The sequence below is a fragment of the Streptomyces zhihengii genome, from assembly GCF_016919245.1.
Classification (GTDB): Bacteria; Actinomycetota; Actinomycetes; order Streptomycetales; family Streptomycetaceae; genus Streptomyces; species Streptomyces zhihengii.
This window is the reverse complement of sequence record NZ_JAFEJA010000004.1, coordinates 1-57,671: the sequence shown is the minus strand read 5'-3', so window position 1 is coordinate 57,671 and position 57,671 is coordinate 1. Positions and strand designations below refer to the sequence as shown.

Here is a 57,671-nt window from a genome sequence, read left to right as displayed (position 1 = left end):
ACGACATCGAACTGCCCCAGCGATGTGCGCGGGGGAGCGGGACTCCGCCCGCGTAAAGACCCGCGTTAGAGAGGGGGAAGTACCTGAAAGCATCGACAACTCCATCACTTCGAAGAGTTACCGGGCAGGGTCGGCCCAATCCGCCAGGCATGACGGACGGGCCTCGTCTGAGGGACTGCCCGGGAGCGCGTCGGAGAGGAGACGAGGGCATCGGATCGGTGACCCGTTGCGCTGTGGCGGTCCGCAGGCCACCACGTCTCAACAGTCCTGCGATTGCTACGATCCGCGATCATCCGACGCATGCGAGGGCTGGGGAGGCCGTGGTGCGCGTCGACGTCCGCGGGCCGGTGGGCCAGCGGGGTACCAGGGGAGGGACATTCTTACGTGAAGCATGCGCGCATGACTCGTCAGCGGATGACCGCGGCGGTCGCGATCGGGGTCGCCGTCTGCGCGGCGACCTCCGCGATGCCGGCGGCGGCGTTGCCGTTCACCGAGGCTACGGCTTCCGACGCAGCCGCTCAGGATGCGGACACCACAACCGCGGCGCGGCTGCAGATCGAGGCGGGCTCGGAAATCATCGGTTCCGGCGCCACGGGGTTCCTCGCCTCGGACACGGACGGGGACGTGCGCTGGACCCGCTACGCCGACGGCTCCAGCACAGTCCTCGCGACCGAGCGCGGGCAGCCGAAGACGACTGAGCGGTACGGCGCCCTGTCCGACACGGTGTTCACGCCCGCGTTCAACCAGGGAGACGGCCCCGGCTATGTCACGGCCACCGCGTACGACATGGCCGCAGGCACGGCGTCGGCGATCGACCTGCGCACCCTGAGCCGCACCCACGGCTACATCGGCGCCGTGGGGGACACGATCATCGCGTCCGCCACCACCGCCACCGGTGCACAGACCGCCCACCTGGTGCGCCACGACGGAACCTCGCTCACCGACCGGCCTGTGGCCGGGCTGCCCGGCGGCGCACTGGACATCCAGGTCAAGGGAGCGGACGCGGGCGCGGTGCTGCTGAGCTATCGCACCGGCGAGCTCGAGGAGACGCGCTGGCACCTGGCGCTCGTCGACCTCGCGTCGGCCACCGTCACGCGGACCTTCGACGCCGGCCCGCACGCCCCGAGCCCGGACGCGGCGCTGTCCGGCACCCACGTGGCGTGGTTCGAGGCAACACAACCCTTCGGCTCCACGATGGTCCTCAACGTCGCCGAGCGGGGCAGCAGCACCCCGCCTCGCCGGGAGACGATCACGGGCCTGTGGCAGCCTGTGCTGAACCTGACCGGTAACTGGCTCACCTATGCGAGCGCCAGCGAGCTGCACTACGGCGACCCGCAGGAACGCCTGGCGCTCACGGCCGTGCCGGTGGGCGGCGGTGTGCCGCGCAAGCTGCTGGAACAGGTGTCCACGATCGTGCCCTCCCCGGACGGCAGCCTGCTGGCCATGGGCGGCACGCTGGCCGGCGGTCAGGGCCTGTACCGCATCGCGCCGGGCACGGACGCCGCCCCGGCCGTGACCCAGGTCGCGAGCACCGGGGTGCCGACCGCGGTCACCGTCCTCGGCCACACCGTCCCCTCGACGATCGACCTCGACGAGAACCGCGGCGCAGTGCCCCTGTCCTGGCGCCTGTCCCGGCTCAACGTCACCTTCACGGCCACGATCCGCCACACCCGCACCGGACTCGCGGACGTCGGCCACTTCTCTCCCGGCAACGGCCAAAACCCCCACCCCGAGCGCATCGACTACACCTGGGACGGAACGCTCAGCGACAACGGCAAAGCTGTCAACGCCCCCAACGGCGCCTACACCTGGACCGTGGAGGCCAAGCCCACCAACGGGATCGGCCCCACCGCGACCGTCACCGGCACCTTCACCGTCCACCGAAAGCCGGCACCCCACGACTTCACCGACAACGGCTCCCCGGACGTGCTCGCCCGCGACAAGGCCGGACGGCTGTGGCTCGAGGACACCGCCTCCAGCCCCGACCACCTGCGGCGCCTCAACGCCACCCGCACCCGCCTCGTCGGCGGCGGCTGGCAGATCTACAACAGCATCGAGGCCACCGGCAATATCGCCGGCGGTGCGGCAGGCGACCTGGTGGCCCGCGACACGGCCGGTGTGCTGTGGCTGTACCAGGGCCGAGGCGACGGCACGTTCACCACTCGCGTGAAGATCGGCGGCGGCTGGCAGGGCTACCGCCACATCGCCGCAGGCAGCGACCTCACCGGCGACGGCCGCCCCGACCTCGTGGCCACCGACACCGCCGGAGCCCTGTGGCTCCACCGGGCAACCGGCAACACCGCCGCGCCCTTCGCCGACCGCAAGAAGATCGGCCTCAGCGGCTGGCAGACCTTCAACAGCATCCAGGCGACGGGCAATATCGCCGGCGGTGCGGCAGGCGACCTGGTGGCCCGCGACACGGCCGGTGTGCTGTGGCTGTACCAGGGCCGAGGCGACGGCACGTTCACCACTCGCGTGAAGATCGGCGCCGGCTGGCAGGGCTACACCCACCTGACCGGCATCGGCGACGGCAACCGCGACGGCCGCCCCGACCTCTTCGCCACCTCGACAGACGGAACCGCCTACTACTACCAGGGCACCGGCAGCGCGGCCGCCCCGTTCCGCAAGCGCGAAAGCAGCTCCGTCTTCTTCGGCAGCACCGGCTCCTACAACCACATCGCCTGACCGCTCGGCGGGCGCTGCGTGCCTGGCTCGTCATCATCGCGCGAGCCAGGCACGAACCGACGGCTGCCCGGGAGATGACCGGTGAGCGTCCTCATCGTGCTTGCCCACCGCGATGGATGCACAGGCGCGGTCCTCGACGCACTCGCCTCCCGCATTTCTCCTCTCGGGTCTCAGCACAGGACGCAGACCCGTTTCTCGTAGTCCGCCACATCACCTGGGCGTGGTGCGCTGCGGAGGCGGAGCCGGCCGGCATGCCAGGCAGGCGCTACCGGCGCAACCACTTCCACCACAGCGTTTGCCCGCCATCTCTCCTCGAGCCCCATCACGGAATGAGTGCAAGCCTGTTGAGGTTGGCCGTACCGTTCCTCTACGGGCGCGGACAACCCTCCGGAACAGACAGCTGCACGAGCGGATCGGCTTGTCACCGCGCTCTCATGGTGGTGGGCCTCTGCGCCTCTGCTCCTGTGCACACCGGCGATCGTGCATGCGATGGGCCTGCCGGAGCTACGACAAGGGGCTGGTTGGGCATGCGGTCTGCTGGCCCTGCTCACCGCCGTCCTCGCGCCGGCAGTGGGACTGCTGGTGACCCGCCGCGCGGACCGGCGAGCGACGCGCGGACGATTCCGGATCATGCCCGCGGTGTCCAGTGTGCCTGTTGTTTTCGTCGTGGTCTTCGGCCTGCTGGTCCCCGCGTGAGCGGCGCGGGCCATCTGCGCCCTGTCTCGTTGCTGCGGGCCGCTCCACTGCGAAGGCATCGGTCTGCGAGGGTATCGGGGGGACCATCCTGATAGAGGTCCTCACAAAGGCTGGAGCAAGGCAGCCCTGAGCACCGCGACCGCAGGCGAGTCCCTGCCGTCGTGGAAGCTGGTCCACGCCTGGGTCGAGGCATGCGGACAGGCACCCAACATGCGTGTCTGGCATGCCCGTTATCTCAAGGCGCAGGCGGAGTACGAGGTGGCGCGTCGGGCGGTGCGGCAGCAGCAGGCGCCTGCCCGGGCGCTGGCGGGCCGTGGCGCTGTGCCGCCGGTCGCTTCGGCACCGGTCGATGACGCCGGGCGGCTGGAAAGCGGCCAGGAGTCGGCACAGGTCGTCATGCGGCCCGCCACCACGGCGCTGGAGCGCGATGCGTGGCGTTCCCTGGCTCCCGACACCCGTGCCTGGTCGGTCTCCGCCCACCCGTCGCCGCTGCTGCTGCGCTATACGACGGTGCACGAGGACATCGTCGATCCCGATGTCAGCGAGGGCGACCTGTCCGGCAACTACGGCGAGATCGCGGAGGTGTTCGACCTGGCCGACTGCCGGTGCCTGCTCATCCTCGGCGCGCCCGGCAGCGGGAAGACACAGCTCGCCCGCCACCTGGGCACGAAGCTGCTGCAGTCACGGCGCAGCGGTGGGGCCACACCCGTCCTGGTGTCCTTGGGCGGGTGGCGGGCAAGCGACGGGCTCGAAGCGCTCCGCGCCCGCGGCGATGCCCTCGAGCACCTTTACGGCGATGCCCCGCTCGAAGAGATCATTGAGGACGATCAGTCCTTCGAGGAGGTTCCGGCCGAGGCGGTCGACTTCCTGGACGCAGAGCATGTCGCCGTCGCGGATGTACTCGAGGGCGTCCATGAGGGCGGGCCGCTCTTCGGCCTGGAGCTTGCCGCTGACCTTCTCCTCGAAGACCTTGATGCAGATGGGGTCGAGGGCGTCGTGCTGCCGTTCGGTGTTCTGCTTGTCGGTGGATACGCGGACGAGCCCAACTAGGGCCATTCAGTTCCTCCTTCGCTCATCAAACGTCCGATTGATGAACGGCCCCAGCGGCGCCGCTACCGCTGATTGAGGTGTGCGGTGGCCTCACGGGCGAAGTCCCATATCTGGCGTCTCAGGACACCGTGCCGGAGCGGGACTCGCCCCACACTGGGGCCTGCCGTGATTGCGTGATCGTCACCCTCTGGTGTCTCGACGAGCTCGATCGCCTCTTCGAAGTCGAGGGCGGCTTCGGAAAGCTGGCGTGCTGCTTTGGCAACCGACTCGGGGCCTTCGAGCTCTACGTGTCGGGCGGCGGCAATCACCTCGTCGGCCGGCTGGACTGCGCGGACGCGTTCACGGTCGGCGGCAATGCGAGCCAGCGGGTACGTGGTCGGCTGGCCAATGATCTCCTCGTTGGCGTTTTCTGCCAGTCGTCGGGCTGATTCGAGTACCTCGCCTCCGGCATCCGCGAGGGCGTGTGCTGCCGTCAGGAGCCCTACGTAGGCCTCTCTCTGTGCGGTCCGACGTGCGACGTCCAAGGGCCCGAGGTAGGCGTGCCTTGCAGCGCTTTCAGCTCGCTTGCCGGTGATGTGAGCGGCAACGACCGCGCCGGCGCCACCTACCGCGGCACCCAGGAGTGCTGCACCGCCACCGACGATTGCTACGAGGACTTCCGTATCCATGGGGCGATCTTGCCTTCCGCCCGGTTCCTCTGAGGCTCATTCGTCGGAGCTGACGCACCCGTCTCTGGCTGGCGCTATGGTCCTGGCGCATGAGCATCCCTTGGACAGATGTGGCAACCCTGGTTACCGCCGTCGCCAGCGCGGCAGCTGCTGCTGGCAGTTGGAAGGCGGCACATCGCTCCGCGAGTACAGCTGATCGTGTCGCTCGCATTGAGCGGGAGCGCTGGCATGCCGAGCTCACCCCTCAGGTCGAGCTCGACTTTGTCGAGACAGGCTTCGGCCAGGCGATTGTCACGGTGCACCTTGCGGGCCCTGACGCGCTGGGCCACCTCGACGAGGTCGTTATATCCGTGGGCAACGACGACATGGAGCACCAGCTGCTCCACGAGGGCAACGGCGTGACGCAGGCGGATGTCGACGCTCACGTCTGGGGGCCGTTCCGGTTCTCGCCGGGCGCTAACAGGACGGACGATCACGGCCGGGGTCCGGAGCCGTTTGAGCTCCGGGTGGGTACGGGGCGCCCTCTGGCAATGCAGCGCACGCGGCCGGGTCAATGGATGGAGGGCAAGACGCAGGCCATGTGGCAGGGCGAGTACGCGGGCCAGCCCATCAGGCTCGTGCTCACCTGCCGCCGTGGTGAGGAGACATGGGTCCTTGCGCGCAGGCTGGAGAACCCGGCGTTTGTACAGCCGGAGTGACCGCCGGCCGTTAGCCTCCGGGCATGGATCCTCGCGCCCCATTCCATCCTGGTGACGGTCGGCTGCGCTATGCCGGCCCTGCGGTCGTCGTACTTCCTGACGGCCGCGAGGCGGCAGTCACTGCCTCCCTCGTGCTGCGCTACGACCCAAGTCGTAGCGACAACCGGGAGTCCGACCGCGACAGCACGTGGGCTGGCAGTGTCACGCTCGTTGACGCGGTGAGTGGAGTTGACCTCTTCGACGCAGACCCCGGGGTTCTTCGCCTGCCCGACGGTCGTGAGAGCGAGTTCATGGCGACGAGCGGCCACATTGAAGTCGGTGTTGTAGGGCTTGGCCCGGCACCGTTCGTTGGCGAGTAAAGGCCCAGGCATGGCGATGCATCCCCGCTGACCACCCCCTTGCTCGCCCTCGGTTTAGGCGAACTGTCACGGGTCGGTGACTTCTGTCCACGTCTCCCCCACAAGTGCTCTAGCGTGTTCCGCCTGTACTGGGATCTCTGGGGGGAATCTGTGCGAACTCGCATCATCTCTGCCGTCCTGCTCTGTGCTGCCCTGGGTGGGGCTGTCGCGTGTCAGCCGACCGAGGCGGAGAAGCCGGCAGGCGGTAGCACCGCGTCGTCGGCCAAGGCTGAGTCCAGCCCCGACTCCGCGGAAGCCTCGGAGGAGGCAGCGGTGCCGAACTTCGTGGGCATGGGCTTGCAGTCGGCGCAGGACAAGGCGCAGGAGGTTGGCTTCTATGGGCTCGCCTCGCACGACGCTCTGGGCCGTGGCCGGGCGCAGGCCTTGGATCGGAACTGGAAGGTGTGCAGCCAGAACGTGGCTGCTGGGAGTAAGGCGTCGACGGACACGAAGCTCGACTTTGGCACGGTGAAGCTGGAGGAAGAGTGTCCTGCGACGGACGAGGCGCCGCCGTCGGCTGACGGTGGCAGCATGCCTGACTTCACGGGGAAGTCGGTGAAGGCGGCGCGTATGGCGCTCGACTCGGGCACGTCGGTCAGGGTCAGTGACGCTTCAGGGGATGACCGGATGGTGCTGGTGGAGTCGAACTGGCAGGTGTGCACGCAGGAGCCGGCTGCCGGGGCGGCTTTGAACGGTCAGCCCGTCATGTTGACGGCCGTGAAGTTCGAGGAGAGCTGCCCGTGATCCGGCGTGGAGGGCTCGTGCTTCGGTCGCGGTCACTGCCTTGCTTGTGGCGGCTCTGACCGGGTGCGGGGGCAGTGGCGGCGACAAGCCGGAGGAGTCGGCTGCGAAGGGCAAGGCGTCACCGTCCGCGTGCTACTCACCAACTGGATCCTCATCGGCCTCGGGGCGCTTGCCGCCCTGGCTGGCGTGCGTCGGCGTACTTGTCTATGCGCAGGGCTGCGTACTTATGAACGCGCAGAGCATGGAACCCTGTAAGGCCCGAGCGTCGTGGTCCGAGATGATGGCGCGGTGTCTCTTCGCTATTTCAATCAGACCGGCTGGACCGCGATCTTCAACGGCACCGACGCCGAGATCGGCCGCATGGTGCGTGTGGAGGGCTGGGATTAGGCAACCGGGACAGCGTTGGTCGTCGACCCCAAGCGCGGCGCCCTGCGTCCGGTGACGGACTACGAGGACTTCTCCCATTTGGAGCGGGCCGATCAGGTCGTGGCAGCGGTGCCTGGTGGAGGGTGGCGGGCGCACTGGAAGGACGAGGGACCAGGGGGAACGCCGCTGACAGAACAGGTGCTGGCCTTGCTCATCACCTCGTAGGGGCGGGCGACGGCCATCACGATCGATGCCCAGGGGCATGTCGAGGATGCCGATGGCGCCGATGCCTTCATCCCGCCGGGCGAGGATCCGGTGGCCTGATCGCAGCCGATCAGGCCACCGGATCCTCGCCCGATCGCCTGGAGACGGTTCTTCAGCCGGCAGCCGGGGCCGTTGATGGAGATCACTTCGCAGTGGTGGAGAAGTCGGTTGAGGATGGCGGTGGCGAGGGCCTCGTCGCTGAAAGCCGAGATTCAGGGAGCTGAGCAGCTCTGCCGCGAGCGTTCATGAGTCGTGACGGGCCAGCGCGACGGTGGTTGGGGTGCCGGGGGTGTTGGTTTCGGTTGGTAGGCTCCGCCCACTTGTGCGCGGTTGGTGGGGCCCCTCGAACGGGGCACCGGGAGCAGGGGTCGAAGCACTGCGCACTCGGGCGGCACATACTGCGCCTCGTGGTCGTTCAGGCGCTGTGAGGGCATGGGCGAGGACGTTGAAGAGGCCCGCCGCGTTCGACTCGTGGGGCGCGGTAGCTACAGATCGCATCCAGGGCGCCGTTGCCCAGGGAGACCGCGAGGAGCCGGGTCGTGGCGCGCAATTCGGTGGGCAGGTGAGTCACCCTCCCGCCTTGCTCCGGGCCGGGAGCGCGGTGCCGCCCCGCTTGACCGGAAGCGCCCCAGCGAGGCTCAGTCTCTGTGGAGCGCCTGGATCCGGTCCACCTGGCGGGCCCAGAAGCAATCCTTCTCGATCTTCGACGCGCTCAGCGGCAACAGTTGCAGATCCTTGGCCAGTTGGTAGAAGCCCGGGCCAGGGTCGTTGGCGTGCAGATACGTGACCAGCGCAGAGAGCATGAGAGGTGGCTTGGCGGGAGCACGTTCCTGGTCACGCTCGACGATCAGCCCCAACAGATGGCCCATGGCAGCTCGTTCGTCGGGCCGCCCGAAGTCGAAGGCGCGGCACCCGGTCCGCTCGACCAAGGCGGCGTTGAGCTCGGTGTACGTGGTGAGCCCGCGGAGCCTCGCGCGGTCCACCAGGAACTCCCGGCCCGCCTCCACCAGCAGATCCCACTCGTCATCCGCGCGCCCGAATCCCGGCATTCCGCCCCTTTAAGTCGATGTCCTTCCGTACGCGGGACCGTACAGGGGCAGGCGGGGCGCCCACCATCCCTCCAAGGGCCGGACAGTCCAAGCCGACAGTTGCCCCCCACACCGTCAGTGTTGCTGGATCCACCAGATGATCCATCCGGTCGCGCTGGCACCCAGGGCGCCAGCGGCGCCGCGGAGCATGCCGTAGCCCGCAATGCGGGCGAGGACGCGCACGCGCCCATGGCGCCGGTTGTCGCGGATCCGCCGCAGCCGCGCCTGACTCCTGGTTGTGAGAGATTGACGTTCGCCGTCGTCCTTCACGAACAGAACTGGCACCGGCTCTTCGTCGAGCCGGCGTTCCATGGCTGTACTCATGCTGCCTCCCGGAGAAGGAATGGGTGGTTTCACGGAGGCGGCCCCGCTGGCCGGGGCACGCCACATCACCGCGCGTCGCGGCTGACATCGGGCCAACCCGGGCCGTTGCGCGCGGCACAGCGCTGTTCTCCTGCAACTCTTGCGGGTCAGATGTCCGCAGGCACCGTGCTGTCATGCGGTTCACCGCGTACCACGAGTTCTCCGCCACCCGACGCCGTCGCAAGTGACGCTCTCCAGATACGTTCCTCCCACTCCGCAGGCCACACGGTAGAGGTGTTCCACCGGATGCCTTCGAGAGCGACGCCCGTCAGGTTGACCGAGCGGAGATCCGCTCCGCGGAAGTCGCTACTGGCCTCCTCGACAGATGTGACCGCCCGAGACAGAGCAACCGCCTCCCGATGCGCCAGGTCAAGGTCGTCTGCCAGATCCTGAGCCACCTCCAGAAAACCCAGCCACGACATCGACGCCTCGTCGAAGTAGGGCGTGACGTCGCTGTCAAACAGGTGCAGGACACGACGGACCTGCGCGACGAGCGGCTCAGTACACGACGTCAGGTACGCGTCCACCTCGTCCACATAGTCGAAGCCGCCCAGCGCCGAGGGACGCTGCGGCACCTGGGGCAGCGCAACCAGGCGCCGCATGCCGTAACCCCTCTGCTCGAGCCGCGCCAGATGCTCCTTCGGAACAGGCTGGTCGAACTCGAGGAACGCGATGACCTGCTGCACGGCGTCAGCCGCATCCCTCACCACATGGACCACGTTCAGCGGCATGTACCTGCGGGCCCGCTTCAGCGCCTCCTCCCGGTACTTCAGCCGGACCGCTGCCGCCCGGCACATCAGCCCTCCCGACGGCACCGCATTCCTGGACGCATCGTGCCCCGCCCGCCTCTGCGCGTTCCAGCTCGCGAGGCGCTCGCTCACCACCGCACCGGTCTGGCGATGCGCTGCCGCAAGCAGCCGCCCCAGAACCTGGTCAGGATCACGCAACACCGGAGGCCCGTCACTGCCCATGAGACCGTCCTGGACGGCGATCCCCAACTGCTGGTGCGCACGAGCCAACAGACACTCCAGACGGTCAACCGACCGATCGCTGCTCATCGCTCCCCCTCTTCATACCTTTCGTCCGGACCATCGAGCCCCAGCGCAGCCTTGAGCCCTGCCCGTGCCCGCGACAGGTTCTGACGAGCGGCTTCCGGCGAAATCCCCATAGCCACAGCGCACTCCTGCGCCGTGAAGCCGTCCAACGTCCACGCCATCACGGCCCGCTGCTTGGCCGGCAACTGCAGCAGAAGTTCGATCACACGCCGCTCCTCCGCCCCCATCTCGGCCGCGTTGGCGGGAGACTGCCAGTGCGAAGTCGGAACATCCGGAACATCCGCGCACGACTCCTCACGCACCTGCTGACGCAACCAGGAACGCCAGGCCACCGTGCGCAACCACGCCTTCGGATGCCGAATCGCCGCCCCCGGCCGGCACATCTGAGTGAACGCATCCTGAGCCGCATCCTGCGCCTCTGACCACGAGGCACCGTGAAGCAGAAGAAACCGAACCAGCCCCGGATACTCCCGCTCGTGCGTTCCTCTGCCAGACGCCGGCCCTGCACGCTCTCAGGAGCCGCCTGCTCCACCTGGTCGCTGACCCGCAATTCAGCCCCTGCAGCGTCCTCCATGACGGCTCACCCCGGCTTCCGTACCCCATACGAACCCGGAAGCACGCGACACTCCGCTACAGGCACGCGCGAAACGCCCACGGCCACGCTGCCGTGCCACCCCGCCTACCAACCGCTCTGGAGCGAATCGCAAGGAACAGCCCGCAACCCCCTCCAACACGATCGCCCCGCTCGCGATCACCACCGGATCCACCCCGTGTCCTCCTGACTGCTCATGGTCGGCGATGCAGCAAACGAACATCGCCCTCCCTAGTGCAGCCACACTCCGTGAACGTGACATCAGCCCCGGAAATATCTCGAAAACTTCTGCCTGCCCCCGAAACTGACGGCGTGTCGGCGGTAGCCAGCTGTAGGGCTCGTGCGGCCTCGGCCGCAGACGAAAGCCGCAGATTCGAGGCCGGGTCTTGCCTGGTCCCGCCTGCCCCATAGAGGCGAAGGCGCCCTTCAGAGTGCAGGCAGGCCCCGGCCCATGCCCGACTCGCCTCCGCCGAGAACCCGGTCTCCTGACGGCCCGAAGCTCACATCGGCAACCCTGCGGCCGCAGCCACCACCTCGGAACGCTGCCGCGCGCTTTCACGGCCCCGCATTCACCTGGCCGTACCGCCGCCTGCACCCGCTGATAGGTGCGAGCCCGGGCCATGCCCGGACCGCAAGCCGTCCCCGGCGTCGGCCACGAATGTGCGGTACGGCTCCGGCAGCACTATGCGGTGCTCGGCCTCGAAGGACCGCACCGCCTCCCAGCCGGCCGGGGCGCCGCCCCGGGACGCGAAGCGGGCAGGACGGCCGGCTCGGCCGGTCGCAGGTTTCCGTGTTCATGCCGATCACCAAGCAAGATTCGGATGAGGCGGCCTGAGCTTGTCGTCGCCCCCGTCTTTCCCCGCCGGTGCAGGGGTGCAGTAGTCCAGGACGTCCTGGTGCAACTCCGACGTCACCACCGGGCTATCGCCGTCAGCGGCATCGCCGATGGTGTCGGGCCTGCAGGAGCGGGACCGCAGCGTGCTGGGCACCGCACCCGTGTTGATGTGGCCAACCTGTGCCCGAAATCCGTCCTCCCGGCCTTCAGTGGTGGGGGAGCAAAAGCGGGCCAGTTATAGCGATCGTGTCATAACCGCAGGTCAGCGCAGTCTTGTCGGGCCGTTCAGGGGTTGACGGGGTGTCTTGCGAAAGCTTTACTCACGGAGCTTATGTAGATCTTGTGAACCAGGGGTGGGGATCGTGGGGTTCCGGCGGGGTCGAGCTGTGTCCGGCAGCGGACGGCGAAGAACACTGGCGCGGGCAGTAGTAGCGCCGCTGTTGGCAGGGATGGTGCTGCCCGGGACGGCGGTCTCCGCGGCCGCTTCACCGCAGGCACCGCCTGCCGCCCCGGCCATGGCTTCGGCCTCAGAGAGGGCTGCAGCGTCCGGGGATCCGGTCGAGGTGACGGGCGAGCGCACCGCCTACTCGACCACGATGGCCAACCCCCGATGGCACGTTCACCCTGACGCAGTCCGCTGCGCCACAGCGGGCGAAGGCTGAAGACGGCTCCTGGCAGGCGATCGATCCGACGCTGGAAAGACGCGGGGACGGGACCGTGGGCCCGAAGTCTGCCGTTGTCGACCTGGCCTTCTCCGGCGGCGGGGCGGCTGATCTGGTGCGCCTGGGCGTGGCCGGGGCGAGCATGACGCTGGACTGGCCGGCAGCGCTGCCTGCCCCGGTGATCGACGGGGCGACCGCCACCTACCGGGACGTGCTGGCGGGTGTCGACCTGAAGATGACGGCGACGGCCGAGGGGTACCGCGAGGTTCTGGTCGTGAAGTCCGCCGAGGCCGCGGCCAACCCTGCTCTGGAGCAGGTGCGGCTGTCCGTCTCGGCGAACAACCTGGAGATCGTTCCTGGCCCGGGCGGCGGCTTGCAGGCGCTGGACGAGCACGGCAACCCGGTCTTCAAGGGGCCGGCCGGCCAGATGTGGGACTCCGCCGGCGACGAACCCACCGGGGGCCAGCAACCTCAACTGCTACGCACCGGGACCACGGGCAAGGTCCCCGAGCCGGCCGTGCCCATGGAGCCCGCAACGGGCTCCGCCGAGAGCGGCGAGGAACCGGAGGACGACCTGGCGCACCCGGGGGAGGGCGATGCCAGCGCCATCCTGCCCGTCCAGGTCGACAGCGGCGCGGTGACGGTGCAGCCGGACCTGGGCCTGCTGCGTGGTGAGGACACCGTCTACCCGGTCTACATCGACCCGCCGGTGGGCCTCGGTACCTCCGAGCGCACCGTGATCTCTTCCGACGGGGACCGCTTCTGGGACTTCGACGGTGAGTACGGGGTCGGCAAGTGCGGGACCGCGGACGGCTACTACTGCGGCAACGGCTATGTGAACCGCATGCTGTTCGAATTCGCGCCCGCCAAGCTGTACGGCAAGTACGTCCTCGACGCCACGTTCCGCGCCCGTGAGATGTGGTCGTTCAACTGCACCCCGTACTGGCTCGATCTGGAGCGCACCGACAACATTTCCGAGTCGACCCGGTGGCCCGGCCCCAAGCAGCTCGACCAGATGGGCGACCGTCTGGTCTCCGCCGGCCGCGGTGACCTCTGCAGCCCGGACCAGCCCGACGCGTGGATCGAGTTCAACGACAACCCCGACGAGACGGACGAGAACCTCGCCTCGACTGTGCGGGCTTTCGCGGACGGCAAGATGTCGAGGATGACGTTCATGCTCCGGGCCAAGGACGAGAGCGAGCCGCGCGCCTGGAAGCGCTTCGACGACAACGCCGAACTCCAGGTCACCTACGTCCCCCGCCCCGGCACACCCACCGATGTCGGGCTGATCCCGGGTGACGGGACGACCATCTTGTGCAACAGGAGCGAGTCCAGCCCGCTGATCGTCACCCGTACCGACCCGAGGGTCATCGCCCGCGTGCAGACCCAGGTCCAGCCGGACCCCAAGGAGGAGAAGGGAAGCCTGCAGGCGGAGTTCGAGATCGAACGCAAGGACACCACCTGGGTGAAGACGATGTCCGACTACCGGCCCCGCCCGGGCTGGGACCCGGACGGCACCCTCGAGGGCATGCGCACCACGCCACTGTCGGACGGCAAGCTGTACCGCTACAAGGCACGCACCCAGTCGCACTGGGCCTACGCCGGCAAGGCCGGCGACATGTTCTCGTCCTACTCGCACTGGTGCTACTTCAAGATCGACTCGACGGCGCCGAAGGCCCCGCAGATCTCCACCGACGGCCCCTACCAGATATGTGTGGCAGACAACTGTCCCGCCGCAGGCGGGCCCGGTGTCGCAGGCGCGTTCACCTTCCTGCCCAGCACAGCTGACACGGACATCACCGGCTACCGCTACCGGCTGGCGACGTGGAACGCCCAGCAGACCAAGACCGTCACCGTCGGCGAGCCCGCGGCAGGCCAGGTGCGAGGCGAGTTCAACGCCACCGACATCGTCCCCTCCTTGGGCGGCACACAGACGCTTATCGTCGAAGCACGAGACGTACGCCAGCGCTGGGGCACACCAGCCGAATTCGTCTTCCGCGTAGGCGACGGCACGACGGAGACGGGACGGTGGCATTTCGACGACGACCCCGTTCCCGGCGCCACCACCCGCATCACGAAGGACACCGCCACCGAAGGCTCCGTACGCTACGACGCCACCCTCCACACCGACGGCGCAGGCTGGTCGACCCATGGCCGGCGCGGCGATACGGACCAGGCCCTGTGGCTCGACAGCACCAATCCGGCACTGCAGACCGGATACGCCGCCACCTCGGCACCCGCGGTCAACACCGGTGGATCGTTCACCGTTTCCGCCTGGGTCCACATGACCAGCGCACCGACGAACGCCGTCGTCCTCTCGCAGCCCGGCAGCAAGGCGTCCGCGTTCGCCCTGTACTACTCGACCTCCTACAAGGCGTGGGTGTTCAACCGGGCGGACAAGGACCAGGACGTACCGGTCCACGCCCGCTCCGTATCCGCGCAGCAGGACCCGCCGCTGCGGTCGTGGACGCACCTGGCGGGGGTGTTCGACACCAAGGGCGACGGAGACAAGACGAACGACACGATCCAGCTCTTCGTGAACGGACGCCCTCAACCCAAGACCGTCCTGTCCGCGGCGGCACCCTCCTATGAGCCGTGGACGGCCAGTGGCGGGCTGCAGTTCGGCCGCTTCGCCAAGGCCGGTGTCGGCGGCGAATACACGCACGGCCTGATCGACGAGGCCGCTGTGTGGCAGCGCATGCTGACCGAGCAGGAGATCGCCGCCGAAGCCCAGACACCGCTCGATGGAGCTCCGTCGAACGATCTCGTGGGAGCCTGGAGTGCCGCTGGTTCGACCGGCACCGTCATGCGGGAGACGTCCCCCTACTTCAAGCAGGGACTGCAGCTCTCCCCGACGGCGCGCTTCATCGAGGCCGAGGACGCCCTCGAACTCGACGGCACGGCCGCATACGCAGGAACCGCCGGCCCCCTCGTCGACGAGACGGGATCGTTCACCGTCTCCGCCCGCGTACGACTCAACGCCGATCTGCTCGCCGGCAAACCGGTCGGATACCAGGCGCAGGTCGCAGGCCAGCGCATCGGCACTGGCGAATCGTCCTGGGCACTGTGGGCCGTCAAGGTGGCTGATCCTGACATCTACCAGTGGAAGTTCACCCGGACCGCGGTGGATACCGCTGGCAAGATCGTTCAGCAAGCTGGTGTGGCAGAAATGGGTCAGGCTGTGGTGGGTGAGTGGGTGGATCTCACTGGTGTCTTCGATGCCCAGCAGCCGTGGATGTGGACCGATCCCGACGATCCGACCCGCTCGGAAACCCGTTACGGCGAGATCCGCCTCCATGTTGGCTTCGCTCAGGTGAGCGCGGGAGAGAACTCCGGCTTCACCAACGCACGGCACGGCAGCGGTGAGATGGCCATTGGCCGGGGAGCAACAGCCGGCTCGACCGCAGGTACGTATCTGCCAGGGGATCTGCAGCAGCTGCGTATGTGGGTCGGCGCCATGACCGAGGAGCAGGTCGCAAGCCAAGTCCTGCAGGCCGAAGTCCTCGCCACGCTCTGAGTCCTGGATCGGTCTCCCGCCACTCCGCCCGGAGAAGGCGGGAGACCGGCACCGCACCGCCCCCATCCAGCGCCTACGGCTTGTTGCCGACGGGCGCCGACCAGAGCCGACAGCCTTGACCGCTACGTCGGCCCGGCAAAGAAGCGGACACATGACCACCCATCACATACCGCGACGCGAATCCGGTGCACGCCGGTCCTCCAGTCCGCGGCCCCGGTACATCGCGACACTGACCGGTCTCGCGCTACTGCCCAGCCTGCTGGCTCCAGTGGCGTTCGCCGCAGACGTAACCCCCCTGGGCAAGCCACAGATCTCTCACAAGCCGGACAAGGTCGGGGCATTCACCCCCGAGTTGGACGCAAAGACCAGCGCCCTGCTCCAGAAGGCAGCCATGGCCGACCGCACAGCCATCACGCGGGCGGTTAAGGACCAGAGCCGAACCGTCACCTGGCCGACTAGCGGAACAGCGACCCTCACCCGAAGCGAGGGCACGAACAGCGCCACCGCGACCCCAGGCCGCTTGCCGCTGACCCTCACGGCCCCCGCATCGCGCCGCGTCAAGCCCTCCAAGACCGTCACCAGCATCACAGCACGCGTGCTCGACCAGAAGCAGACCAACCAGCTTGGCATCAGGGGCGTTGCCGTGGCTGTCACCGGGCCCACGACGGGTGGCACCGCACGCCTCAGCCTCGACTACTCCGCTTTCGCCTCCGCGTACGGCGGAAACTGGGCAGGCCGCCTGCAACTGCACAGGCTCCCTGCCTGTGCACTCACAAAGCCGACCAACGACTCATGCCGCACCGGCCCACTGCTGCCCTCGACCAACAAGCGCGAGGACACCACTCTCACCACTGACGTGTCCTTCGCCGCGCAAGCTGTGGTATCCCGTTCGCCGGGCATGCAGGCGACAGTCGGCCAGACCATGGTCCTCGCCCTGAGCGCCGGTACCAAGTCCGGTGGCGGCGATTACGCCGCCACCCCGCTGGCCCCCTCGTCGACATGGTCGTCCGGCGGCTCCTCCGGCACCTTCAGCTGGGCCCAGTCTCTGCGTCTTCCACCTGCCGCCGCCGGCCCTCAGCCGTCGCTGAGTATTTCCTACGACTCGGGCAGCGTCGACGGCCGCACCTCCACCACCAACAACCAGGGCAGCCAGATTGGTGAGGGCTTTGACCTCACCTCGTCCTACATCGAGCGCAAGTACGGCTCCTGCGAGGACGACGGCCACGACGAGAAGTTCGACCAGTGCTGGAAGTACGACAACGCTTCCCTCGTCCTTAACGGCAACGCCACAGAACTGGTCAAGGACGACACCACGGGGCAGTGGCGCCTGAAGAACGACGACGACTCCAAGGTCATCCACGGCACCGGCGCCGACAACGGGGATGACAACGGCGAATTCTGGACCCTCATCACCGGCGACGGCACCCGCTATACCTTCGGCCAGCACAAACTCCCCAACTGGCGTAAGGACAACCCCGACACAATCGCCGCCGACCCCGATCCCACCACCGACTCCACCTGGCTCGTACCCGTCTTCGGAGACGACTCCGGTGAGCCCGGCTACAACGAGGGCAGCACCTTCGACGACCGCGCCCTGAACCAAGCCTGGCGCTGGAACCTCGACTACGTCGTCGACACCCACGGCAACGCCATGGCCTACTACTACGGCAAAGAGGCCAACTACTACGCCCAAAGCGGTGCCGCCGACAACAGCGCCTATACCCGCGGCGGCTACCTCAAGCGCATCGAATACGGCCAGCGCTCCGACAGCCTGTTCTCCAAGCCTGCCGCGCAAAAGATCACACTCGTCTACAAGCAGCGCTGCGACGACGACGCCGACTGCACCGAATTGACCGAGGACACGCGCGACAACTGGCCCGACGTTCCCTATGACGCCGTCTGTGACTCAGCGACCGCTGACTGCGAGTTCAACATCAGCCCCGCCTTCTTCACCCGCTACCGCCTCAGCACCATCAACACCTACGCCTGGAACGCCGCAGCCGCCCCCGCCGCCTATGCACCAGTCGACACGTGGGCCCTCAAGCAGAGCTATCGCGACCCCGGTGACACCGGTGACAGCGGCGACCAGTCCCTGTGGCTGGACGAGATCCAGCAGACTGGCAAGCATGGGGCGCCCCTGTCCCTGGACCCAGTTCGCTTTACTCACGAGATGCTGCCCAACCGTGTCGACAGCTCCAGCGACGACATCCTGCCGCTCTACCGCCCGCGGCTGAAGCAGGTCACCACCGAGACCGGCGCTACCAGCATCGTCGACTACCTGCCTGCCGACTGCGCCGCCGGCCAGGCGAAGCCCAAACTGGACGAGAACACCAAGCGCTGCTACCCCGTCTACTGGTCTCCCAACGGGGAAGAAACCCCGATCCTGGACTGGTTCCAGAAGTACCCCGTCAGCAGCGTGCGCACCATCGATCTCCACGGCGGCTCCGACGCAGTCGTGCACACCTACCAGTACACGGACGGGGGCGCCTGGCACTACAACGAAGACCCCTTCACTCCCGAGGACGAGCGCACCTGGTCGACCTGGCGCGGCTACGAAAAGGTCACCCATCTCACCGGGCAGACGGGATACCCCGACCGACCGCAGCTGAAGACCGTCACCGTCTACCTGCGCGGCATGCACGGCGACCGCATCCTCGGCCCCGATGGCAAGACCCCCGACCCCACCAAGCGCAAGACCACCACAGTCACCGGCATCGCGGCCCCGGTCACCAACGACTACGAGCGCTACGCCGGCCAAACCCGCGAGACAGTCACCTACAATGGAACCACCGAGGTCGGCGGCATCGTCACCGACCTCTGGACCAAAAAGACCGCCGCTCAGCACCAGTCCTACGCCGACACCGAGGCGTACATGGTTCGCGACGCAGCAATCACCGCACGCACCACAGTCACCAGTAGCGGCACCCCCAAAACCCGCACGCGCACCATCAAGCACACCTATGACGACCACGGCATGGTGCAGACCACTGAGGACCGCGGCGACAACAGCACAATCGGCGACGAGAAATGCACCCGAAACTGGTACGCACGTAATACCGACGCCGACACTGACGCCGGCGCCCCCTATCTCACCGCCCTTGTCTCCCGCACCCGCACCGTCGCAGCCACCTGCTCCGTGCCAGACAGTGAACTCGATCTTCCGGCAGACGACGCCCGCCCCGGCGACGTTGTCTCCGACACCGCCACAGTTTTCGACGACGCTGCAGCCACGGCCTGGTCCGCCACCAACAAGCCCACCGTCGGCGAGGCCGTGTGGACCGGCCGAGCCAAGGCCTACAACACCTCCGATGCCCCCAGCTGGCAGAAACTGGGCAGCATCAACTACGACACCCTGGGCCGACCGCTGGTCGTCAAGGACACCAACAACCTCGTTACAGCCACCACCACATACAGCCCAGCCGCCGGCGGGCCACTGACAACCATGTCCGTGGCCAACGCCAAGGGCCACAAGAGCACCAGCAACCTGGACTTCGCCACCGGCAGCACCCTCAAAGTCACTGACACCAACAGCAAGATCTCCGAGTCCGAGTACGACAGCCTCGGCCGCATCACCAAGGTCTGGCTGCCCAACCGCCTCAAACTCTTCGGCGCCACACCGAACTACGCCTACAACTACAACGTCGTCAGTGCGGCCATGCCCTGGGTCGCCACCAGCAGCCTCAAGCCCGACGCATCCGGATACAACACCACCGTCGAGATCTACGACTCCCTGCTGCGTACCCGCCAGATCCAGGCCCCTTCACCGCAAGGCGGGCGCCTCATCGCGGTAACCGAGTACGACGACCGTGGACTGGCAGTCAGCGCCCATTCCGACATCTGGGACAACACCGCCGTACCTGACGGCGCAAAGCCGGCGGAAATCGACGGAGGCCAGGCACCCATCCAGACCGACACCGTCTACGACGGCGCCGGCCGCACGATCAAGAGCATCACCAAGACCCGGGGCACCCCCCGCTGGACAGTCGACACCGTCTACCGTGGCGACACGGTCACCACCAGTGCACCGGAAGGCGGTCAGGCGGTCGCGGTCGTCACCAACGCGCTGGGTCAGATAACCGAACGTCGCGAGTACAACGGCCCACAGCCCACCGGCAGCGACTACACGACCACCAAGTACACGCACACCGCGACTGGCCAGCCGAAGACGGTCACCGGGCCGGACCAGGCTGAATGGTCCTACACCTACGACCTCTTCGGCCGCAAGATCACCACCACCGACCCCGATTCCGGCACCTCCACGGTCGCCTATGACTCCCTGGACCGCGTGGCCTCCACAACTGACGCCCGCTCCACGACCCTCACTTACGCATACGACGAACTCGACCGCAAGACCGGCATGTGGCAGGGCCTCCAGACCGACGCCAACAAGCTCGCCGCCTGGACATTCGACACCCCAGCCCTCGGTCAGCCTGCCACCGCAGTTCGCTACGAAGGTGGCGTCAACCAGGCCGGCAGCAAGGCCTATATCCAGAAGAACACGAGTTACGACAACCTGTACAACATCACCGGCAGCCAGCTTCAGCTCCCTGCCACAGATCCCCTTGTTACCGCAGGCGTGACATCCACGCTCTCGTTCACCGCCAGCTACAACGCCGACGGCAGCCTCAAGTCCGAACGCCAGCCCGCAGTCGGCGGGCTGTCTGCCGAGACCATCGCTTACACCTCAAACGCGCTCGGCGGCCACACCAAGTCACAGGGCACCACGGGATACCTCCAGAGCGCAGCCTTCAGCCCGCAGGGCGACCTGACCCAGCACACTCTCGGCATCGACGGCACACCCTCGGCCGACCAGGCTTACGTCAACTACACCTACGAGGCCGGAACGCGCCGCCTGACCAGCGCATTTGTCACGGACGACGTCCACAGCTACATGCCGCAGGAACTCAACTTCACCCAGGACGACGCCGGCAACGTCACCTCCGTCTTCGACGCCACCACCCAGGGCGGCGCCAGCCAAGCCGACTACCAATGCTTCGCCTACGACGGCCACCGACGCCTCACCGAAGCCTGGACTCCCAAGACTGCAGACTGCAGCATCGCGGGCCGCACTAAAGCCAACCTCGGCGGAGCAGCACCCTATTGGACCTCCTACACCTACACAGTCGCAGGCCAAAGGGATACCGAGAAGCAGCACACAAGCACCGACACCACCGAGACCGACTACGCCTACGGCAGCCCCACCGGACAGCCACACACCCTCGCCAGCGCCACAGCCGGCACCGCAACCAAGACCTACACATACGACAAGACCGGCAACACCCTCACCCGCCCCGGTGCCCAGGCAACCCAGACCCTCACCTGGGACAGTGAAGGCAAGCTCGCAGCCACGTCCGAGCCGTCGGCCGCTGGTAAGCCCGCCAAGTCCACCACTTATCTGCACGACGCCGATGGCGAACTCCTCATCCGCCGCACCCCGTCCGGTGACGGCGACACGATTCTCTACCTCGGCAGCACTGAGGTGCGCCTTGCCCTCAAGGGCGGTACCAAGACTCTCAGCGGTACCCGGTACTACACGGCCAATGGTCAGCGCATCGCCGTTCGCACTGCCACCAGCGGGACGTCGGTAACTCAGCTCCAGTTCCTAGTGGCGGATCACCACGGCACCTCCAGCGTCGCCCTCGACGCCAGCACGTACGCGGTCACCAAGCGCTACACCAGTCCCTTCGGCGCTAACCGTGGGACCCCCACCGGCCAACAATGGCCGGACGACAAGGGGTTCTTGGGGAAGACTGAGGACAGCAGCACGGGCCTCGTACATATTGGTGCCCGGGCATATGACCTCACTGTTGGGCAATTCATCAGTGTCGACCCTGTTTTGATGCTTACGCAGCATCAGTCCCTCAACGGCTACGCCTATGCCAATAACAGCCCCGTCACGTTTGCCGACCCGACAGGAATGTGCATCGATCCTGGAAACGGGCGCTGCCAGCCTGACGACGGCGGGAAGAACAAGGGAAAGCAGGACCCGGCCTACCACATCAATTCGAGTGACGCAGACGGAGATGTCAACAATGATGTCTACGTTGAAGGTGCCTACACGACCTTTCAGACCGGCACCTATTTCCAGACCCTCAATGTACCGGGTGAAGTACCTGACGGTTTCGAAGAAGCCTTCGCGCGTACACTCGGCGCTGTCTACGACGACCCCCTGAAGGCGGGCTACGAAGACATTCAGTTGATGGCCCTAGCTGGCATGGCGGCCTGCTGGGAATACGTCGAGTGCAGTGCCGATCAGCGTGGTCACTTTGCGTTTACGCTATTTCTGACACCAAAGTTCTCCGAGGCTATGACCGGCTCCGACGCAAGCGGACTCGGTATGGGGCCGGTCGGCGGCGCTGCGGGGGCAGTAGCAGGGGCGGCAGGGGTTGGAGCTAAGGGCGGGGCATCGATAGTTCCTCGACCCGGCCCCCCTCGCACTCCGGATCATGTGCAGGATACGCTGAAGCACATCGATCAGCATGGTTACGCTCCACCCACCCATGGCTTGCCTTCGTGGCAGGGTAAGAAGCGACCGTACGCCAATGATGGCAGGGATGACACGAAGACCTTGCCGAGCAAGGATTCGACAGGCAGAGATATTAGATACCACGAGTTTGATGTGCACCCGTTTCGCGGTGAAAGTAGCAGAGGGACGGAAAGGCTCGTGACGGGTACCGACGGGTCGGCGTGGTACACGCACACCCATTACAAAACGTTCCAGCGGGTAAGGTGAAGTGACGATGCATGATTGGCTGTCGGTGCATTCCCCCTGGGTTCATCATGTTGAATCCGGTGCTGCTGGCATAGAAGCTTCAGTGCGGCTGGCATTTCGAGTGTTCGAGTTGGATGGCTCGCTGATGCAAAGTCCAGTCGAGGTTTTCTCGGAATTCTCCCGAAAGTTTTCCTTTCCGGATTATTTTGGGGAAAATTGGGCGGCCCTAGAGGATTGTCTCTACGACCTCAACTGGTTGCCAGCCGCTGATGGATATCTTCTCGTCGTCAGGGACTGGGGTATGGTGCTGAATAATTCACCGTCTGCGCTCCCTGTCCTGGTTAGAATTCTGGGTGATGCAGGCTACTCCTGGTCCCAGTATCCAGGTGGGGGAAAAGCTTTCAATTCTCTACTGGTCGCCTGACTCGGGAATTCAGCTACGCGTGGATCCTGCAGCAGGATCCACGCGTAGCACGCCCGCCGCTGGGCTCGATGGGGGCCGAGGACGCCCCACTACCCCGCCTACACCGGGAAGAGCCGACTCACTGATCATTTCGAGGTTCGGAGTCGTCCATGTCCAGCAGGCAGGCTCTGCGGAGTTCTGCGAGGAGGATGGCGTGCAGGCGGGGCCAAACGCCGGCCTCGGTCCAGTCACGCAGACGTCGCCAGCACGTCACCTCGCTGCAGCCGATCGTTTCGGTCGGCATGTCTGCCCAGGTCGCGCCGGTGTGCAGGACGTCACCCGGCCTCCGGCGGGGGCCAGCCGGCTGCGCACCGCCGGGAGTTCAGAGGGCTTGGACGAGGGCGATCGCGGTGGCGATGCTGGGGGCGGTGGGCAGGAAGCGCTCCGTTCCGGCAATGGTGATGCGGTCGCGCAGGACGGGTGGCAGGGTGCCGGCCAGGACGAGCCGGGTGCGAGTGCGGGTGGTGAGCAGTAGGCCGTGGAGGGTTTCGCCGGCGTAGGTGAGCTGGGTGACGTCGACGACGAGCCTGCGCCCGGTGTCCAACGCTGCGGTGAAGACGGCTTCCAGGACGTGACGGTGGGCGTGGTCGGCGTCGCCATAGAGGATGAGGACCTGGACGCCGCTTTCGGTGTAGGCGTCGAGGACGGGCTCCTGCGGGAGAGGAAAGCCGGCCAGGGCCATCGTGTCCTGCACTTTCGGGGCGGGCTGCTCGCACAGGCCGGGCGCCCGGGGCCTCCGCACGGGCAGGCCGGGGCCCCCGGGACGTGTCACGTCACCCGGGGAACGTCTGATGTGACACGCCGCCATCGTGGCGCGTGAGGCCACCGGCCGAGAGGCATTCGCAGAGGCCCACAGACGTGTTCACTCCCACGGTCCACCCGCGGCAGGGTCGGCGGTGCGTGGATCAGTGCAGGCGCAGCACGTCGACGGTGTCGCCGCTCACCGGGCGGGAGGCCACTTCGGCGATGAGTGAGGCTTTGATGGTCGTGTAGGGGCCGCCGTCCGGGAGGCGGCCAGCCGGTCCGGGGCCGGTCAGGTAGGTCGCCAGGGCCCGGGCCAGCGCTTCGGGGGAGCACCTGGGACAGGACGAGACTTCCGCCGGGGAGCTTCAGGACGAGCTGCCGTGGTTGATCCGCGGGCCCGGTGTAGCCCAGCACCACCGCATCCGTACCGTTCATCCCCACAGCGTGCCGCAACCTGGCCGCACCGGCCGCCCGCGGCTCGAACGCGCCGGTCCGGCAAGGGTGCTCCGGGATCGGCCAATGCGCCGCTGGGCACCGCCGCCTTGGCTGCGGGGGACCAGGCACCTGCGTACCCCAGCGACGAAGAAGCCCGTGGATACGCCGAGCCGGGTACGGCGCAGGCCGCGGAGGCGCTTACCGCCCGCTGCGCAGGGTGGTGTGGGGGAGACGCCGTAGACGTTGCGGTAGCCGGCGGCGAAGCGGCCGGCGTGGGCGAAGCCCCAGCGTGCTGCCACCGCGCTCACGCTCGCGCTGTGCGGGGGCCCCTATGTGTTTGGTCAAGGTGGTGGGTGTCGGGCGGGGGCCGTCTGGCACTCTGCCTGACATGAGTGATGAGGCGCGTGTGCAGGAATCAGCTGATGAGGGCATGCGTCCGTGCGTCTTCTGTAATCACCCTGTCGCGATCGACTGTCTCGATGAGTGGGACTGCCCTGTGTGCGGCGTGCGCGATGAGGATCAGCCAGAGGTGGCGGGCCGGGATTCGTAGAAGGTTCCGTCGCGGAGCATCGCGAACAGGACGTCGGCCCGGCGTCTGGCCAGGCAGAGCAGGGCCTGGGTGTGGTGTTTTCCCTGGGCGATCTTCTTGTCGTAGTAGGCCCTGGATGCCGGGTCGGCAAGGGCGGCGAACGCGGAGAGAAGTCACGCGGCCTGGAGGGCCGGTGTGGTCATGACGGTCTCGTATTCGATGGGGGTCAGCCGGCCGAGTGCGGCTTGGCAGCGGCGTCGATGTCCGCCCGGCGCATCCACTTCCACAACGTCATCGGATGGACCGCGAAGTCGGTGGCTACCTGCTCGACCGTCACACCCGGACCGCGGTTCCGCGCGACGTCCTGGCGGAACTCTTCCGGATAAGGCTTCGGCACAGCAACATCCTTCCCACCTGCCCCACAGGGCAAGCCAGTTCAGATGTCACCCGATCGTGCGGCAGACCCGTTGAAACCCGCGACAGCGCGCGTGCCAGTTCTCTTTACCGTCGCCTCACCTTGCAGCGCCCCGCTGACCGGACGCCACATGTTCTGGTCCAGGTATACGACGAGGCGACGCTCGAGTTGGTCACCGCGGTCACGAGCAGGCAGTGCAAAGGCGATGTCATCGCCCTTGCACGTGACGGCAAGCAAGCCGCCGAGAGTAGGCGAGTAGTGCAGCCGCGAGAGGAGGCTGGTGCTCTCAAAAGGTGACTGGCCCCATCAGCTGCCGAGCTTCCTTGCCGTCAGACCGAGTCAGCACCACGGATGACGTCTCTCTGTCGAGGGTCATCATCACGACGAAGGATTCGGACTTCTTACTCAAGGCACCATCTTGCAGGCACAACACCTCGGCGTCCAAGGACGAATCCAGGCGCCGGCGCCCGCGAGATCACAGCATCCTGGCGATCTTTGAGCGTTGACTAGGGATACAGTGAGCTTTTTCAGCGTTGCCTCTCCAGGGTGAGGACTGCCTTGGCGATGACGGTCTTGCGGTTCTGGCTGATGCGGGCTCTGCGGAAGATCTGCCAGGACTTCAGCCGTGCCATGCCGCGTTCGACGGGTGCCCACGCCGCGGCCAGGGCCCGTTTGACGGTGCGCTGGGTGAGGGTGAGCTCACCCCCCGGTGGCCGTTTGAGTCCGGTGGTGACCCAGGAGCAGGCTCCCTGGTAGGCGCGGTCGGCGAGGATCGGAACGCCCTGGCGCTCCAGATCCGGATGATGCGAAGGGTACGGGCCGCAGGTGTTGGCTCGGATGGCGGCTGCCCGGTCTCGTTGGGGCGTACTGGGCGGTGTGTCCGGGCGGTTCGCGGACCGCCGAGGATCCTCAGCTCCGCGGTGACGGGGTATGGATGTGCGGTTTGGTGCAGCACCAGTTCCGGTCGGGTAAACGGCCCGAAAGCGCCGCACCGCGACACCATTGCCCTACAGATGAAACGCCGGGATTACGCCATCGCCGGATCTGTACCCGGGGCGGTTTGAGCCAACAGTTCCTGTTGTCCCGTCAGGCGCCTGAGCTGCTTCTAGTCTGCCCAGAGCGCAGCATGTCGGGAGCGGATATGGCGGACAAGACAGCGGTCATGCAGGAGTCATGGCCAAAGGTCCTCGAAGCGGTCAAGAGGCGTCGGCGCTTCACGTGGATCCTGCTGAACCAGAACGCGAACGTGCTCTCCTACGACGGGGTCATGCTGACACTGAGGTGGATCAACCAGAACGGGATGGACCACTTCGTCGACTCAGGCTCTCTCAGCGTGCTCCAGGAAGGGCTCGAAGAGATCCTCGGCCGCCCAACGGCCATCGAGTCGGTAGTCGGGGACAGGCCTGGTTCACTCACCCGTCTGACATCGGCAGGTCCGGCGCTGCAGGTTCAGGTATCCGTGCCCGTTACAGCTCCCGAACCGTCCACACAGGCGGCCGAGCAGGCAACAAGCATCTTGCACCGTGTTCTGGGGCAGACAGCGTTTCTCATGTACGAGCAGGGTCATGGCCAAGGCGCCGCCCTGCTGGCTGACGTTGAGCGAGTGGAACTCGCCCCAGGCAACCAGGTCGGGGGCGGCCAGGACGCTGTCTTCATCACTCCGCCCTATCTCGTGCACCGGTTTACCGCCGAAGTCATCGCCGCCATCCGGCCGGTCCTTACCCACGTGGCGGGACGCTACGGGCTGGAGATCAGTGGTGTCAGTGCCGCGCCTGCTCTTCCCGAGGTCGGTGATGACTGGCGGCAGGTCCTGCAAGCAAGACTTGCCAGCGCGGCAGAAAAGGCGTCCGGGGCGCCGGCTGCAGAGGAATCCTCCCCTCTGGGACATGAAGACCTTGTCGAGGACAGGCCATCAGGATGTACCCGATACGCCAAGACCACCCGCCGCAGATGCTGCCGCCCGGCCGCTGAATGGCCGGCCTACGATGACCTGCCTTCCCCAGTAGCTGCCTGCTTCAGCCATCTCACACCGAAGGAGCGGGAAGCCTGTCAGCAGGCGCGCGACCGCTCCCGCCAGGAATTCAACGCCCGCTGGAAAGCAGAACTCGCTGAGCGTGCAGTCCAGGGGGATAAGCCGGAACCCCGGCCGTTGGTGCAGCGGCCGTGTACCGGCCGGTGCACGTCCCAGGAGATCGCCTGGGGACGCGACTCCGACGGGGCTTCGGTGTCGTGTGCCCACTGCGACGACTGGGTGTGCGTGGGCTGCGGACGAGCGCGGGTCGAAAGCATGCTGGATTTCTGCGCCGACTGCTTGCGAGGCGACGCCCTGTTCGATCTTGAATCCGAGCCAGACCAGCACGACGACGATGAGGTCGCTACCGACCCCCACCCACACGCCCGTTTGACAGCCTTGGTCAACGACCTGGTCCATGCGACAGGATCCACGTACCGCGAAGTGAACGCCGGCCTCAACCGCCGCATCGGACTGCGCAGCAGGGCTGGTGCCGGCGAGCAAGTCATCCGCCGCGCTGCCCGCGCCGCTCGCGCCTGGCTCGACGAACTGGACGCTTCCGGCTGACCAGGTCAACCAGAGCACCGACCACCGCAGTGGACGTCTGCCTGGGGATGGGATGGACGCGGGCAAACCGCCCGGGGCCGCCGAGAGGAAGGCCCGGGTCGCCTTGCGCAGCCGGTTCCACCCGATGCGAAAGCGCAGAGGGCAACCCGGAGCGGATCTTGCCGGGCGTGGCGTACCTCGCGCGCCCTCACCGTCGCTCCCGGCCCGTGCTCGCCCGTCCGGACCCGCCCTCCGGTGAAACCCCCCAGGGCATCTGAAGGAGCATCAAAAACTTTCAAGAATGGGCAGTTCACTTCCTCGCGGCTCCTTCGAATGGGTTAAAGGAGTGGGTTAAATACTTGGGTAATGGCTGCTAGGGTTCGGGGTGGAGGTAGACGTATGGCATCCGAGGAAGAGCTGTTCGCGAGCGTCGACGCGTTGCTGGCGGAGGAGCCGCAGCTTCCGCCCCCGGCGGAGCGCGCTCGGCTGCGTGAGGCCGCTGGCATCACCCAGGCCCGGCTCGCGGCCGCGTTGAAGTCGACGGTGCAGACGGTGAAGAACTATGAGAACGGCCGCTCCGAGCCCAAGGAGCCGCGTCTGTCGGCGTATCAGCGGCTGCTGAAGGGCTGGGCGGTGAAGTATCCCGCCGACGGAGCTCCCGCCGCGCCCCCCGCGTCCGTGCCTGCCGCGGCGTCCGCTCCTGTCGCTGCCCCTGCTTCGGTTCCGGGCGTCGTGCCGGAGTCCGTGGTGCCTGCGACGTTCGCCGGCGTGCCCACCGTTGAGCAGGACGAGGCGGAGCCCGATATTGGTGTTGCGGTAAGGTCGGCGCCCGAGCGGCCTGCCCGTCCGGCTGGACGCCCGGCGATGTCGTCCCGGCGCCCGGCAGCGAAGAAGGCCGCCGCGCCTGCTGTGGATCCGCGTTTCCCTCACGGCCCGCTGGCCGTTCTGGACGGTGACGGTTCCGCGTACGGTGTCGACGGGATCGTGCTGGAGTGCTCGGCGACTACCGTGCCGGAGCTGGTGGAGTGGACCCTCTCCGAGTCCCGGCTCGGTGCTGCGAAGCTGAACCGGTACGGCAAGGACTCGGATCCGCTGATCGTGCTCACCGCGGCCGCCGCTGTGAAGCTGGGGCTGCCGGAGCGGCTGGAGGGTCACGAGCAGCGCCGCTCGCTGCGTCTGCCGGAGGGCCACCCGGTGGTCAAGCAGGTCGCGAAGGCGAAGTGGCAGCTGACCCGGCGGGGGTTCGGGCCGTGGGCCAGGGTCTACCGCACGGCGCAGGGCCGTGAGAGGCAGTGCGTGCAGTTGGCGGTCCTGTCGTGGGATGCGCTCGATGAGCGGTCCTGGCCCGGCGTCAGCGATATGGAGCCGGCTGACATCGCCCGCGTCCTGGGCGTGTACGCCCAGCGGGTCATCACTCCGCGCGGGTCCACGGCCGTCTCGGGTCTGGAGCTGATGACGGCCATGCGGCCGCCGACGAAGCCGGAGCGCGATGCGGAGACCGGGAACTGGGTCTCCGGCCACAACGCGGGCTCGCTGGGCACCGAGCCGATGGACCCGGCGCCGCCGGAGGCCACCCCGGAACACCCCGTCGTCGTGAACTCCGGCTGGACCGGCGGGTTCCTCAACGAGGAGGCGTACCAGTGGGTGCGCTCGGTGGACACGCTCTCGGGTGAGGAGTGCGCCCTGCCGTGGGCGGTCGGCCTCGACCTGAACACGGCGTTCCTCGCCGCCGCGGCCCGCCTGACCGTCGGCCTGTCCGCCCCGGACCACTTCGTGGGCCCGGCGTTCAGCCCGAAGATCCCCGGGAGCTGGCTGGTCGACCTGTCCCACATCGAGCTGGACCCGCGCCTGCCCTCGCCGTTCACTCCGGACGGCTCCCGGCCGACGGGACCTGCCTGGTACCAGACCCACACCCTCGCCTACGCCCAGGAACTCGGGCACGACGTGCACCCGATCGAGGCGTACCTGCGCCGGGAGACCGGCGCCTACCTCGACCCGTGGCACGACCGGCTCAAGACGGCGTACGTCGACGCTCTCGCCGATCTCGGGGTCACCCGGGATCTGTCCGACACCGAGTTCCTGGCGGCGATGGAGCAGCACAAGGAGCGGGACCCGGGCTTGGCCGCCGTCCTCGCGGCGATCAAGGCCACGGTCAAGGGTGGTGTCGGCAAGCTTCGCGAGCGCCCCCAGGGCAGGCACTACAAGCAGGGCGAGCCGTGGCCGGCTCTCGCCCGGCCGACGTGGCGCCCCGACATCCGGGCCGCCGTCATCAGCAAGGCCCGGGTCAACATGCACCGCAAGCTCCGCAACATGGCGGACATGACCGGCCTGTACCCGCTGGCCGTACTGTCCGACTGCGTCGTCTACCCGAGCCCCGGCAGCAGCCCGCTGGACTTCCTCCCCTACGCCGCCTCGGGCAAGCCGCAGCCCGGCGCCTTCCGCCTCGGGCCCACCCCGGGCCTGGCGAAGCTGGAAGGCGTCCAGCAGATGACATGGGCGGTCGACCTCATGGAGAAGGGCCTCAACCCGGCCCGCCACATCAAGGGCGGCGACGCCGTCCTGGACGACGGGGAGTAGACAGTGGGGGAGATCGCCGACGCGATCGAGCGGGCCGACCGCGAAGCGTTCACCAAGGACCCGCCCAAGACGCTCAAAGCCCAGATCCGATTCCTCATCAAGCAGTTCGGCAGCGCGAAAGCGGTCGCCGAGGTGCTCGGAGTCACCGCCGACTCCGTCAACCGCTACCGGCGCGGCGCCCGGCACGCCCGCCCGGACGTCGCCGCGAAGATCGACGATGTGGTGAAGGCGCGGTGGCAGCCGCTGGTGCGCAAACGCCGGCAGCGCCAGGCCGCCGCCACCGGCGGGATCACCGTGGAAACCAGAGCCCGCTTCGGCTACACCGCACCCGTCGGCACCACCGACGACGGACGCTTCCGCCGCCTCACCGTCCACCTGCCCCCCGAGTACGCACAGCGCCTCTTCGACGCCCGCAACGCCGGTTCCGGCGACCAGGAGATGCGCCACATCATCGCCGAAGGATTCAAGGAAGTGTATTTCCAGGACGGCGGCACCCGCGCCGGGGGACTGGCAGACGTGGAAATCAACGACATCGACTACCTCGATCTGGACTACTGACCAGGAGCGAAAAACATGACCGCTGATTTTCCGCCCAGCGACCGCGACAAGAGCCCACAGGCCGACGCCGACCCCGTCCGAATTGCCGACGCGCTGCGCCGCAGCCCGCACTTCAGGTCCGCGGACGCCGCCCCCGACGGCGACACGGTGCGGTTCACCACCGACGCCGGCATCAACTACACGCTGACCCTCAAGCCGGCGGAGCCGACCGACGACGACCTGCTGCCCGAGCCGGTGCTCACCGAGGCCATCGCCGCGGCGATCCTCAACCACCCCGGCTTCGTCACCGCCGACGCCTCGCCGCGCGAGGACACCATCACCATCCAGTCCCGCAACCAGGTCCGCCACCTCCTGGTCCTCGACGTCGACCACGGCAACGCCGTCGCCCCGGAAGACCTGTCCACCCCGGCCTTCGACCTCGCCCTCGCCGCCGACAAGCTGCTCGCCAGCGAACCGAGCGACTCCGAGCGCGCCACGGCCGAACTCCTCAACTACATCGCGGCCACCTGGGACAAGCAGGACCTGCCGCTGCGCGAGCACGCCCAGGCCCTCGCCCGCACCCTGCGCACCCAATAGCAGGAGGGTCCGCCCACGCCCCCATCCACGGCCCCCCGGCGGGCGTGGGTGCGGGGAGCAGGGCGGCGCCTTCCTCGAGGTGGCCCCCCGACCACCGGCTCCCTGTACAGCGCCGGCGACTGCTCCTCGCACCCGCGGGGATGGTCCCCAGCGCTTGGAAGCGCAGCCGGGCCATGGTGTGGCCGAGGTGCATGATGACCAGCCCGGTGCGGCCGGTTCGTGTGGTGGCGTAGTTGCCGCAGTCGTAGGTGATGTCAGCCTGCTTTGCGGGCATCGGCCTCCTCCTTTTTCGCGTACGGGTTGGCTCCGGTGGGGGAGACGCGCCAGTACGTCACTCGCGCCGCCCGGTAGGTCTGGTGGGTGGGGTGCTTGCCGGTGTGCTCCAGGGCCCAGTCCTCGGCGGCCTCGCGGCTGGCGGCGGGGACTTCGGTGCGTTCGCCGCAGGTGCCGCACTGCACGGCGCACTGCGGGTCCTGCGGGATGCCGGGGGTGGTGTCGGCGCCGAGGTGCCATGCGGCGTGCCGGAGGATCGATCTGGTCATACGGCCACCCGCCCGATCGCGGGGGCGAGGTCGCGCTGCTCGCGGCAGGGGTCGCAGGCGTACAGGGGGAGCGGCGGGCCGGACTGGCGTTCCTGGTGGCGGACGAACTGGGCGGTGCCGGACGGGCCGCCGTGCCAGTGGCACCAGCGTCCGTCCGTACCCGCATCGGCAGCCCCCGAGGGGCGGGTGTAGGCGTCCATGACCAGCACGTTAGGAACACTCCACGGCAGGAGGACAGCAGATTCTGCGGGGTTCTACGAGGACATTCCGGGGCGCAGCCGAGCGAGGGCCTGCCCGATCACCTGTCGTGCCGCCGCCCCGTACACGCACTGGTCCGCGAGCTCGGCGAACGCTCCGGCGTACTGCGTGATCTCGTGCGCCTGCGTGATCGTCAGATAGCCGGAGATGAGTTCAACGTTGACCTGCGTCGTGTCGTAGATCCAGAACCCTTCGACCGGCATACGGCTCCGGCCAGGGCCTGCCGGGACAATGCCGACAGACAGGTTCGGTCGGGACGCGACGGCGGCCAGGTGCTCAAGCTGGCCGGCCAGGACGTCCCGGTCGCCGATGCTGGACAGCAGGACGGACTCCTCCAGCAGGAACGCGAACGTCTTCCCCGGATCCAGCAGCACCTGTTGACGCTCGATGCGCGCTGCCACCGCGGCCTCGACGTCATCGACAGCGACTCGGCGCCGCTGTACCGCCCGCAGCACGGCTTCGGTGTAGGCCCGGGTCTGGAGCAGGCCAGGGACGAGCCACGAGGAGTACGAGCGGAAGCGGCTGGTGCGCTCGAAGAGAGGCAGGACGGCTGCCTGCGCCTGGTGAAGACCGGCGCGCTCCATACGCCGCCACTCGACGAACATGCCCTCGACGGCGCGGAGCGAGGCGACCAGGTCGTCCGCGTGCTCGGGCACACCGCACGCAAGGCACCATGCCCTCACGTCTTCTGCGGACGGAGCCGTACGGGCGTGCTCGATGCGGCTGACCTTCGAGGGGTACCAGCCGAGGTGCTCGGCGAGTTGCTTACCGGACAGGCCGGCGTCCCGACGGACATCGCAGAGACGGTCTGCCAGGACGCGGCGTGCGGCCTGGACGCTGGAGGAGGGGGAGGTGGCCATGGTCCGTTCGCGCTCAGGCGGGGTGGTACTCCGAGTGCGGGATCGCTCGCCGCCACACGGCCTCGAACGCCTCTGTGCACGCCTTCGCTCGCTGCGCGTCGCGGACGTGCTCGCGTCCGTCGGGCGCGAGGTTCCCCTCCCCGCTGAAGTGGTGGAAGAGCACCAGCTCGTCGTCGAAAACCCAGAAGTCCGTCCCGGGAAGGGCGAGATCCGTGGTCTGCCGGCGCGGCAGCCAGCGCACCTGCTCGCCAGCGGCCAGGTTGCCGAAGGTCAGGTCGTGCTCGTAGCGGACGTAGTCGCTGACCGGCTCCGAGACGATGCGGGCCCGGCGTACAGCGACGCCGCGGCGGGTCGCTTCGGCGACGTGGTCGTGCCAGGTGCCCCACCATGAGGCCTTGCCTGCGGGGTCGGGCCGGGCGCCGGTCTGCCACGCAAGGAATCCAGGGTCGTCGGGCGCGTAGGCGTCCCTCATCTCCAGGTGGACGGCGGACCGTTGGGCTTGGGCCAGGGCCTCACGGGCGGGTGGCTGCACTCTCGTCTCCGTCCGGGGTGGGGAGGTACTGCCGCATGATCGCAGGGAGACGGATCATCGACTCGCCACGGGGAATGTCGGTGGAGTGTCCCGGGATCGAGCCGACCTCGTGCGCCTGCTGGACGGTGCCGGGGTCGGCGGTCCAGGACTGGATGATCAGGTCGCCGGTCTCTTCGTCCAGCCAGATCGTGGGTGACTCGTCCGTGGGGCTGTCGGGGTCGATGCCCAGGAACCGCAGCGTCATGAGGCCTCCGCTCAGAGGATTGCACGGGATTCTATGACCCTTGCCTGGCGCCCGGGAGGCCGTCAAGGCCGGCTTCCGGACATGCGGAAGGGCCCGCCATGGCGGGCCTCTTCGGGCGGTGGCTCAGCTCCCGTCGACCGGGAAGCGGGTGCAGGTCGGGTCGTCGAGGCAGTCCCGCATTTGGTCCGTGTTCGCCTCGTTCGATGCTCCGGGGACGGTGCGGGCGCGGCATCGTCGCGGCGGCAGACCAGCGGGTCAGGGTCGTCCGGCGGGGCGGAAGACCGCGGCGTCCGCAGCCGGTTGAGTCGGGCCGGCAACCCTGACCCGCCCTTGACCGGGACTTGCTGCCAGACCGTGAGTTCACGGAACTGTCGCCGGACTGCGCCCTGACAGCACGTCGAAGCGAGCATTTTCAGGGGTAATGTCCCCTCCATGGACTTTCAAACCGTTGTTGCGCGAGCTGAGCACCTCCAGCACCTGCATGCCGCTGACACGCCGCTCGTGCTGCCGACCGTCTGGGACGCCTGGTCCGCACGGACGGCAGCTGACGCCGGTTTCCCCGCACTGACAGTCGGCAGCCACCCGCTCGCCAACTCCCGGGGAGCCGATGACCATGAGGGGCAGACCTTCGAAGAGGTGATCGCCGCTGTCAAGCGCATCATCGCGGCGGTTGATGTGCCCGTCTCCGTAGACCTGGAGGCCGGGTACGGGCAGAAGCCCTCAGATCTCATTGCCGCCCTGATCGAGGTCGGCGGCGTCGGTCTCAACATCGAGGACACCGTCCACTCGGACGGCGGACGCGTGCGCAGCACACAAGAGCACGCCGACTACATCGCTGGTCTGCGCGCGGCGGCCGACGCCGCGGGGGTCCCGGTCTGGGTCAACGGGCGCACCGACCTGTTCCTGCACGCACAGGACCCCTCCAGCGTGCTCGACGAGGCGATCGAGCGTCTGCGGGCGATGGAGCAGGCCGGCGCCGACAGTGTCTACCCCGTCAAGATCCAGGACAACGACGAACTGCTCACGGCAGTGATCGGCGCCGTCACTGTTCCCGTGAACTCCACAGCCCATCCCGTCAAGCACGATCTGGCGCGCTTCCGCCGCCTCGGCGTTCGAAGGATCACCTACGGGCCGCTGCTGCAGCTTGCGATCACGGACGCGATGAAGGACATGCTTGGTCCGTGGACACCCTGAAGCGTCCCTGAGTAAGGCAGTCCTGCGCAGGAGGCCGACTCGCACACGGCAGATGCTTGTTTGACTGTTCCGTCGACGGCCGGACAAGCGGACGCGAGCATCATCGAGGGCCTCACGGGGCCGCGGAAGCGCCACATCTCCACAGTGACGGCCCCGCGGCCCCTCAAGGCGCTGCTTGCCGCCGCCGACCCAGCGGGCCTTGTCCACCCCCCTTGTGCGCACGGATCTCCTCGACACGCCGGGACTCCCGGCCTTCGGCTGCGACCGCCGCGTTCTGGACCCGAACACCGAACCAACGCCCACGCCTTCAGGGGAACCTCGCCCGGTGATCTTCTTCGCCCGACAGACTCCTTCTACCTCTGGCGGGCCCGTCCACCACGTGGGCACGGCTCCGATCGCGCTCCTCACCAGGACGCGCGCCACAGGCCGAACGCGCGCATCACCGGTGCATCCGCAAACCGCCCTGACACGGGCATGCACCCCCCAGAGTCAGGAGCGCCCACTCCGCAACTACCGTTGGTTGCACGGGCGTTACTCCGCGCTGTAACGTACTGCGGACGCCGCTCTGCTCATGGAGCGTGTGCTGTGCCTGCCCATCTATCCACAGGAGTTCGTAACTCACGTCGCTCGACCTCATGCCGCGTCTGAGGTCCCTCCGCTGGAGCCTTCCGGCGGAACTGCCGGAGATCACCTTCAGGTGAGGTGTGTCTCCGCTCAGCGACTAGTTGTTACAACTTGGGAGGACAGCATGTCAGCCAACAATGCCACGTGCACTCATCCAGTACGCGACCTGATCACCGTCGCCCTGTGCGCGGCGCTTGCTGCACTGACCGCGGTAATCATCGTCATGGGCTTCAAGGGCTCGGCGCTGGACGCCTGCAAGGCTGGAGGCGGCGTGTTCCTGGCCGTCATGGCCGTCGGGCTCGTCGTGCTGCAGCACCTGAAGCGGCACGCCTGCTGACCCCGCCTTCCGGGGCGGACCGCCACGGTCCGCCCCCGGACGGCGCGCATCCGCTCCGCATCTCGCGCGGCCTCAGACACGTGGAGGAGCGGGTGCCAGGCCAGCTCCTGGGCGAGCCCCGGGCACCGCGGTGTCCGAGCCATCGTTCGACCCAGCCCCGCGACCAGCGTGAAAGCGGCCCCTTTTCCAGGCGAGGCGAAACCTGACCTCGACGTCTGCGCCCGAGCCAGCCGCCGTAGTCTCGCCGGAGGGCATCCAGTCCCCACAGGGTTGCACGGGGCGTACCGGCAGAGCACCACGCCAGTAACCGTCAGGGCTCCTCCGTCACGCACTGAAGGCTGCTGGGCAGGTCCTCGGCGACGGTGGACCCCCGCACAGTGGGGGAGGAATCCGCCGTCGCGGCCTCAGTAGCGTCTGTACATGCCTCGAAGCGAACCCAGCGGGGCCGATCAGGAACTGATCCACCACGCTCGCACGCACGGCTACACGGTCACCGCGAGCCAGCTTGAGCGGTGGCGCCGCCGCGGAATGCTGCCGCCACCCGCACGCCTCTACCGCGGAGGGCGCTCGTTGACGCTGGAGGCGTCCACTTGAGGTTTCGTGGTGTGTGAGGCTGGTGTGACGGGGTGGCCGCGCAGCATTTGCATGGTCCGGGTGGTGTCCGCCGGGCGGGCGCGGTGCCGCCGGAAATGCCTGCCGTACGGGATCGGCCGTGAAGTTCCGGTGAACTCTCCCGCCCTGCGGGACCGGGCTTTTTGCAGGTCAGAGCCAGTGTCCCCTGTGGGGATGCTGAGTGTCGCGAAGGTCCAGAGTCGTAACACCTGGCGCTACTACGTGCGCGGAGTCGCCTTCGGGGACGGCCGCCACCCGGTCGGCCAGTCCCTCAAAGCCGCCCAGGAGATGGCCGGCCTCCCGCCGGGACGGTGGTCGGGGCGCGGCCTGGCCGCGCTCGGACTCACCGCGGGCACGGAGGTGTCCGAGCGGCAGATGGAGCTGGTCTTCGGGCAGGGCCGGCACCCGGACGCCGACCGGATCGAGCACCACCTCCTGGACGACGGAGCCGACCCGGACACCGCGCGAAGGGCGACCGTGCTCGGGCAGCCGATCGAGGAGATCGAAGCCCGCAATCAGACCCCGCTGCTCGCTCTCGACTTCACCTTCCGCCCGCAGGCGTCCCTGATCGTGCTGTGGACGCTGGGAGACGCCCACACCCGTCGGGTCATCGAGCGGGCGCACGAGCGGGCCGTCGACAGGGCCCTGCGCTGGATCGAGGACGAAGTCGCCGAAACCCGGTGGGCTTCGGGCCGCGGCCGTGCGAAGACGCCGGCCTTGGTGGTCGCCGCCTTCCGGCACTTCGAGAACCGGGATGGCTTCCCGCTCCTGCATGAACACTGCTTGGTCCTCAACCGCGTGCAGCGCCCGGACACGGGCGGTGATCCGAAGTGGGGCGCGCTGGACACCCGCCGCCTCTACCGGCATGTGGTGGCCGCCGGGACGCTCTACACCCTCGCGATGACGACCGAGGTGTGCGAGGAGCTCGGGTTGGCGACGGTGCCCCGGGAGGTGACGCCGGGCCTGCGCCCCGTCATGGAGATAGCCGGTGTCGACTCCGAGCTCATCGACTGGTCGGCCACCCGCCGCCAGCAGATCGAGGATGTCCTGGAAGGCCTGACCTACAAGTACGCGCAGAAACACGGGCGGCTGCCCGGCGAGCAGGCCCGGCACGGCCTGGGGTGGTGGGCGGCGCAGGACACCCGCCGTGAGAAGAAGACCCCGCGCCCGCTGGAGCAGCTGCTCGCGTGGTGGAAGGCGTCCGCGCTGCTGAAGTTCGGCAAGCAGATGATCGACGGGCTCCTTCACCGCTGCCGCGCGGCGGGTGCGGCGATCCGGGCCCGGGTGGACCCGGTCGTGGACACCGCGCTCGCCGCCGTTGACGTCGCCGCGGTCGTCTTCACCGTGCGCGGCAAGTTCGCCCGCCGCCACGTCCTGGCCGAAGCACGCCGCCATCTGCTGGAGACCCTGCGCGGCCGCGAGTTCACGCGCGGACTGGACGACTACACCGCGGACCGCGCCCTGTCCGACCACAGCCGCCAGACCACCGATCCCCAGCCCGGCCGCCGGGCCCCGGCCGCCGACCAGATCTTCTACACCGCCGACTTTCCCGAGCCCGATCCCTGGTTCATCGCCGGCACCGGCGGCAAGCCGCCCCGGGAGTCGTCCCGCTACGAGAGGGCCCGGGTTGCCAGCCTTGCCGTACAGGGCGCGATCCGCACCGCCCGCACCGCTCCCGCCGGGCAGGCCGACGCCCCGGCCGCCACGTCGACTGCCGCGCGTACGGACGACCAGCACCACGACCAGGCGTCAGCCCCACCGCACGCCGTCGACCACCCCGGCCGGGACGCCGCCCTCACCCCGGCGCAGCGGGCCGCCGCCATCCACGTCCATCAGCAGGCCGCTATGCCTGAGGAGTACCTGGAGGGCCGCACCACGGACCCGGCGACGTGGCTGCGCACACCAAAGAATCTGGGTCGGCTTGCAGCCTTCACCCGCGCCGCTGATACCCGCTGCCGCGCCACGCAGGACCGAACTGGTTCAGCGGCCGACCCGGCCAGTCTGGTCGACCAGCACCGCCAGGAGCACGAGCAGCAGCAGGAGCAGCCCGACCCTGGCGAGGGGCAGGGTCTCCGGCTGTGACGCGCCGTGCGGGCCGCACGGCGGGGCGGACGACGAAGTCACTGGGCCAGGAGCCGACCGGCCCCCCACCCCCGAAGTCACCCGGGAACGGTGAGGGTGCCAGTGACCGCCCCTCAGACATGGAGGCGGCCGCATTGCCCCGATCCCGCCGAACCTCTCGCCGGAGCAGCGCGAGCAGATCCTCGACCCGGCTTACATCCGCGCCATGCGCCGCGGTGCCGCGCTGCTGCTGGCCACCGGCATGCCCGTCGCCCAGATCGCCCTGTGCCCCTGGTACGAGGAGGACACGATGGTCCACATCGGCGAGCAGATGAAGGCCGAGGAGCGCGCCATCACCGAGCGGGCCGTCGCCGTCTACAAGGCACGCGTGGCGGACCGCGATGGCCGGTGAGCCCGAGTTCGAGGTCCCGGTGGGCCTGTTCCAGGACGTGGCGGACCGCAAGGCCACGGTCGCCGCCCTCACCGCCCAGGTGAAGGCCCTCACGGCGGCCGCTGACCAGGGCGGCGAGAGCACCGGACCCGACGCCGGCGACGAGACTGCCGCCGGAGAGGAACCGGCCGCCGAGGACGAGGCGGAGTGGCAGTACCCGCCCTTCATCCTGCTGCTCGACAGCCCGGCGTACGACAACGAACTGCGGGCCCTGATCGAGTGGGTGGAAGGCGCCCTGGCCCCCGGCTACCTCGCGGAGCCGTCCGCCGACGCCCGCTGGTGCCACCTGTGGATGGAGCACACCGTTGCCGTCGCCCGCCTGCACGCCCTGTGGCTGGCCTGGCAGGAGGGCACCGACCCCACGTCCTGCGGCTACACCGGCCCCAGCGTCTGGCACCGCGACCACCTCGACCCCTGCCTGCGCGAGCTCCGCGCCTCCACCGGCCCGTTCGCGGGCTGCACCCGCACCGAGCACCAGATCGACCACCGGATGCCCAGCACCGTGCCGAGCGCCTGGCGCCTCGCGATGGAGTGACTCCGGGCACCCGGCCGTCCCTTCGTCACCTGAGGCAGGCGGCGAGGGCCGCGGTGACGGTAGCGGACAGAGCGAGCACAGCGACGAAGGCGGAAGCGGCGCGCGCCAGCGCGGTCGGCCAGGTAGCCCCGTCGGCACGGGCCAGAACGCCGGCACCGACGGCGCACAGCAGCGCGACGATCACGACGACGGCGACGGTGAGAAGAACAAGCGCGATGGTCACAGCAGACTCCCTGCACACGGTGGGGTGTTGACAGGGAAGAACCTCGAGGAAGCGGTGTGCGCCATGGTCTCCGGCTACAAGAATGGACACGAGCACACACCACCCGGGGGACCCTCACATGCCGGACGAGCCGGAACACCGCAGTCCCGCACTGGCCGAACTGCGCAGGCGACTCGATGAAGCACGGGCGCGCGACCGCCTGGACCAGGGGCAGCTCGCGACGCGAGCCGGTCTGAGCCGCGGGACGGTGTCGAAGGCGCTCTCACCCCGCGGGGACGTGCCGTCGGTGAACACGGTGACCGCCCTGGCCCGCGTGCTGCGGCTGCCGGTGGGCGAACTGCTGGAGCTGCGGCGGGACGCGGAGGAGGAGACATCGGGACGCTGGGGCGACCCGTCGGGGCCCGGTCGACCGATCGGGCAGTGGGAGCCGCACGACCTGGAAGTCCACCCCGCCGGACCCCGCACGAACACGCCGGGAGTCGGCGGAGTGCGGGCACTGCCCGCGTACGTGCGGCGCCCGCACGACCAGGCGCTGGCCGACGCGGTGGCGGCGGCCGCGGCGGGCCGCAGCGGGATCGTGGTCCTGGTGGGCACCTCCTCGACGGGCAAGACGAGGGCATGCTGGCAGGCCGTGCAGCCGCTCGCCGAGAAGGGGTGGCGGCTGTGGCACCCCTTCGACCCGACCCGCGCCGAAGCCGCACTGGAGGACCTGCACCGGGTCGGCCCGCGGACAGTGGTGTGGCTGAACGAGGCGCAGCACTACCTCGGCGACCGGGAGTTCGGCGAGCGGATCGCGGCGGCTGTGCACCACCTGCTGATCGACGAGCAGCGCGGCCCGGTCCTGGTCCTGGGCACGCTATGGCCCGAGTACGCCCACGACTACACCGCACTCCCCGCACCGGTACAAGGGCGATCCCCACAGTCGGGTACGGGAACTGCTGGCCGACCACACGGTGAGTGTCCCCGACACGTTCGACACGGGGGCCCTGGCCGCCGCGGAGGCCCTGGCCGACCGAGGCGACGCCCTGCTGGCCGACGCCCTCACGCGCGCCCGGGACGGCGGCCGGATCACGCAGGATCTGGCCGGGGCACCTGAACTCCTGCGCCGCTACGAACAACCCCGCCAGGCCGCCGCCCGCGCCCTGCTGGAAGCGGCGATGGACGCCCGCCGGCTCGGCGTGGGCCTCCACCTTCTCCAGGCCTTCCTGACCGACGCAGCTCTCGACTACCTCAGCGATGACGACTACGACCTGCTCAGCGACGGCTGGGCGGAGCAGGCCTACGCCGAACTCGCCGAGCCGGTCCACGGCAAGCAAGCACCCCTGCGCCGCACTACCCCCCGGTCCCCCCGGCACCCGGCCGCACCCACCGTCGACGTTCGACCGGCCATGCCACCGCCCGCCGGTCCGGTATTCCGCCTTGCCGACTACCTGGAGCAGCACGGCCGTATCACCCGCAGCCATCTGTGCCCACCCGCATCCTTCTGGAACGCTGCCCACACCCACCTCACCCACCCCGACGACCTGTACAAACTCGCCGAAGCGGCCAGGAAGCGACACCGCCTGCAATGGGCACACCACCTCTATCGACGCGCCGCCAGCCATGGCAACGCTGATGCCCTGGTGCGGCTGGCTGGGATGATGGAGGCGGCTGGGGACCGGGACAGCGCGTTGTCCCTGGCCCGGGAAGCCGCCGACCGTGGCGACGCCGATGCCCTGGTGTACCTGGCCCGGACGCGGGGGGAGGCCGGGGACCGGGTCGGCGCTGAAGCCCTCTTCCGGGAGGCAGCCAGTCAGGGCGACGCCGACGCCCTGGTGCATCTGGCTGAGATGCGGGAGTCGGCCGGGGACCGGGTCGGCGCTGAAGCCCTCTACCGGGAGGCAGCCAGTCTCGGCGACCCCTTCGGCCTGCTGCACCTGACCGAAATGATGGAGGCGGCCGGGGACCGGGACGGTGCGTTGTCCCTGGCCCGGGAAGCCGCCGACCGCGGAGACACCTTCGCTCTGGCGCATTTGGCCATGCGGCGGGAGTCGGCCGGGGACCGGGACGGTGCCGAAGCCCTCTTGCGGGAGGCAGCAAAGCACGGCGACACCTTCGGCCTGCTGCACCTGACCGAAATGATGGAGGCGGCCGGGGACCGGGACGGTGCGTTGTCCCTGGCCTGGGAAGCCGCCGACCGCGGGGACGCCTCCGGTCTGGTTCCTTCGATGGTTCCAAGCGCTGTGTGGCGGTACGGCCTGGACCCGGACGGCACACCTGCATCACCGTGGCAACCCTCCGTGCCGGTTGAGCAGGTCCCAGATGCACCGCCGATGAAGCCATAGAGGGTCGCCCGTCGCAGCTGGTCTCAGGATTTCCAGTGCCCCAGGAAGGCAGGGCGAGGCGCCCGGATCACGGCCCTCGGCAGCAGTGAGGCATTGGGCAGGGTCAGCCGTTGTTGCGGGCGCACTCGTCGTCAGTGCACTCCGAAAGGCCAGGCACGAAGCGAGGTTCCCCCGGGTCGTTGGGGTTGGAATGGTGCCACCTTGCGATCCTTTGGGGGCCGCCGCACCGCGGGCACCGCTCGGGCTCGTGTTGAGCCCGCTCTGCGGCTGTGTATTCACCGTGTTCGTTCGGCATGGGCACACGGTAGGTCGGATTGAGTCCCTCCGCTGTGCGACGTCACCGTACCGGTGGTTGGTGGCAGCCGGGGTGATGACGCTCTTTTGAAAACGGCCACCCTCTGCTCAGGAGTGACCCCACACCTGCTCGCGATTCCCCAGTCTGGAGTGACATGACTTCCGTGGGGCAGGGATGGTCAGGGCTGGTTAGCGATCTGTCGGCCGAGCTGTTCGAGGAACTCCTGCAAGCTGGACGCGGCGACCTCGAAGTCGTCAAACCAGGAGGCCGTGGTGGGCTTCCAGACTCGTCCGCTGTCCCCGATCGCGAACAGATGGCCCCCGCCGTCGCTGGCGAAGACCAGTGCGATCGATTCGCCGTCGATCGGAGCGGGGCCGTACTCGCGGAAGTGTTCCGCCACCGTTGCTGGTGAGTGGATGAAGTACTCGTTGTCGACGTCGGGCAGGGAAGCCTCGCTGATCACCCAGTAGAGCGTGGTCAGGTCGGAGGGGATCGGCGTCAGGTCCACGAGCGCGTCCGTCGCCTGGCGGCTGTCGTCGGTCGCGAGCATCACGGCGTTGTGCTGGGCGGGAAGCCGTGTGTCGGGAGGAAGGACTGCATCAGCGCTCGTCAGCGCCGCGTCGGTCTGTTCCCGCCAGGACCGGACCGACTCCGCATCAAGCCGCTCACCAGGCACGTTTCCCCCTCACATACGCGTGGGACCCGCCGGCGCGAGCCCCGGTACACCGGCCACGAGGCTGGCCCGCACCGAGTGGTGACCGCGCCTCGTCGGACATCCCTCGGCCATCCGCGAGCGCGCGCCGCGGACGCGGCCAGCCCTCGGCGGGGTGCCGCACCACCTGGTGCGGCACCCCGCTCTCCCGTTTCCGTGCCTCGCACCCGGAGAACCCGTGGCCCCGCACCCGCGCAGTGCTCCCCTCACAACCCGTCAGGGCGCGGCCCGTCGCGCTCGGCGCTGCCTCCGTCCCGGCTGCGTGCCGGTCGCGTCCTGGTACCCAGGGTGGGCCGCGGCCGACGATGATGACGGCTACAGGCGGAGCGTTGTCGGTGGGCTGCGCTACGTTCGTCTTCCCCTCTGTGCGAGGGGTTCTGCTCTGCCCGGCCTATACGACAGGCCGGGCAGAGCAGGTGGCGCGATCCCCTCTTTCTTCGGCACGGGGCGCACCGTTCTTCCGGATGGAAGGACCGACACCGAGGTGTCCTCCCCCATGGGACGACGTACGGGACCGGTTTGCAAGGAAAACCGGGAACTTCACCCACAGGACGTGCCCGGTGTGCTGGACGTGCCCCGGAGTGGTCTGTTTCGCGCTCGTGACTGACCGTCCGCGATTTCTAATGTTCCGTAATTTCATGATCACGTCGCGTGACTGATGGGAGCGGGTCCATGCTGAGGATCCGTCAGCAGCGGCACGGCACCCGCTCGTTGACGGAGATCCCTTGATGGCGCGGTGGCACTTCCGGATTGCCGCGCCGGCCGACTCCCTATACCGAGGATGGGTGATGAGCAGGAAACAGATAGCGGCGGCAATGGTGCTGGCGCTCGTGGTGGTGCTGGCGTGGAGCCTGGTGATGGCGGCGATGGGCCACGCGGCCCTGATCGCCGGACTAGCCCCGGTCCTCGGCCTGACCGTCACCCAGGTCCTGGGCGGTTACCGCGCCCGGACCACGCCGACCTCCGGACGCCGGGTTGCGGCGGCGCCCGACGACGAGGACGGCACCCTGTGACGATGCTCCCCGCACCGGGGCCGGCCTCCGGGCCGGCCCCGGTCCGTCCCGGCCGCAAGCTCGGACCCATCGCCCCCACCGTCGGTTCCACCCACGCCGCGTGGCTGGAGCCGACCCGCGACCGCTACCTCGCCAGCGGCTACACCCTGGCCGACCTCAGCCACCACGTCGTCCTCGCCAAGTCGAAGCTCTCCGAGCTCCTGCGCGGAGTGGGGCACTATCCGCGCTGGGAGGTCATGCACCGCGTCGCTTCCGTCCTGGACATCCCCAACTGGCCTCTGTACCGGCTGTGGCAACAGGCCGCTCTGGACGTGGGCAAGAGCAGCGACTGGATCGACCGCTCCGGCGAAGGCGGACCCGCCGTCACCACCGCCGGCCCCGGCCTCCCGCCCCTGGCCCACGACGCCCTGCGCGCCACCGTCGAAGACGGCTACTTCCGCTACTCCAGCGTCTTCCTCACCGGCAACGCCCGAGACCAAGCGGTGGAAGACACCTTCGCGATCCTCTGGCTCAGCTTCGACGAGGCCCTCGCCAGCCCCGACATCCGCCGCTACGCCTGGAACCTCCTGCGCGCCACGGTCAAGGCCCGCGCCGCTCACCGCGACGACCGCCCGCTGCTCGCACAGGGCGCCTTCGACACCCTCGCCCTCCTCAAGGAGACCGACTCCGAAGCGCGCACGGACCAGCTGGCGGAGAGCATCGAGCTGTTTCTCGCGATCGGCAGGCTGCCCGACAACCACATGGACGTCATGGTGCTGCGGCACCTGTGCGGCTTCCGCATCCGGGAGACCTCCGAACTCCTCGGAGTACCGATCGCCGCCGTACGGTCCGACGAACGCCACGCCCGACGCTTCATCACCGAGACCACCGAGCTGCACCTGACCGAAGGACCCACCCCATGACCACACTGGACGCCGTCCTCTCCCGGGCACTGCTCGCCTTCGACCGCACCGTTCCGCGTGACACCGTCCCCACCCGCGACACAACCCGGCGAGGGGCCGTCACTCCGCGGCAGACGACCAGGTCCGCAGCCGACGACCTGCGCGCGCTGTGCGAGACCGTGGTACGGCACACCCCGGCCACCGCCGTCGGCGAGTTCGTCACCGACCAGATCCCCGCACCCCGCGCCGCCCTGGTCCTGGCCTGCGTGCTCCAGCTCAGCGACACCGACGACGGCGCCCGCTTCTGGTGGCAGTACGCCGCCGGCGCCGGACAACCCGCCGCCGCCTACTGCCTCTACCTCCACCACCTCGCCCTCGGCGAGACCCACGTCGCCAGCTGGTGGCACACCCAGACCGACGAGGCCGACACCGGCAAACCCGCCTCGCGCGCCCCCGCGGCGCGCACCGAGATCCGCTGCGCCGACGATCCCGACCTCCCCGCCCTCCTGCAGGCCGGTGACAGCGTCTCGACCACCACCCTGCTGCGCGTCCTGCGGCAGCTCGCCCGGCACGTCACCCGTCAGCGCTCCTCCGTCGTCCTGGAGCTGATGGCCTACATGCCCCTCGCCGTGGCCAGCGGCTACCTTCGCGAACCGGACTGCGAGATCCCGCTGCCGGGACCGAACTTCGCCCACCAGGTCCGCGACCGGCTGAACACAGCCGACCGCTCTCTTCGCCCAAGCGGCCTTCCGCCCCGCTCACAGTCCCGTCACCGGCCACGGCCCGGCGACGACCGCCACCAATGCCGGCGCGACCGCCACGCCGACGAGGCCGCAACCCGCTGAACCCATCCGCCACGGCACCCCGAGGCGGCCACCCCGGGGTGCCGCAGCCGGTGCCCCCGGGGCGGGCGGCACAGATGCGACGCTAACGAACCCGGTGCTCTACGTTTCCGCCCGCTCGGCCCCTCGACCGCGTCTCCAACCGGGAGACCAGCGGGGCCGGGCGGAAAGGATCGTCACCATGACCTCCATCGAGCCCGTCCTGTCCGTACGCAACGGCTTCGGAGCTGGCGTCCACGATGACCGACGGCCAGCTGCGCGACGGCGTGCACCGGGCGCTGCGCCGCTACACCCACGGACGGCCGCCCGCCTGCCAGGTTGACAGCTTCACCGCGCTGATCCGGCGCGGGGTGCGCATCGACTGGCCCGTCCCCGACCGTCTGCCCTAGCCGCACTGTGCCCTCCGGTCGTGCCCTGCATGACCATCCTGCGGCAAGGCAGCGCCTGCGAACCGAGAATCGACGAGGATGCGCACGAGCGGGTCCTTCCGGAAGATCCCCTGAGTCGTGATCCCCGTAACGGGTGACGTCATCTGGAAGGGCATATTCGGCTGGCGTTCACCCTGGAGCGTGGAAAGTCAGATCACCGACTCCAGAGGGAGCAACGCCGGTCGGCTTGGTTTGGGCTACTGCTGCCGGTAAGCCGCGCCTCCTTTCGTGACGGATGTGTCACAGACATATAGCGAACGCCCCATGAGGGGCCTCTTGGGCCGGTACGCTCCCGCTCCTGGGGAAAGTGGGGGAGAAGTTGCATCTGGGGAAAGTTGAAGCCAGGGGCTTCAAGTCGCTGCTAGATATCGACGTTCCGCTGCGTCAGGGTGTCACGGTCATTGTGGGGGAGAACAACGCCGGCAAGTCGAACTTCATTGACGCGCTGCGACTGCTGACCGATCCGCTCGACGGGCGGCGCAACCGCTGGTGGGAACCAGACGACGTCCATCCCTGGGCGGATGGCGGCGCGCAACTGACCGCGGTCTACGCGGGGCTGGAGGACGTCGAGGCAGCCACTCATCTGCAGGCACGCGTTCCCGCGAGCGAGGAGCCAGACCTGCAAAGGGGGAACCATGCCCGCTACTCGGTCGTCTTCGCCCGCCCGGCCGAAGGCGAACGCGCCCCGCGCCCGGTCTGGTCGGCGGGACGGCTGCTGGACGACCCGGAGCCCGAGGCACGCCGCGCGGTCCGCCACGTGTATCTGCCGCCGATGCGCAATGCCCAGCAGGAGCTGGCCTCCAGCTCGGGCAACCGACTGCGGCTGATCCTCGCCGCCGAACTCGGCGGCGAGAAGGCGATCAAGGCGTTCGAGGAGGAGCAGGCCAAGCACTTCCGCTACCTGGAGCAACACGACAAGATCAAGGCTGTCCGAGGCAGGATCAACGATCCGCTGAACCTACTCACCGCTGGCGCGCACCCCCAGCACATGGGGCTGTCGTTCGCCGACCCGACCTTGGTGTCCATCGCCCGGGCGCTGCGGACCCGCATGAGCGACGAGGGCCTGGACGTCGAGGACATCGCCCGCTCCGGACTGGGGTACGCCAACCTCCTTTACATCGCCACCGTCCTGGCCGAACTGGAAGCCGCCCGCGGGGCCGACCTAACGCTGTTCCTGGTCGAGGAACCAGAGGCCCACCTGCATCCGCAGCTGCAGAACCTGCTGCTGGAGCACCTCAAGAGCCGGGCGCTTCAATCCCAGACGTTCGAGCCGGAGGCCGAGGGCGCGCCGCTGGGCCGCATCCAGGTGGTCATCACCACGCACTCGCCGGTGCTGGCCGCCGCCACCACCGTGAAAGACCTGGTGATCCTCAAACGGCGCCGGACCCCGGCCCCTGAGGCCAAGACGGTCAAGGACGCGGTGGCGGACGTCGCCGTCCCCGCGCCACAGCCCACCGTTCCGGAGGCGGAGCCGCAGCCGCCCGAGGCGGCGGCCTTCGCCTTCACCACGGCCGCGGTGCCTGTCGCGGCCATTCCCTTCACCCGGCACGAGCCCGCCAAACTCGACCGCTACCTGGACATCACCAAGAGCGCCATGCTCTTTGGGACCCGCGTCATCCTCGTCGAGGGACTGGCCGAAGCATTGCTGATGCCGGCCTTCGCCCGTCTGGTCCTGGACGCCATCCCGGACGAGCGGGCCCGCACCCGCGCCAAGGCGGTCTTCAGAGGCAGCTGCATCGTGGCCGTCGACGGCGTCGACTTCACCCCCTACCTGCGGGCCCTGCTCGCTGGCGTGAGCGGGGTACGCATCGCCGACCGGGTGGTCGTCATCACCGACCAGGACCCCACGAAAAAGACGACAGAGCCGGACGACGAGGCCGCCGAGCCACCCCTCCCGGACACGGCCGCAGAGGACCGGACCGAAACCACAGAGACTGGCTTCAACCGTGCTGCCTTCCTGACCAAGCACCTGCAGGACTGGGACGTGCCCGAGGACTGCTTCCGCATCTCCGAGAGCAGACCCACCCTCGAGCCCGAACTCATGCGGCCCGAGAACCGGGCATTGCTCAAGGACGTCTTCCTCGACCTGCGCCCCAAGTCGGCACACCGCTGGAAGCCAGTCGACGACGCGACTACGCCAGACGAACAAGCGGCCGCCTTCGGCACCCTGTTCACCGACGGCAGCAACAAACTCCCCAAGGGCGACTACGCCTACCGTCTCGCGGAGCGCTTGGCCACCCGGCCCGACAATTTCCGCGTACCCGAGCACCTGGCCACCGCGATCCGGTGGATCGCAGATGTGGAGGGCGGCCGCCGATGAACCTGATCGACCCGCGCCGCGCACAAGCCGAGCAGCGCCAGCAGCAGGCCGTCCACGCCTCGGCACCACTATTTCTCCGCGCCTGCCCCGGCGCCGGCAAGACCCGCGTCCTCGTCGACCGGCACTGCCTGACCCCGCCCGGCCCTCGCCGGGCGGGCAGAGCCTTGCTGTCCTTTACCAACGTCGCGTCCGACGAACTCCGCGACCGCTGCTCCGGCAACCGGCCTGACCTGACGGCCTTTCCACACTTCATCGGCACCTTCGACAGCTTCCTGTGGCGCTACCTGGTGCGCCCCTTCCTGCCCGCCACCCCGCCCTGGCAGCACGTCCTGTCCTGGGACCACGTCCCGGCCGCCGTCGTCGGCCCGCGCAAGGTACCGCTGTCGTCCTTCCGCTTCAGCTACGACCCCGCCACCCGGCAGACCGCAGTGCAGTGGCCCGCCGCAGCCAGGTCCCTGGTCAGGTCACAACTGTCCGAAGCGGACTACCTCCGGCTCGCCCAGCGGCGGCGCGACGACCTGTGGCAGCGCCGCGGCTATATGACCGGCCACGAGGTCCGCATCGCCGCCCTCGACCACGTCAGAAACCCGTCCGTCACCCACCTGCTGCGCCACCGCTTCATCGAGATCGTCGTCGACGAAGCCCAGGACTGCTCCGAACTCGACCTCACCATCCTCGAGCAGCTGCACCGAGCAGGCCTGCCCCTGGTCGTCGTCGCCGATACCGACCAGGGCATCTACGAATGGAACGACGCACGACCGCAGGACCTGCACTCCTTCACCCTGCATCTGCCCACCCGCCTGGAGCTGAACGGCAACTGGCGCAGCAGCCCATCAGTGTGCCAACTTGCAGCCACCCTTCGCCCCACATCCCGCAGCATCCCCGACGACCCGGTAGGCGACCACCACGAGGCAGCCATCCCCCTGCTGCTCCTGCCCTACGGCCACCACGGGAGAAAAGCCTCGGGGCTGCTCGACGCCAGCGACGCCGGCGAGGCATTCGTCGGCTATGCCGCGCGCGAGGACATCGCCCCAGCAGACTGCCTGGCCATGGCCTACCGCAACGACGCCGTCCCCAAGGCGCGTTCCCGCCCCGCACCGAACCACCCCAAGGGCACCGACGCCAAGGCACTGGCATGGGCCGCAGCAGTCTTCACAACCGCCGAGGCCCCCGCAACCGCACGCAAGCACGCGCTGGCCATCGCCAGCACACTGCTCGACGACTATTGGCACCCCGACACCGAAGAGACCCTCGCCGACAGCCTGGCCGCCCATGGCATTGCCCCGGCCCTCATGCGACGCCGGGCAGGAAAATTCCTGACCGCGCTGCCCCCGGTTGACGCCACACCGGCCCGTGACTGGCGCAGCGCCGCCCGCTCGGTCCTCAGAGCACAGTTCCCACCCTCGACAAACCGCCCGGCGCCCCCAAAGATCCTGTCGCTGGCAGCCAAGGAACTGGACCAGCCCATCGGATCACTGGTCGGCATGCCCCAGGCCGACAGCGACAGCACGCCCGCTGCAGGCATGCGCAGCTCCACTGTCCACCAGGCCAAGGGAAGCGAAGCCGACGCGGTCCTCATCCACCTACCCAAGCCCCAGAGCGTCACCGAACTGCTGCAGGCATGGGCCGACCCACTGACCCACACGGAGAACAACGAACTGCTGAGGACCTACTACGTCGCCATCACCCGGGCACGCCACATGGTGGCGCTGACCTACCCGCTCTCGAAGCACCGTGAGGTCACCACCCACCTGGAGACGATGAAGATCGACTACCGGGAGGAGACCGCGCACCACCTTGTCTGAAGCGCAGAAACGCGAGGGCTCATCTCGTGCCCGAACGGCTTCGCCCGGTGCGCGAGGGCGCGGGTATGCAGCCTGGATTCCCTCTGGCCCGCGCCCCGCACGACGCCCTCGTCACCGCCGTCCTCGCGTGGAAGGACCCGGACCTTGCTCCCGCCGACGACGAGCAAATCACCGGCCACGCCCGCGCGGTCGCCGCCGAGCGGGCGGCCAACATCCAGGCCGAGGACGACTACCAGCACCAGGAAGAGGAAGCGGTCACCCTCCTCGGCCTGGCCGACGGGCCCCCGGCCACCGGCGAGCTGCTCCTCGACCAGATCCGCCTCGACCTGACCAGCGCCGATCGCAGGGGTGGCCCAGGAGCTCGTTGCCGGACAAACCGCGACGGCGAGGAGCTTGCTGTGACGGCACTGCCCGGCAGGCGCCTGGCCAGAGCTGGCAGCAGCGGGCGATGTGTCGCGTCGGCGTCAGTGGGCGAGCCGACCGCGTCGGCGACCAGCTAGGCGTGGAGCTGCACGGGATACCCCATGTCGTCGATATCGCGGAGCACGCTGACGGCAAGCATGATTCCGGTGACGGCGTTGACCGGGGTGTACTGCGTGGCCGCGGCAGCGTGAGCGGTGGCGTGCCGGTTGAACGTCTCAGGGATCGGGTCCGCCGCCCAGAACGGCTCCAGCGCCTTCGGGAACGGTAGGAAGGCAGCAGCTTCGCGGAGTTGGCGGATCGTCGCGTCGTCGTCCTCAACGGCCGGGATGCTCTCCAGGACCTTGGCGTAGCCCGGCCACTGACCATTGGGCTTGAGCCAGCCGGGATTTGCGTAGGTCAGACCACGGATCAGGGTGTCCAACACGTTCGCAGCCAGTGCCTGGGCACCGCTGAACATGCCGCGGTCAGCCATGTGCACGCATTCTTCGAGGAGTGTGGTCTGCTCGCCGAACTGGGTGTCAGACACTGCTGCGAGGGCCGCCTTGCAGGAGGACAGGATGGCCGGACGGCAGTCGTCAATGACCTGTGCACGGGCAGCTGCGTCGTCGGCGGCGAGGAGCTGGCGGATGACGTCGGCCGGCGGAACCCAGACCAACGGAATGCCTTCCCTCATCAGCACGATCATGTCCGAGTAGTCGAGACGGGCGCCCCGCCAGTTGGCGGGCATCATCGCGTCCAGGCGTTCCAGCGCCGGCTGAAGCGGAGCGATCACCTCGGCCAGGTGATCCAGAGCGGGCATCCGGATCTCCAGCGGCGGCACGACCGCCGCCGCGACGGCTTCCTGGATACCTTTGGTAGCCGCAGCCAATGCCCTCGACAGGTCCGGCCCGAAGCTGATGTCCATCCTGAGGTCCTTCCTCGCACGTGGTGAGCATCATCAGGCACGCACACACCGAGGAGCCTCCGCTTTTCTGCCGTCGGCCGTCCCGTCCCCGCAACCCTCAACGGCTGCGCGTCTCCCTGCTGTCGGTCCCCCTCCGTACCCTTGACGCTCAGCCGCTGGGCCTCACGGCCCCGCCGAGCCTCGGATCAACGGGAAGCGGGACCGCACAGTGTCATCGATCTACCTCTCCTCCGACAATCCCCGGTGGACACCGAAGACTGAGGCCGACCTGGAGGCCGCCGTCACCGGCGGCCTCCTCGAGGAAAGCCATCACCTGGACCTGAAAAGGGCCCCGCACAGCAAGGGCGACAACAAGGAACTGGCGCGAGATCTGTCCTCGTTCGCCGTCGACGGCGGAACACTGATCATTGGCGTGCAGGAGAACAAGGAGAGCCGCACCTTCGAACTCGCCCCCCAGTCTCTGAACGGGCTGGCGGAAAAGATCGAGCAGGTGGCACGGACGATCCCCGACCCACCGCTGACCATCCTCACCGAGGAGATCAGCGCTGCGGCCAACGACGGGACCGGCTACCTCGTCGTACACATCCCGGCCAGCCCCGTCGCGCCGCACATGGTGGACAACCGGTACTTCGGCCGCGGTGACAAGACGAAATACCAGATGGGTGACGCCCAGGTCGTCGCACTGCACGCGAAGCGGCGGAGCGCCGAAGCGGACACGCTCCTCCTTCTGCAGAAGCAGATGGAAGAAGACCCACTGCGCGACGTCGGCGTCCAGTCCCACTTGTTTCTCGTTGCGCAGCCCACGGCCGGCCGCCGGGACATGTGCCTGCAGATCACCGGTGCTCAGGACTGGAACCTGCGCATGGCTACGCTGATCAAACGCGTCCAAGAGTCTCAAGCTCTGCGATCGGTACTCGCCGGGCGGGGATTCAGTCCTGATCTAGGCGACGCCCATCAAGGGCACCGGCGAGCTAGGGGAGTGGCTCGCAGCTCCTCAGGTCTCGGACCCGACCGTACACACATCCCTGAAGGGCGCTGGGGCGATGAAGACGTCATCGAACTCCAGCTCTTCGAGGACGGCGGCCTGAAACTGCTCATGACCCGTCTCTCTGACAATCTGTCCAAGCCGCACACCGCCACAGATGACACGGAACAGGTCATCTTCGACTCCGCAGCCGTTGTCCTTACCCGGCAGGTACTGGAACTTCTGCGCCTGATCTCCGAAGACGTCGGATACCACGGCAACTGGGCGATGGCGATCGGAGCCAACCGGCTCCGCGGTCGGCGCAGGTACTCCGGTCAGTCGGTCTTTCCGAGCAGTCAGAGATACAGCGAAGACACGTACGAGGAGACCACCGGCGTCACACTGGCCGAACTCCGTGAAGCACAAGGGACGGTCACCAGGCGCCTACTCGGTCCGTTGCTGCGCTCCCTGGACTCCCAAGAAGTGTTCACTGAGGCGTTGACCGACAAGGAATGACACGACCGAGCCCGACTCGGCACCGCGTAGTTCGCCTGGGGGAGCGGCGCCGCTGGCCCCGAGGCAGCGAAGGACCCCGGGTCGCCCTGCGTTCCGGGGGCCTGTCGCGTCTCCCGCCGCCGTTCACCAGTCGTCGGGCGCGCTGCCCGCCCATGCGGTCGGCCGGCCTTTGCTGGTGCGGCCCCAGTGCGGTTCCTCCATCGAGGTCTCGTGCCCGTCGGGCAGGACGCAGATCCGCCCCCAGCGGCCGTGCTTGCCCCCGCAGAGCCCGGCGAGCCCGTCCGCGTCGCCTGCCGCCACGGCCTGGCCGTAGCGGTCCTGGAACGGCTGGAGACGGGCGCACAGCTCCATGCCCAGCAACACGACGCGCGGCTCCAAGAAGGAGTCGCATAGGTTCATCGTCATGATCATGCGTATACGCGGTGTCGTTCTGCCTGAGCGCCAGGAGCGCACGTTCTGGATCGACGGGGAAAGATTGCGGACCGCGCCTCCGGCGGGCACGGCGTCGAAGCGTGTCGAGACCGTGGTGGACGGCGGTTGGCTGCTGCCGGGCCTGGTCGATGTCCACACGCATCCCGGAGCGGAGAGTCCGGACGACACCTTCGACGAGGTGTTGCTGCGGCGGCACTTGTCGGAGCACCGGGACGCGGGTGTGCTGCTGGTGCGGACACCGGGGACCGCGGCACGGATGCCCGCCTGGGTGGACTCGGATACAGAATTGCCGCGCGTCCGCTCGGCAGGGCGCTGGTTGGCGACGCCGGGCCGGTTCTTTCCCGGCGCCGGACGGGACATTGCCGAGCGCGACCTGGCGGGGGCAGCGGTAGAGGAGGCCACGGCATCGTCGGGCTGGTGCAAGGTCATCGGTGACTGGCGGTGGGACGAGCCTGCGGTGCCTCTGGATGTCCTGAAGGCGACCGTGGAAGCGGTGCACGCTGCCGGGGGACGCGTCGCCGTGCACTGCCAGACCGGCGAAGGCTCACGCAACGCCGTCCTGGCCGGAGCGGACAGTCTCGAACACGGGATGCACCTCGATCCGGACCTCCTGGACCTGATGGCCGCACAAGGCACCGCATACATACCGACTCTCTCCGCGTTCGCCGGGAATGCGGACGTATGGCGGGGCCGTGAATCCAGCGCGAAGCGCTCGAACTGGCTTCTTGGCTGGCAGGGCATGATCGACAATGTGCGCCTGGCGCACGAAGCCGGTGTCACAGTCCTCGCGGGGACGGACACCTTCCCGTGCGGCACCGTTGCCACGGAGGCGCAATGGCTGCTCCGTGCCGGCCTGCCGGCCGAAGAAGCGCTCGGGGCCGCTTCATGGACGGCACGGCACTGGCTGGGACTGCCGGGCCTGACCGACGGAGCGCCCGCCGACCTCGTCGCATATGACCACGACCCCGTCACGGAACCGGGAGTTCTCGCGCGACCCACGCGCGTGATCCTGCGGGGCCGTGTCATGCGCTGACCCCTCCCGGCCGCAGGCCATCGATTCCGGGCACGCTGCTCCCCTGATTCCGCCTAGTCACGGACCGGGAGCACTTTTGACGAGAACGGCATCCAGGTCAGCTGAGAGACTCTCCCGCGGGTGCGCTCATCACGCCGCTCCCTCTGTCGCGGCCGCCCATTCCAGCCCGAGTGCGGCGAGTGCGGCGAGTTTGTCGGCGGTGAGCTTGGCGCGCCTGGTCTTGCTGTTACTGAGGAAGACGCCGAGCTTGACCTCCGCCCCGTCCTCCAGCCGCTCGACGTGCCCCCGTGAGACCACCACGGACCCGGTGCGGGCCTTGTACTGCGCCAGGGCCGCCACGCCCTTCTCGAAGGCGCTCAGCGACGCAGCGGGTGCCGTGGTCGGTTGAGCGGACGTGGTCTGCTCCACCGGTGCCGGGGCGTGCGGGACGATGCCGACGGCGCTCAGGCGTTCGCGCTGTCCGTCGGTCAGGGCCGCCCACACCTCGGGCTTGCGCTGCTTGGCGAGCCACTTGCCGATGTCCATCCCGTGGACGGTCACCCCGGGTTCGACGTAGGCGAGGATGGTCTCCTCGGCGAGCATCTCCCGCACGACCGCGTAGTGCCGCTGCCACTCCGGCGGCCAGGACGGGTTCCAGTCCTCGTCCACCGCCTCCAGCGCTGCCTTCCACTCCGGCTTGCCGTCCAGCGCACCCGGCCGCCGCAAATTCGCGAGCCACATCCCCAACGGCCGATCCAGCACCGACGCGGTACGGGGCGCACACAGCGTCCAATGCTCCTCGTAGTACACCCGCGCGGCCTCCAGGTTCTCCTGGAACCGCTCGTCCGCCACGGACCAGACCATCCCGAGCCGCTCCAGCCGCTGCGCACGCAGACCACTCATCTCCCCAGCCCCATAAGCCCGCCGCTGCTCGGCCACCCACTGCCCAAGGGGTGTCGCACCCTCCCGATGCCCGTACGGCACCCGGGCGTGACCCTCGCGCTCCACGTACGCCTTCAGCTTCGCCCAGCCACGCGCCCAGTCCTGCCGCTCGGTGTCAATCACGTTGAAGCTGACCCAGTTCGCGACCATCACCGGGTCACGCGGAGCAGCGAAACGCAGCAGCAGCCGGGACTCCTCCTCACCCTCCCCGGGCGCAGCACCGATGTACTCAGACGGCTGCACCACGTCCTTCTGCGGCTCCTGCGGAATCGCGAGCAGTTCCACGGCCTCCTCATCGTGAGCCCGCAGCCCCTCCAAGACCCGCACCAAGGGCCGGTACGACCCGGAAGTGAACATGTCCTCAGGCTGCTCCCCGGGCTGAAGGAAAACCGGCACGATCAACGACGCGACCTTGCCCTGCCCGGGCTCCTGGCGCAGCGCCCGACCGATCGCCTGCACAATGTCGTGAGGAGCCCCCTTCGGGTCCAGCAGGGCAACCGAATCCACCGCGCGGATGTCCACACCCTCGCCCAACACCCGACAGTTCGAGAGCACCGCCCGCTGCGCCGTGGCCCCGAACGACCCCAGCACCTCCCGCCGGCGCTCCGCAGCGTGCTCGCCACACAACCAGTCCGCCCAGACCCGCTTCGGATACGTCTCGGGCTGGTCGGCGTACAGCTTCCCCGCCACGCGCGCAAGACCCTCCGCATACGCCTGCGCCTCCACCGTCCGGTGATGAAAGGTGATGCACGTCGACAGATCGTGCTGCTCCATCGTGTGCAGCAGCCCCGCCTGCAACGCCCCCAGACGCTCACCGCGCACCCTCTCGCTGCGCCGCTCCTCGCCCATCAGCCGCTCAGGCGTGACGACCGGGTCCCTCAGCTCCAAGACGATGATCTGATACCGCGCCAGCAGCCCCCGCGACACCGCCGACGCGAGCGACAGCTTGTAGAAGACAGGCCCAAACACAGCCTCATCGTCCATCGAGGCAGCCATCTCCCGCGGCAGCCGATCCCGCACCCCCTCAGCCACCCCCCAGTGCGCAGGCCGCTCCTGCCAGATCCGCGGCGTCGCCGTCAGATACAGCCGGCGATCCGACGGGATGACGCCCTGATCATGGACATCGGCCCACGCCTTACCCATCGAGCCCGACGTCCGGTGCGCCTCATCAACCACCGTGAGATCCACCGGCGCCAACTGCTGCCCGTAAGCACCCTCGAACGCCTCCGCCAGGACCCCCAGCGACGCGTACGTCCCGAAGATGGTCACAGGCCCCTGACCGTGCCACAGCGCCAGCTGCACCGGGTTGGTGGTGGAACGCACCTTCAGATTCCACAGCTCCGGGTCGTCGCTCAAGCTGCACACCGCCACCGCCGGCCCCGTGTGCCCGGTCCCGCGCCACGCCCGCACCGTCTGAGTCAAAAGGTCCAGCGTCGGCACCAGGACGAGAATGCGGCCCTTCGGCACGATCCGCTTCGCCGACGCCGCCGCGATGATGGTCTTTCCCGTGCCGCACGCGGCGTGCACCTGCCCACGCAGGCCATTCACGGGAATGCCACCCGGCGGGACATCGAAGCCGCGCACAATGGCGGCAACGGCCTCGATCTGGTGGTCACGCAGTTTCACGGCCATGCCCCGTGTTCTCCTTTCCGCAGAATGCGGCGCGTCATAATAAAGGGAATCCCGGCGCAAGGTGCGCGGCGCTGGGGGTGCGGCGTCTGATCCCAGACTCTACACAGCAAAACCATGTGATGCATCGCCTCCGCACCATGTTCCCGACCCAGAGTGATACATGACCGAATCTCACCCTCACACGGCGAGTAGTTGTGTATGCTGACAGGGTATCAGCGAACACGTTGAGGCGGTATCGAGGGCGGGGGAGGGGTTCGGGCGGAGCGCAGCGGAGCCCGTCACTGCGGCAGGGGCCGGCACCCCATCAACCGACGGTCCGTCACTCTCGTTAACAGCGGTGATAGCTGGGAATCCCAAACCCTACACACGCCCGCACCCGATGCACCTCCCCTCGCAGCCAGCCAAGGCGACCGCGCTTGCGCGGGTGCCCGCAATTCGCGCTTGCGCGAATTGCATTCCGTCCGGAATTCCGTTTACGGAATTCCATTCCCCCGCTTGCGGGGGAA

General features: G+C 68.4%; 45 protein-coding genes and 5 pseudogenes. 27 read left to right on the top strand and 23 right to left on the bottom strand.

Annotation, left to right across the window (positions count from 1 at the left end):
* The first annotated feature begins 399 nt into the window (after positions 1–399).
* Both JE024_RS40690 and JE024_RS40685 read left to right on the top strand, forming a co-directional pair.
* Entirely contained in the window at positions 400–2,685 is a 2,286-nt protein-coding gene (locus JE024_RS40690; protein WP_205379014.1) for an FG-GAP-like repeat-containing protein, read from the top strand.
* 489 nt (positions 2,686–3,174) lie between these two features.
* A complete protein-coding gene (locus tag JE024_RS40685) occupies positions 3,175–3,381 on the top strand; it encodes a hypothetical protein (RefSeq protein WP_244883809.1) in 207 nt (68 codons plus the stop codon).
* A 762-nt stretch (positions 3,382–4,143) separates the two neighbouring features.
* Here the strand turns inward: JE024_RS40685 and JE024_RS40680 are convergent.
* Positions 4,144–4,437 (bottom strand): annotated as a pseudogene (locus tag JE024_RS40680) (recombinase family protein); the annotation flags it as partial.
* Between the two features lie 56 nt (positions 4,438–4,493).
* Positions 4,494–5,099: a hypothetical protein gene (locus tag JE024_RS40675; protein WP_205379012.1), complete on the bottom strand. Its 606-nt coding sequence runs from the start codon at positions 5,097–5,099 to the stop codon at positions 4,494–4,496.
* Positions 5,100–5,188: 89 nt separating this feature from the next.
* On the opposite strand from JE024_RS40675, the gene JE024_RS40670 reads away from it, so the two are divergent.
* Both JE024_RS40670 and JE024_RS40665 read left to right on the top strand, forming a co-directional pair.
* Positions 5,189–5,797: a hypothetical protein gene (locus tag JE024_RS40670; RefSeq protein ID WP_205379011.1), complete on the top strand. Its 609-nt coding sequence runs from the start codon at positions 5,189–5,191 to the stop codon at positions 5,795–5,797.
* 509 nt (positions 5,798–6,306) lie between these two features.
* The gene (locus JE024_RS40665) at positions 6,307–6,939 is read left to right on the top strand and encodes a hypothetical protein (RefSeq protein WP_205379022.1); all 633 of its coding nucleotides are present in this window, start codon (positions 6,307–6,309) and stop codon (positions 6,937–6,939) included.
* A gap of 716 nt (positions 6,940–7,655) precedes the next feature.
* Here the strand turns inward: JE024_RS40665 and JE024_RS41860 are convergent.
* From JE024_RS41860 to JE024_RS41855, 5 genes and pseudogenes are all read right to left on the bottom strand, one after another.
* Positions 7,656–7,772, bottom strand: a pseudogene (locus JE024_RS41860) (ATP-binding protein); the annotation flags it as partial.
* A 435-nt stretch (positions 7,773–8,207) separates the two neighbouring features.
* On the bottom strand, positions 8,208–8,618 hold the full coding sequence (locus JE024_RS40655) for a hypothetical protein (RefSeq protein ID WP_205379010.1): 411 nt from the start codon (positions 8,616–8,618) through the stop codon (positions 8,208–8,210).
* 114 nt (positions 8,619–8,732) lie between these two features.
* Entirely contained in the window at positions 8,733–8,981 is a 249-nt protein-coding gene (locus JE024_RS40650; protein ID WP_205379009.1) for a hypothetical protein, read from the bottom strand.
* A 146-nt stretch (positions 8,982–9,127) separates the two neighbouring features.
* Entirely contained in the window at positions 9,128–10,078 is a 951-nt protein-coding gene (locus JE024_RS40645) for a hypothetical protein (RefSeq protein ID WP_205379008.1), read from the bottom strand.
* Positions 10,075–10,281, bottom strand: a complete 207-nt coding sequence (locus JE024_RS41855; protein WP_244883807.1) for an RNA polymerase sigma factor — start codon at positions 10,279–10,281, stop codon at positions 10,075–10,077. The genes JE024_RS40645 and JE024_RS41855 overlap by 4 nt, the downstream gene beginning before the upstream one ends.
* A gap of 1,938 nt (positions 10,282–12,219) precedes the next feature.
* On the opposite strand from JE024_RS41855, the gene JE024_RS40635 reads away from it, so the two are divergent.
* The 3 genes from JE024_RS40635 to JE024_RS40625 all read left to right on the top strand — a co-directional run bounded on the left by JE024_RS40635 (position 12,220) and on the right by JE024_RS40625 (position 22,817).
* Positions 12,220–15,681 (top strand): laminin G domain-containing protein, encoded by a 3,462-nt coding sequence (locus tag JE024_RS40635; RefSeq protein WP_244883805.1) that lies wholly within the window; start codon positions 12,220–12,222, stop codon positions 15,679–15,681.
* 151 nt (positions 15,682–15,832) lie between these two features.
* Positions 15,833–22,414: an RHS repeat-associated core domain-containing protein gene (locus tag JE024_RS40630; protein ID WP_205379007.1), complete on the top strand. Its 6,582-nt coding sequence runs from the start codon at positions 15,833–15,835 to the stop codon at positions 22,412–22,414.
* A 7-nt stretch (positions 22,415–22,421) separates the two neighbouring features.
* Positions 22,422–22,817 carry a barstar family protein gene (locus JE024_RS40625; RefSeq protein WP_205379006.1) on the top strand — a complete coding sequence of 132 codons (396 nt, stop codon included), beginning with the start codon at positions 22,422–22,424 and terminating at the stop codon, positions 22,815–22,817.
* A gap of 145 nt (positions 22,818–22,962) precedes the next feature.
* Here JE024_RS40625 and JE024_RS40620 read toward each other — a convergent pair.
* The 6 genes and pseudogenes from JE024_RS40620 to JE024_RS40595 form a co-directional block, all read right to left on the bottom strand.
* Positions 22,963–23,151: pseudogene (locus tag JE024_RS40620) on the bottom strand (transposase); the annotation flags it as partial.
* 27 nt (positions 23,152–23,178) lie between these two features.
* A complete protein-coding gene (locus JE024_RS40615) occupies positions 23,179–23,550 on the bottom strand; it encodes an STAS domain-containing protein (protein WP_205379005.1) in 372 nt (123 codons plus the stop codon).
* 1,004 nt (positions 23,551–24,554) lie between these two features.
* Positions 24,555–24,734: pseudogene (locus tag JE024_RS40610) on the bottom strand (IS110 family transposase); the annotation flags it as partial.
* A gap of 56 nt (positions 24,735–24,790) precedes the next feature.
* Positions 24,791–24,961 (bottom strand): transposase, encoded by a 171-nt coding sequence (locus JE024_RS40605; RefSeq protein ID WP_205379004.1) that lies wholly within the window; start codon positions 24,959–24,961, stop codon positions 24,791–24,793.
* 304 nt (positions 24,962–25,265) lie between these two features.
* Positions 25,266–25,424 carry a hypothetical protein gene (locus JE024_RS40600; protein ID WP_205379003.1) on the bottom strand — a complete coding sequence of 53 codons (159 nt, stop codon included), beginning with the start codon at positions 25,422–25,424 and terminating at the stop codon, positions 25,266–25,268.
* Positions 25,425–25,506: 82 nt separating this feature from the next.
* Positions 25,507–25,840 (bottom strand): annotated as a pseudogene (locus JE024_RS40595) (transposase family protein); the annotation flags it as partial.
* Positions 25,841–26,120: 280 nt separating this feature from the next.
* Here JE024_RS40595 and JE024_RS40590 point away from each other — a divergent pair.
* The 4 genes from JE024_RS40590 (at position 26,121) to JE024_RS40575 (ending at position 31,247) form a co-directional block, all read left to right on the top strand.
* On the top strand, positions 26,121–27,557 hold the full coding sequence (locus JE024_RS40590) for a hypothetical protein (protein ID WP_205379002.1): 1,437 nt from the start codon (positions 26,121–26,123) through the stop codon (positions 27,555–27,557).
* A 378-nt stretch (positions 27,558–27,935) separates the two neighbouring features.
* Positions 27,936–30,113 carry a telomere-associated protein Tap gene (gene tap / locus JE024_RS40585; RefSeq protein WP_205379001.1) on the top strand — a complete coding sequence of 726 codons (2,178 nt, stop codon included), beginning with the start codon at positions 27,936–27,938 and terminating at the stop codon, positions 30,111–30,113.
* A gap of 3 nt (positions 30,114–30,116) precedes the next feature.
* Positions 30,117–30,671 (top strand): telomere-protecting terminal protein Tpg, encoded by a 555-nt coding sequence (gene tpg, locus JE024_RS40580; RefSeq protein WP_205379000.1) that lies wholly within the window; start codon positions 30,117–30,119, stop codon positions 30,669–30,671.
* Between the two features lie 15 nt (positions 30,672–30,686).
* Entirely contained in the window at positions 30,687–31,247 is a 561-nt protein-coding gene (locus tag JE024_RS40575) for a hypothetical protein (RefSeq protein ID WP_205378999.1), read from the top strand.
* A gap of 254 nt (positions 31,248–31,501) precedes the next feature.
* On the opposite strand, the gene JE024_RS40570 is transcribed toward JE024_RS40575, so the two are convergent.
* The 5 genes from JE024_RS40570 to JE024_RS40550 are packed head-to-tail and all read right to left on the bottom strand — an operon-like array spanning position 31,502 to position 33,683.
* Positions 31,502–31,789, bottom strand: a complete 288-nt coding sequence (locus JE024_RS40570) for a DUF7848 domain-containing protein (protein WP_205378998.1) — start codon at positions 31,787–31,789, stop codon at positions 31,502–31,504.
* Entirely contained in the window at positions 31,786–31,989 is a 204-nt protein-coding gene (locus JE024_RS40565; protein WP_205378997.1) for a hypothetical protein, read from the bottom strand. The genes JE024_RS40570 and JE024_RS40565 overlap by 4 nt, the downstream gene beginning before the upstream one ends.
* A gap of 54 nt (positions 31,990–32,043) precedes the next feature.
* Complete coding sequence (locus JE024_RS40560; protein WP_205378996.1) at positions 32,044–32,907, bottom strand: helix-turn-helix domain-containing protein; 864 nt, start codon at positions 32,905–32,907, stop codon at positions 32,044–32,046.
* 13 nt (positions 32,908–32,920) lie between these two features.
* Entirely contained in the window at positions 32,921–33,439 is a 519-nt protein-coding gene (locus JE024_RS40555; RefSeq protein WP_372449927.1) for a DUF6879 family protein, read from the bottom strand.
* The gene (locus JE024_RS40550) at positions 33,420–33,683 is read right to left on the bottom strand and encodes a hypothetical protein (protein ID WP_205378995.1); all 264 of its coding nucleotides are present in this window, start codon (positions 33,681–33,683) and stop codon (positions 33,420–33,422) included. The genes JE024_RS40555 and JE024_RS40550 overlap by 20 nt, the downstream gene beginning before the upstream one ends.
* A 432-nt stretch (positions 33,684–34,115) precedes the next feature.
* Between JE024_RS40550 and JE024_RS40545 the strand changes: the two genes are divergently transcribed.
* From JE024_RS40545 to JE024_RS40520, 6 genes are all read left to right on the top strand, one after another.
* Positions 34,116–34,877, top strand: a complete 762-nt coding sequence (locus JE024_RS40545; protein WP_205378994.1) for an isocitrate lyase/PEP mutase family protein — start codon at positions 34,116–34,118, stop codon at positions 34,875–34,877.
* Between the two features lie 748 nt (positions 34,878–35,625).
* Positions 35,626–35,838: a hypothetical protein gene (locus JE024_RS40540; RefSeq protein ID WP_205378993.1), complete on the top strand. Its 213-nt coding sequence runs from the start codon at positions 35,626–35,628 to the stop codon at positions 35,836–35,838.
* Positions 35,839–36,258: 420 nt separating this feature from the next.
* A complete protein-coding gene (locus tag JE024_RS40535; RefSeq protein ID WP_205378992.1) occupies positions 36,259–36,432 on the top strand; it encodes a hypothetical protein in 174 nt (57 codons plus the stop codon).
* A 192-nt stretch (positions 36,433–36,624) separates the two neighbouring features.
* Positions 36,625–38,532, top strand: coding sequence for a MobF family relaxase (mobF, locus tag JE024_RS40530; RefSeq protein ID WP_205378991.1), 1,908 nt, complete (start codon positions 36,625–36,627; stop codon positions 38,530–38,532).
* 205 nt (positions 38,533–38,737) lie between these two features.
* The gene (locus JE024_RS40525) at positions 38,738–38,923 is read left to right on the top strand and encodes a hypothetical protein (RefSeq protein WP_205378990.1); all 186 of its coding nucleotides are present in this window, start codon (positions 38,738–38,740) and stop codon (positions 38,921–38,923) included.
* Complete coding sequence (locus JE024_RS40520; RefSeq protein WP_205378989.1) at positions 38,913–39,497, top strand: DUF4913 domain-containing protein; 585 nt, start codon at positions 38,913–38,915, stop codon at positions 39,495–39,497. Before JE024_RS40525 ends, JE024_RS40520 begins: the two co-directional genes overlap by 11 nt.
* 25 nt (positions 39,498–39,522) lie before the next feature.
* Here the strand turns inward: JE024_RS40520 and JE024_RS40515 are convergent, their stop codons facing one another.
* Complete coding sequence (locus tag JE024_RS40515; RefSeq protein WP_244883804.1) at positions 39,523–39,720, bottom strand: hypothetical protein; 198 nt, start codon at positions 39,718–39,720, stop codon at positions 39,523–39,525.
* 118 nt (positions 39,721–39,838) lie between these two features.
* Between JE024_RS40515 and JE024_RS41845 the strand changes: the two genes are divergently transcribed.
* A complete protein-coding gene (locus JE024_RS41845) occupies positions 39,839–40,816 on the top strand; it encodes a helix-turn-helix transcriptional regulator (RefSeq protein ID WP_244883802.1) in 978 nt (325 codons plus the stop codon).
* 1,701 nt (positions 40,817–42,517) lie between these two features.
* Here JE024_RS41845 and JE024_RS40505 read toward each other — a convergent pair.
* Positions 42,518–43,015: an SMI1/KNR4 family protein gene (locus JE024_RS40505; protein ID WP_205378988.1), complete on the bottom strand. Its 498-nt coding sequence runs from the start codon at positions 43,013–43,015 to the stop codon at positions 42,518–42,520.
* An 824-nt stretch (positions 43,016–43,839) separates the two neighbouring features.
* Here JE024_RS40505 and JE024_RS40500 point away from each other — a divergent pair.
* The 7 genes from JE024_RS40500 (at position 43,840) to JE024_RS41840 (ending at position 50,840) form a co-directional block, all read left to right on the top strand.
* A complete protein-coding gene (locus JE024_RS40500) occupies positions 43,840–44,064 on the top strand; it encodes a hypothetical protein (protein WP_205378987.1) in 225 nt (74 codons plus the stop codon).
* Between the two features lie 2 nt (positions 44,065–44,066).
* Entirely contained in the window at positions 44,067–44,966 is a 900-nt protein-coding gene (locus JE024_RS40495; protein ID WP_205378986.1) for a sigma-70 family RNA polymerase sigma factor, read from the top strand.
* Positions 44,963–45,790, top strand: a complete 828-nt coding sequence (locus JE024_RS40490) for a hypothetical protein (protein WP_205378985.1) — start codon at positions 44,963–44,965, stop codon at positions 45,788–45,790. Before JE024_RS40495 ends, JE024_RS40490 begins: the two co-directional genes overlap by 4 nt.
* A 236-nt stretch (positions 45,791–46,026) precedes the next feature.
* Complete coding sequence (locus JE024_RS40485; RefSeq protein WP_205378984.1) at positions 46,027–46,176, top strand: hypothetical protein; 150 nt, start codon at positions 46,027–46,029, stop codon at positions 46,174–46,176.
* A gap of 346 nt (positions 46,177–46,522) precedes the next feature.
* Complete coding sequence (locus JE024_RS40480; RefSeq protein WP_205378983.1) at positions 46,523–48,535, top strand: ATP-dependent nuclease; 2,013 nt, start codon at positions 46,523–46,525, stop codon at positions 48,533–48,535.
* Positions 48,532–50,340, top strand: coding sequence for a UvrD-helicase domain-containing protein (locus JE024_RS40475; RefSeq protein WP_205378982.1), 1,809 nt, complete (start codon positions 48,532–48,534; stop codon positions 50,338–50,340). The genes JE024_RS40480 and JE024_RS40475 overlap by 4 nt, the downstream gene beginning before the upstream one ends.
* A gap of 65 nt (positions 50,341–50,405) precedes the next feature.
* The gene (locus tag JE024_RS41840) at positions 50,406–50,840 is read left to right on the top strand and encodes a hypothetical protein (RefSeq protein ID WP_244883800.1); all 435 of its coding nucleotides are present in this window, start codon (positions 50,406–50,408) and stop codon (positions 50,838–50,840) included.
* Here JE024_RS41840 and JE024_RS40465 read toward each other — a convergent pair.
* Positions 50,837–51,667 (bottom strand): hypothetical protein, encoded by an 831-nt coding sequence (locus tag JE024_RS40465; RefSeq protein WP_205378981.1) that lies wholly within the window; start codon positions 51,665–51,667, stop codon positions 50,837–50,839. The genes JE024_RS41840 and JE024_RS40465 overlap by 4 nt on opposite strands.
* Positions 51,668–51,875: 208 nt before the next feature.
* Here JE024_RS40465 and JE024_RS40460 point away from each other — a divergent pair, with 208 nt between their 5' ends.
* Complete coding sequence (locus JE024_RS40460) at positions 51,876–53,147, top strand: AlbA family DNA-binding domain-containing protein (RefSeq protein WP_205378980.1); 1,272 nt, start codon at positions 51,876–51,878, stop codon at positions 53,145–53,147.
* A 123-nt stretch (positions 53,148–53,270) separates the two neighbouring features.
* On the opposite strand, the gene JE024_RS40455 is transcribed toward JE024_RS40460, so the two are convergent.
* A complete protein-coding gene (locus JE024_RS40455; protein WP_244883798.1) occupies positions 53,271–53,552 on the bottom strand; it encodes a hypothetical protein in 282 nt (93 codons plus the stop codon).
* Here JE024_RS40455 and JE024_RS40450 point away from each other — a divergent pair.
* Positions 53,551–54,612: an amidohydrolase family protein gene (locus tag JE024_RS40450; RefSeq protein ID WP_205378979.1), complete on the top strand. Its 1,062-nt coding sequence runs from the start codon at positions 53,551–53,553 to the stop codon at positions 54,610–54,612. The two genes, JE024_RS40455 and JE024_RS40450, sit on opposite strands and share 2 nt — an antisense overlap.
* A 129-nt stretch (positions 54,613–54,741) precedes the next feature.
* Here JE024_RS40450 and JE024_RS40445 read toward each other — a convergent pair whose 3' ends face one another.
* Positions 54,742–57,165 (bottom strand): DEAD/DEAH box helicase, encoded by a 2,424-nt coding sequence (locus JE024_RS40445; RefSeq protein WP_205378978.1) that lies wholly within the window; start codon positions 57,163–57,165, stop codon positions 54,742–54,744.
* Between the last annotated feature and the right edge of the window lie 506 nt (positions 57,166–57,671).

Coding starts and splice junctions, on each gene's coding strand:
- JE024_RS40690 (WP_205379014.1), top strand. CDS start 400: ATGACTCGTCAGCGGATGACCGCGGCGGTCGCGATCGGGGTCGCCGTC.
- JE024_RS40685 (WP_244883809.1), top strand. CDS start 3,175: ATGGGCCTGCCGGAGCTACGACAAGGGGCTGGTTGGGCATGCGGTCTG.
- JE024_RS40675 (WP_205379012.1), bottom strand. CDS start 5,099: ATGGATACGGAAGTCCTCGTAGCAATCGTCGGTGGCGGTGCAGCACTC.
- JE024_RS40670 (WP_205379011.1), top strand. CDS start 5,189: ATGAGCATCCCTTGGACAGATGTGGCAACCCTGGTTACCGCCGTCGCC.
- JE024_RS40655 (WP_205379010.1), bottom strand. CDS start 8,618: ATGCCGGGATTCGGGCGCGCGGATGACGAGTGGGATCTGCTGGTGGAG.
- JE024_RS40650 (WP_205379009.1), bottom strand. CDS start 8,981: ATGAGTACAGCCATGGAACGCCGGCTCGACGAAGAGCCGGTGCCAGTT.
- JE024_RS40645 (WP_205379008.1), bottom strand. CDS start 10,078: ATGAGCAGCGATCGGTCGGTTGACCGTCTGGAGTGTCTGTTGGCTCGT.
- JE024_RS40630 (WP_205379007.1), top strand. CDS start 15,833: ATGACCACCCATCACATACCGCGACGCGAATCCGGTGCACGCCGGTCC.
- JE024_RS40625 (WP_205379006.1), top strand. CDS start 22,422: ATGCATGATTGGCTGTCGGTGCATTCCCCCTGGGTTCATCATGTTGAA.
- JE024_RS40590 (WP_205379002.1), top strand. CDS start 26,121: ATGGCGGACAAGACAGCGGTCATGCAGGAGTCATGGCCAAAGGTCCTC.
- tap (WP_205379001.1), top strand. CDS start 27,936: ATGGCATCCGAGGAAGAGCTGTTCGCGAGCGTCGACGCGTTGCTGGCG.
- JE024_RS40575 (WP_205378999.1), top strand. CDS start 30,687: ATGACCGCTGATTTTCCGCCCAGCGACCGCGACAAGAGCCCACAGGCC.
- JE024_RS40570 (WP_205378998.1), bottom strand. CDS start 31,789: ATGACCAGATCGATCCTCCGGCACGCCGCATGGCACCTCGGCGCCGAC.
- JE024_RS40565 (WP_205378997.1), bottom strand. CDS start 31,989: ATGGACGCCTACACCCGCCCCTCGGGGGCTGCCGATGCGGGTACGGAC.
- JE024_RS40560 (WP_205378996.1), bottom strand. CDS start 32,907: ATGGCCACCTCCCCCTCCTCCAGCGTCCAGGCCGCACGCCGCGTCCTG.
- JE024_RS40550 (WP_205378995.1), bottom strand. CDS start 33,683: ATGACGCTGCGGTTCCTGGGCATCGACCCCGACAGCCCCACGGACGAG.
- JE024_RS40545 (WP_205378994.1), top strand. CDS start 34,116: ATGGACTTTCAAACCGTTGTTGCGCGAGCTGAGCACCTCCAGCACCTG.
- JE024_RS40540 (WP_205378993.1), top strand. CDS start 35,626: ATGTCAGCCAACAATGCCACGTGCACTCATCCAGTACGCGACCTGATC.
- JE024_RS40535 (WP_205378992.1), top strand. CDS start 36,259: ATGCCTCGAAGCGAACCCAGCGGGGCCGATCAGGAACTGATCCACCAC.
- mobF (WP_205378991.1), top strand. CDS start 36,625: ATGCTGAGTGTCGCGAAGGTCCAGAGTCGTAACACCTGGCGCTACTAC.
- JE024_RS40525 (WP_205378990.1), top strand. CDS start 38,738: ATGCGCCGCGGTGCCGCGCTGCTGCTGGCCACCGGCATGCCCGTCGCC.
- JE024_RS40520 (WP_205378989.1), top strand. CDS start 38,913: ATGGCCGGTGAGCCCGAGTTCGAGGTCCCGGTGGGCCTGTTCCAGGAC.
- JE024_RS41845 (WP_244883802.1), top strand. CDS start 39,839: ATGCCGGACGAGCCGGAACACCGCAGTCCCGCACTGGCCGAACTGCGC.
- JE024_RS40500 (WP_205378987.1), top strand. CDS start 43,840: ATGAGCAGGAAACAGATAGCGGCGGCAATGGTGCTGGCGCTCGTGGTG.
- JE024_RS40495 (WP_205378986.1), top strand. CDS start 44,067: ATGCTCCCCGCACCGGGGCCGGCCTCCGGGCCGGCCCCGGTCCGTCCC.
- JE024_RS40490 (WP_205378985.1), top strand. CDS start 44,963: ATGACCACACTGGACGCCGTCCTCTCCCGGGCACTGCTCGCCTTCGAC.
- JE024_RS40485 (WP_205378984.1), top strand. CDS start 46,027: ATGACCGACGGCCAGCTGCGCGACGGCGTGCACCGGGCGCTGCGCCGC.
- JE024_RS40475 (WP_205378982.1), top strand. CDS start 48,532: ATGAACCTGATCGACCCGCGCCGCGCACAAGCCGAGCAGCGCCAGCAG.
- JE024_RS41840 (WP_244883800.1), top strand. CDS start 50,406: ATGCAGCCTGGATTCCCTCTGGCCCGCGCCCCGCACGACGCCCTCGTC.
- JE024_RS40465 (WP_205378981.1), bottom strand. CDS start 51,667: ATGGACATCAGCTTCGGGCCGGACCTGTCGAGGGCATTGGCTGCGGCT.
- JE024_RS40450 (WP_205378979.1), top strand. CDS start 53,551: ATGATCATGCGTATACGCGGTGTCGTTCTGCCTGAGCGCCAGGAGCGC.
- JE024_RS40455 (WP_244883798.1), bottom strand. CDS start 53,552: ATGACGATGAACCTATGCGACTCCTTCTTGGAGCCGCGCGTCGTGTTG.
- JE024_RS40445 (WP_205378978.1), bottom strand. CDS start 57,165: ATGGCCGTGAAACTGCGTGACCACCAGATCGAGGCCGTTGCCGCCATT.